At 62.4% G+C, this 57671-nt stretch carries 51 protein-coding genes (2 of these 51 only partly in view); 29 read left to right on the plus strand and 22 right to left on the minus strand.

All coding sequences use genetic code 11. The features are described from left to right. Both VN634_11310 and VN634_11315 read right to left on the minus strand, forming a co-directional pair. Window positions 1-826, minus strand: partial view of an ATP-binding protein gene (locus VN634_11310; GenBank protein HXC51465.1) — the 5' portion only. The gene continues 308 nt to the left of window position 1, outside the view; only the first 826 of its 1134 coding nucleotides appear in the window; the start codon lies at window positions 824-826; the stop codon falls past the left edge of the window. 189 nt (window positions 827-1015) lie between these two features. After that, entirely contained in the window at window positions 1016-1801 is a 786-nt protein-coding gene (locus tag VN634_11315; protein HXC51466.1) for an enoyl-CoA hydratase, read from the minus strand. Between the two features lie 374 nt (window positions 1802-2175). Here VN634_11315 and VN634_11320 point away from each other — a divergent pair, with 374 nt between their 5' ends. Further along, window positions 2176-2856 carry a hypothetical protein gene (locus VN634_11320; GenBank protein HXC51467.1) on the plus strand — a complete coding sequence of 227 codons (681 nt, stop codon included), beginning with the start codon at window positions 2176-2178 and terminating at the stop codon, window positions 2854-2856. A gap of 19 nt (window positions 2857-2875) precedes the next feature. Here VN634_11320 and VN634_11325 read toward each other — a convergent pair whose 3' ends face one another. Beyond that, a complete protein-coding gene (locus tag VN634_11325; protein ID HXC51468.1) occupies window positions 2876-3610 on the minus strand; it encodes a dienelactone hydrolase family protein in 735 nt (244 codons plus the stop codon). Window positions 3611-3885: 275 nt separating this feature from the next. Between VN634_11325 and VN634_11330 the strand changes: the two genes are divergently transcribed. Further along, window positions 3886-4395, plus strand: coding sequence for a dihydrofolate reductase family protein (locus tag VN634_11330; GenBank protein HXC51469.1), 510 nt, complete (start codon window positions 3886-3888; stop codon window positions 4393-4395). 38 nt (window positions 4396-4433) lie between these two features. Here VN634_11330 and VN634_11335 read toward each other — a convergent pair whose 3' ends face one another. The 3 genes from VN634_11335 to VN634_11345 form a co-directional block, all read right to left on the minus strand. Further along, a complete protein-coding gene (locus VN634_11335) occupies window positions 4434-4994 on the minus strand; it encodes a hypothetical protein (GenBank protein ID HXC51470.1) in 561 nt (186 codons plus the stop codon). A 203-nt stretch (window positions 4995-5197) separates the two neighbouring features. Continuing rightward, window positions 5198-6100 (minus strand): pirin family protein, encoded by a 903-nt coding sequence (locus VN634_11340; GenBank protein HXC51471.1) that lies wholly within the window; start codon window positions 6098-6100, stop codon window positions 5198-5200. A gap of 13 nt (window positions 6101-6113) precedes the next feature. After that, window positions 6114-6542 (minus strand): hypothetical protein, encoded by a 429-nt coding sequence (locus VN634_11345; GenBank protein ID HXC51472.1) that lies wholly within the window; start codon window positions 6540-6542, stop codon window positions 6114-6116. Between the two features lie 110 nt (window positions 6543-6652). Between VN634_11345 and VN634_11350 the strand changes: the two genes are divergently transcribed. Next, on the plus strand, window positions 6653-7552 hold the full coding sequence (locus VN634_11350) for a LysR family transcriptional regulator (protein ID HXC51473.1): 900 nt from the start codon (window positions 6653-6655) through the stop codon (window positions 7550-7552). Here VN634_11350 and VN634_11355 read toward each other — a convergent pair. Beyond that, entirely contained in the window at window positions 7513-8913 is a 1401-nt protein-coding gene (locus VN634_11355; GenBank protein ID HXC51474.1) for an MFS transporter, read from the minus strand. The genes VN634_11350 and VN634_11355 overlap by 40 nt on opposite strands. Before the next feature lie 931 nt (window positions 8914-9844). Between VN634_11355 and VN634_11360 the strand changes: the two genes are divergently transcribed. Beyond that, complete coding sequence (locus VN634_11360; GenBank protein ID HXC51475.1) at window positions 9845-11866, plus strand: hypothetical protein; 2022 nt, start codon at window positions 9845-9847, stop codon at window positions 11864-11866. A gap of 46 nt (window positions 11867-11912) precedes the next feature. On the opposite strand, the gene VN634_11365 is transcribed toward VN634_11360, so the two are convergent. Next, window positions 11913-13820: a hypothetical protein gene (locus tag VN634_11365; GenBank protein ID HXC51476.1), complete on the minus strand. Its 1908-nt coding sequence runs from the start codon at window positions 13818-13820 to the stop codon at window positions 11913-11915. A 254-nt stretch (window positions 13821-14074) separates the two neighbouring features. On the opposite strand from VN634_11365, the gene VN634_11370 reads away from it, so the two are divergent. Both VN634_11370 and VN634_11375 read left to right on the plus strand, forming a co-directional pair. After that, a complete protein-coding gene (locus VN634_11370) occupies window positions 14075-14869 on the plus strand; it encodes a hypothetical protein (protein HXC51477.1) in 795 nt (264 codons plus the stop codon). Continuing rightward, window positions 14859-15590: a VanW family protein gene (locus tag VN634_11375; GenBank protein ID HXC51478.1), complete on the plus strand. Its 732-nt coding sequence runs from the start codon at window positions 14859-14861 to the stop codon at window positions 15588-15590. Before VN634_11370 ends, VN634_11375 begins: the two co-directional genes overlap by 11 nt. Window positions 15591-15639: 49 nt before the next feature. Here VN634_11375 and VN634_11380 read toward each other — a convergent pair whose 3' ends face one another. Both VN634_11380 and VN634_11385 read right to left on the minus strand, forming a co-directional pair. After that, window positions 15640-16392, minus strand: a complete 753-nt coding sequence (locus VN634_11380) for a ferritin-like domain-containing protein (protein ID HXC51479.1) — start codon at window positions 16390-16392, stop codon at window positions 15640-15642. Further along, window positions 16389-17582 carry a hypothetical protein gene (locus VN634_11385; GenBank protein ID HXC51480.1) on the minus strand — a complete coding sequence of 398 codons (1194 nt, stop codon included), beginning with the start codon at window positions 17580-17582 and terminating at the stop codon, window positions 16389-16391. The genes VN634_11380 and VN634_11385 overlap by 4 nt, the downstream gene beginning before the upstream one ends. A 224-nt stretch (window positions 17583-17806) precedes the next feature. Here VN634_11385 and VN634_11390 point away from each other — a divergent pair, with 224 nt between their 5' ends. After that, entirely contained in the window at window positions 17807-18805 is a 999-nt protein-coding gene (locus VN634_11390) for a hypothetical protein (protein HXC51481.1), read from the plus strand. Window positions 18806-18970: 165 nt separating this feature from the next. On the opposite strand, the gene VN634_11395 is transcribed toward VN634_11390, so the two are convergent. Next, complete coding sequence (locus tag VN634_11395) at window positions 18971-19426, minus strand: Hsp20/alpha crystallin family protein (GenBank protein HXC51482.1); 456 nt, start codon at window positions 19424-19426, stop codon at window positions 18971-18973. Between VN634_11395 and VN634_11400 the strand changes: the two genes are divergently transcribed. From VN634_11400 to VN634_11420, 5 genes are all read left to right on the plus strand, one after another. Next, window positions 19352-19813, plus strand: a complete 462-nt coding sequence (locus tag VN634_11400; GenBank protein ID HXC51483.1) for a hypothetical protein — start codon at window positions 19352-19354, stop codon at window positions 19811-19813. The two genes, VN634_11395 and VN634_11400, sit on opposite strands and share 75 nt — an antisense overlap. 310 nt (window positions 19814-20123) lie before the next feature. Further along, a complete protein-coding gene (locus VN634_11405; GenBank protein ID HXC51484.1) occupies window positions 20124-20771 on the plus strand; it encodes a hydrolase in 648 nt (215 codons plus the stop codon). A 42-nt stretch (window positions 20772-20813) separates the two neighbouring features. Then, window positions 20814-22691 (plus strand): amidohydrolase, encoded by a 1878-nt coding sequence (locus VN634_11410; GenBank protein HXC51485.1) that lies wholly within the window; start codon window positions 20814-20816, stop codon window positions 22689-22691. A 22-nt stretch (window positions 22692-22713) separates the two neighbouring features. After that, window positions 22714-24150, plus strand: coding sequence for an alginate export family protein (locus VN634_11415; protein ID HXC51486.1), 1437 nt, complete (start codon window positions 22714-22716; stop codon window positions 24148-24150). Window positions 24151-24279: 129 nt separating this feature from the next. After that, window positions 24280-24822, plus strand: coding sequence for an antibiotic biosynthesis monooxygenase (locus VN634_11420; protein ID HXC51487.1), 543 nt, complete (start codon window positions 24280-24282; stop codon window positions 24820-24822). Between the two features lie 96 nt (window positions 24823-24918). Here VN634_11420 and pgi read toward each other — a convergent pair whose 3' ends face one another. Both pgi and VN634_11430 read right to left on the minus strand, forming a co-directional pair. Further along, the gene (pgi, locus tag VN634_11425; GenBank protein ID HXC51488.1) at window positions 24919-26553 is read right to left on the minus strand and encodes a glucose-6-phosphate isomerase; all 1635 of its coding nucleotides are present in this window, start codon (window positions 26551-26553) and stop codon (window positions 24919-24921) included. A gap of 45 nt (window positions 26554-26598) precedes the next feature. Next, on the minus strand, window positions 26599-27924 hold the full coding sequence (locus tag VN634_11430; protein HXC51489.1) for a hypothetical protein: 1326 nt from the start codon (window positions 27922-27924) through the stop codon (window positions 26599-26601). Between the two features lie 498 nt (window positions 27925-28422). On the opposite strand from VN634_11430, the gene VN634_11435 reads away from it, so the two are divergent. Next, window positions 28423-31131: a DUF349 domain-containing protein gene (locus tag VN634_11435; GenBank protein HXC51490.1), complete on the plus strand. Its 2709-nt coding sequence runs from the start codon at window positions 28423-28425 to the stop codon at window positions 31129-31131. A gap of 821 nt (window positions 31132-31952) precedes the next feature. On the opposite strand, the gene VN634_11440 is transcribed toward VN634_11435, so the two are convergent. Next, window positions 31953-33356, minus strand: coding sequence for a hypothetical protein (locus tag VN634_11440; GenBank protein HXC51491.1), 1404 nt, complete (start codon window positions 33354-33356; stop codon window positions 31953-31955). Window positions 33357-34213: 857 nt separating this feature from the next. On the opposite strand from VN634_11440, the gene VN634_11445 reads away from it, so the two are divergent. After that, window positions 34214-36559, plus strand: a complete 2346-nt coding sequence (locus VN634_11445) for a hypothetical protein (GenBank protein ID HXC51492.1) — start codon at window positions 34214-34216, stop codon at window positions 36557-36559. A gap of 261 nt (window positions 36560-36820) precedes the next feature. Then, window positions 36821-37630: a hypothetical protein gene (locus tag VN634_11450; protein ID HXC51493.1), complete on the plus strand. Its 810-nt coding sequence runs from the start codon at window positions 36821-36823 to the stop codon at window positions 37628-37630. 136 nt (window positions 37631-37766) lie between these two features. On the opposite strand, the gene VN634_11455 is transcribed toward VN634_11450, so the two are convergent. Continuing rightward, complete coding sequence (locus tag VN634_11455; GenBank protein ID HXC51494.1) at window positions 37767-38900, minus strand: hypothetical protein; 1134 nt, start codon at window positions 38898-38900, stop codon at window positions 37767-37769. A 432-nt stretch (window positions 38901-39332) separates the two neighbouring features. Between VN634_11455 and VN634_11460 the strand changes: the two genes are divergently transcribed. After that, entirely contained in the window at window positions 39333-41003 is a 1671-nt protein-coding gene (locus VN634_11460; protein ID HXC51495.1) for a choice-of-anchor Q domain-containing protein, read from the plus strand. Window positions 41004-41009: 6 nt separating this feature from the next. Here the strand turns inward: VN634_11460 and VN634_11465 are convergent, their stop codons facing one another. Next, window positions 41010-41192 carry a hypothetical protein gene (locus VN634_11465; protein HXC51496.1) on the minus strand — a complete coding sequence of 61 codons (183 nt, stop codon included), beginning with the start codon at window positions 41190-41192 and terminating at the stop codon, window positions 41010-41012. A 484-nt stretch (window positions 41193-41676) separates the two neighbouring features. Here VN634_11465 and VN634_11470 point away from each other — a divergent pair, with 484 nt between their 5' ends. Continuing rightward, on the plus strand, window positions 41677-42168 hold the full coding sequence (locus tag VN634_11470) for a hypothetical protein (protein ID HXC51497.1): 492 nt from the start codon (window positions 41677-41679) through the stop codon (window positions 42166-42168). A gap of 149 nt (window positions 42169-42317) precedes the next feature. On the opposite strand, the gene VN634_11475 is transcribed toward VN634_11470, so the two are convergent. The 3 genes from VN634_11475 to VN634_11485 all read right to left on the minus strand — a co-directional run bounded on the left by VN634_11475 (window position 42318) and on the right by VN634_11485 (window position 43326). Beyond that, window positions 42318-42479, minus strand: a complete 162-nt coding sequence (locus VN634_11475) for a hypothetical protein (GenBank protein ID HXC51498.1) — start codon at window positions 42477-42479, stop codon at window positions 42318-42320. 7 nt (window positions 42480-42486) lie between these two features. After that, the gene (locus VN634_11480) at window positions 42487-42705 is read right to left on the minus strand and encodes a 4-oxalocrotonate tautomerase family protein (GenBank protein ID HXC51499.1); all 219 of its coding nucleotides are present in this window, start codon (window positions 42703-42705) and stop codon (window positions 42487-42489) included. A 225-nt stretch (window positions 42706-42930) separates the two neighbouring features. Then, a complete protein-coding gene (locus VN634_11485) occupies window positions 42931-43326 on the minus strand; it encodes a DoxX family membrane protein (GenBank protein HXC51500.1) in 396 nt (131 codons plus the stop codon). Window positions 43327-43579: 253 nt separating this feature from the next. Between VN634_11485 and VN634_11490 the strand changes: the two genes are divergently transcribed. Beyond that, on the plus strand, window positions 43580-44770 hold the full coding sequence (locus tag VN634_11490) for a hypothetical protein (GenBank protein ID HXC51501.1): 1191 nt from the start codon (window positions 43580-43582) through the stop codon (window positions 44768-44770). A 15-nt stretch (window positions 44771-44785) separates the two neighbouring features. Here the strand turns inward: VN634_11490 and VN634_11495 are convergent, their stop codons facing one another. Beyond that, entirely contained in the window at window positions 44786-45628 is an 843-nt protein-coding gene (locus VN634_11495; GenBank protein ID HXC51502.1) for a hypothetical protein, read from the minus strand. A gap of 182 nt (window positions 45629-45810) precedes the next feature. Then, a complete protein-coding gene (locus VN634_11500) occupies window positions 45811-46683 on the minus strand; it encodes a DUF4215 domain-containing protein (protein HXC51503.1) in 873 nt (290 codons plus the stop codon). A gap of 502 nt (window positions 46684-47185) precedes the next feature. On the opposite strand from VN634_11500, the gene VN634_11505 reads away from it, so the two are divergent. From VN634_11505 to VN634_11555, 11 genes are all read left to right on the plus strand, one after another. Continuing rightward, a complete protein-coding gene (locus tag VN634_11505) occupies window positions 47186-47791 on the plus strand; it encodes a helix-turn-helix domain-containing protein (GenBank protein ID HXC51504.1) in 606 nt (201 codons plus the stop codon). A 356-nt stretch (window positions 47792-48147) separates the two neighbouring features. After that, window positions 48148-48483, plus strand: coding sequence for a YfhL family 4Fe-4S dicluster ferredoxin (locus VN634_11510; protein ID HXC51505.1), 336 nt, complete (start codon window positions 48148-48150; stop codon window positions 48481-48483). Window positions 48484-48492: 9 nt separating this feature from the next. Further along, entirely contained in the window at window positions 48493-49092 is a 600-nt protein-coding gene (locus VN634_11515) for a 2-hydroxychromene-2-carboxylate isomerase (protein ID HXC51506.1), read from the plus strand. 30 nt (window positions 49093-49122) lie between these two features. Next, complete coding sequence (locus tag VN634_11520) at window positions 49123-49833, plus strand: SDR family NAD(P)-dependent oxidoreductase (GenBank protein HXC51507.1); 711 nt, start codon at window positions 49123-49125, stop codon at window positions 49831-49833. 7 nt (window positions 49834-49840) lie between these two features. Then, entirely contained in the window at window positions 49841-50665 is an 825-nt protein-coding gene (locus tag VN634_11525; GenBank protein HXC51508.1) for a hypothetical protein, read from the plus strand. A gap of 76 nt (window positions 50666-50741) precedes the next feature. Continuing rightward, window positions 50742-51530: a crotonase/enoyl-CoA hydratase family protein gene (locus VN634_11530; protein ID HXC51509.1), complete on the plus strand. Its 789-nt coding sequence runs from the start codon at window positions 50742-50744 to the stop codon at window positions 51528-51530. Window positions 51531-51560: 30 nt separating this feature from the next. Then, window positions 51561-53807, plus strand: a complete 2247-nt coding sequence (locus VN634_11535; GenBank protein HXC51510.1) for a molybdopterin-dependent oxidoreductase — start codon at window positions 51561-51563, stop codon at window positions 53805-53807. Between the two features lie 71 nt (window positions 53808-53878). Then, window positions 53879-54643, plus strand: a complete 765-nt coding sequence (locus VN634_11540; GenBank protein HXC51511.1) for an SDR family NAD(P)-dependent oxidoreductase — start codon at window positions 53879-53881, stop codon at window positions 54641-54643. Window positions 54644-54651: 8 nt separating this feature from the next. Further along, window positions 54652-55431, plus strand: a complete 780-nt coding sequence (locus tag VN634_11545; GenBank protein ID HXC51512.1) for an SDR family oxidoreductase — start codon at window positions 54652-54654, stop codon at window positions 55429-55431. Window positions 55432-55438: 7 nt separating this feature from the next. Beyond that, on the plus strand, window positions 55439-55639 hold the full coding sequence (locus tag VN634_11550) for a hypothetical protein (protein ID HXC51513.1): 201 nt from the start codon (window positions 55439-55441) through the stop codon (window positions 55637-55639). Beyond that, window positions 55636-56523 carry a fatty acid desaturase gene (locus VN634_11555; protein HXC51514.1) on the plus strand — a complete coding sequence of 296 codons (888 nt, stop codon included), beginning with the start codon at window positions 55636-55638 and terminating at the stop codon, window positions 56521-56523. The genes VN634_11550 and VN634_11555 overlap by 4 nt, the downstream gene beginning before the upstream one ends. 4 nt (window positions 56524-56527) lie before the next feature. Here the strand turns inward: VN634_11555 and VN634_11560 are convergent, their stop codons facing one another. Then, a protein-coding gene (locus VN634_11560) for a DNRLRE domain-containing protein (protein HXC51515.1) crosses the window boundary here: on the minus strand, window positions 56528-57671 show its 3' portion. Its footprint extends 5225 nt past the window's final position; the window shows 1144 of its 6369 coding nt (coding positions 5226-6369); the start codon falls outside the window, past its right edge — the gene reads right to left on this strand; the stop codon is at window positions 56528-56530.

Below are 57671 nucleotides of genomic sequence, written 5' to 3' on the forward strand. Positions count from 1 at the left end.
CGACCGCATTGCGTGCGAGATTGAGCAGGATCTGGTCGATCTGGGTCGGATCGCAGACGATCTCGCAGAGCTCAGCAGGACGTTTGAGCTCGAGCCGCACGCCGCGGCCGATGATCTCCCGCAGCAGGCTGCGTAGCTGCGAAACGCGCTCGCTGACATCGATTCGCTGCGGCTCGACCGTCACGCCGTGCCGGACCTGGCTCAGCTGCGTGAGCAGGCGGTCAGCAGCTTTGACGGCGGTGCGCACGGTTTCGAGCGACGCGACGTCGTCCTGCTTCCTCACCTCGAGTGAAGCAAATCCTCCGATGACCAGCAGGAGACTGCGCAGGTCGTGCGCTATCGCAGCCGACGCGCGTGCGGCGGCATCGCCGCGAACAACCCGTCGCGCCTGGTCCTCGAGGTGGACGCGAGCGGTGATATCGCGTCCGACCGACTGCAACTCGACCAGCCGATGCTCGCGGTCGTAGATCGCTCGATCGACCCATTCCATCCAGATCACGGTTCCACCCGGGCCGATCGCGCGATGCTGCCCGGTCGAAACCGGGCTCTCATAACTGAGCGCCGCGATGCGATCGTGCACCTCGCGCCGGTCGTCGTCGCTGATGAGCGGCCAGAAGGTGCTTCCGATCAGTGTCTCGCGCGTGGCGCCGAACAGCCGGCAGTACGCGTCGTTGACGAACAGCCTCGTGCCGTCGGGCTTCCAGCGCACCACCAGCTCGGACATGTCTTCGACGACGGCGCGGTATGGGACGCTTTCGAGCTCGCGCAGCCGCGAGAGTTCCGCTTCGAGCTCGACGACGCGTGCTTTGAGGTCTTCTTCGGCCATGAAGGCCCGCGTTATAGCTGCGCAGGCCCGGTTCGTCCACGCCGCCGGGACGGTAAGCGGCATTGCAACGGTCGGCCGGGGCTTTGTTCGACGGCCCTCGTGAAGGGAGTAACTCACACCGCGCAGTGCGCGCCGCGAAAAGGATACGGGTTGAGAGGTGCGGTTGCGCGGCGTCGTCGCCGCGCGAGGTCAGGTGTTTCCAGTCTGCGCTTTTCCCCGCAGGCGGATGGCCTCTCGCCGGGCTTCGATCTGATCCGGGCGTACGTTGCGATTGGTCTCGGCGCAGACGCGGGCTTCGGTCCTCAGCGACTCTGCGAAGCTCTGCGCGTAGCCGTCGTCGATCAGGCGTTTGTAGGCAGCCAGGCATTCCGGCTCGAGAGACAGCATGTCTGCGGCGAGGCGGCGACAAACCGGAAGCAGATCCTCGGGCTCGACGACGCGGTTTACCAGACCCCAGTCTGCTGCCTGCGCGGCGCTCAGAAAGTTGCCGGTCAGCGAAAGCTCCTTTGCACGGTAGATGCCGATCGTACGCGACAGTTTCTGCGACAGGCCCCATCCCGGGAGGATTCCGACGCGCCCGTGCGTGTCGGCGAACCGGGCTTCGGTGGAGCACACAAGCACGTCGCAAGCGATCGCGAGCTCGAAGCCTCCGGTAATCGCGACGCCATTGATCGCAGCGATGACCGGACCCGAAAACTGTCCAATCGAGCGAACCGGATCGGCTGTTTCGACCGTCCCCTGAACCGAGTCGGTGCCGCCGCCGAGCTCTTTCAGATCCAGTCCGGCGCAGAACGCGCGGCCTTTACCGGTGAGGATCGCAACGCGCACGTCCGGGTCCGCTTCGAGCTCTGCAAACGTTTCCGCGATCGCTCCGCGCAACTCCCGTGACAGCGCGTTCATGGCATGAGGGCGATTCAGAGTGACGAGCGCGAGGCCGTCGGCCTTGTCGACGAGGATTACAGCGTCTGATGTCATTGCGGATTCCTTTCCAGCCGGAGTGGATTCGATGAGACCGATGTTGCGACGGTAGCACCAGTGCTGCGTTCGAGCCACGGCATGAACACCGCGCCGGTCCGCCGTATAGCGAGCCCGTCGGGACGGCTAAGCCGCCGCCGGCGGAGTTCATGCGAGCATCTCGGCAGCACGTTTACGAGATGCCAGTGAGCGGCAATCGCGCATCCGTAGAATAAAAATCATTCTCCCATGTGACTGCAGACACTTCGCATTCGCCGCAGCCACAGGTTTGGTGATTCCGCTTACATGTGAACCGAGTTTTTTGTCCGTCGGCACTTCCATGGGATCCGGCCGGCAGGAAGGATGCGCTAGCGATATCATCGGAGGTGACTACATTGCGGCTGCTCACACTGAACGACTTCAAGGCAACCGGCTGGAATACGAACAATCCGAATGTCCTGGCGCAGGTGAATGGCATCCTTGCAACGCAGGACAATGCATTCACCAGGTACGGCATATCGAAGGACGTTCACGTCGCACATCTCATGGCGCAATTAAGCCACGAAAGCGGCGAGGGCACCGAGCTCGTCGAGTCGCTCAACTACGCACCCGCCGCATTGCTCAGGCAGTGGAGCACGCACTTCTCACCCGGACAGGCGCAGATGTACGGACGCACCGCCGACCATCCTGCCAACCAGAGAATGATCGGCGAGCTCGCGTATGGCGGTCGCATGGGCAACGCACCGGCGCCGTCGGAAGATGGTTACACCTTTCGCGGCCGCGGCTTCATACAGACGACCGGCAGGAACGGATACAAGGAGCTTGCGACGAAGACGGGCCTGCCGCTGCTCGAGCATCCGGACATGCTCATCGACCCCCATCACGCGTTCGAGTGCGCAGTGGCCGAGTTCGTCAGCTACCCGCACATGCTCATGTACTGCGAATCCGGCGACATGCTCGCCATCGGAAGCCTCATCAATCTCGGTCACGTCTCGCACAATCCGGCCGAGATCATCGGAAATTCGGACCGCCAGGCGCAGTCCGCGCTGTGGAAACACCAGTACGGGATCGCTTAGGACGGCGGATCGGTTCGCGTCAAAGGTTCCGGGAAAAAAGCGCAAGCAACCTCGTCCAGTGGCGCTCGGCCGAGGACTTGTCGTAAATCGGGCGTTGCGGGAACGCGAAGCCGTGTTCGGTGCCGGCATAGATCTCGACTTCGCCGTTAACGCCGTGCTCCCGGAAGTCCGCAGCGAGCGCATGGACCATCGTCAGCGGCGCCCACTGGTCATGCTCTGCGCACGCGACGTAGATTTCGCCCTTCGCCTTTCGGACCGCAAGGTGCGGGCTGTCGGGTGCATCGGTCATGAGCAGGATTCCGTAGATGGACGCGGCTGCCGCAACGCGATCCGGGTACCTTCCGGCGGCGCTGAGCGCGTACTGTCCGCTCATGCAGTAGCCGAGCGTACCGATCCTGCCTTTCTTCGCCGCCGCTTGCGTGTCGATGAATGCCAGCAATGCGTCGGTGTCGTCCATGACCAGGGGGATGTTGATTGAGCCCATGAGCTGAAACATTCGCGTCAGCCACGGGCCGTCCGGCGTGCGATCGATCGGTCCGAGCTCCATTACTCCCGAACGGTAGTACATGTTCGGCAGCACGACGTAGTATCCGGATGAAGCGAGACGGCGCGCCATGTCGCGCAACTCCTCGCGGATCGCCGGTGAATCCATGTAGAAGAGTATGGGTGGGTGCGGACCACCGCGGTCCGGATGTGCAATGAAAGTGGTGCAGGAGCCGTCCGCAGTCGGGATCTCGACGGTTTGCTCGATCATTTCATGTCCTTCGCCGGGGCTGTGCGCCTGTGTGCTTGCTTGACGACCAACCGCGACGACGCACCGGTAGCGAAGGGCGGCCGTCAGGTCGAACTCTCCAGGATCGATCGCGGTCACCACGGCGCGCGTTGACTGCGCAGATGCACTGACCATCGGCGACGTGCTCGGGAAGACGCGCCGATGGCATTTTACCACCGATGGCATAACGCGATCCGATACCGCGCGGATACGCGCTGCCGGAGAAGGAAGTCCGCATGGCCAGGCTCGTGTTCGGAATGAACCAGTCGCTCGACGGCTACGTCGACCATACGGCCTTTGCGCCCGATCGGACGCTGTTTCGCTACTTCATCGAGGAGGCTCGACAGCAGGCGGGCAGCGTGTACGGTCGGCGGATGTATGAGGTGATGCGTTACTGGGACGACGAGCATCCGGAATGGGATGCGGACGAGCGCGCCTTCGCGGCCGCCTGGCGACAGCAGCCGAAATGGGTCGTCTCGCGCTCACTCCAGTCGGTTGGTCCCAACGCTACGCTTGTCGACGAGAATCTCGAGGGTGCCATTCGCAGATTGAAGGCCGAACGCGACGGCGAGATCGAAGTTGCCGGTCCGCACCTGGCGCAGAGTCTCGGCGAGCTCGGCCTGATCGATGAGTATCGAATCTACCTGCACCCTGTCGCGCTGGGTCACGGCAAGCCGTATTTCGCAGGACCGCGCCCGCGGCTTCGGCTTCTGAGCAATGAGCGAGTTGGCGAGGATGTGATCCGGCTGACCTACGCTCCTGCTTGATCGTAGACTCGACGGCCCGTCCGAGGTCCACGCCGTGGTCAGCCGATGATGCTCTGACAGATGGGGCCGTTCGGCGTGGAAATACAGGCCAAACCGTTGCAGCACTGTCCGATGGCGCACGACTGGCCGGCGGGCACGCACGGCATGATGCACACAGATCCCGACTCGATCGTGATGCATTCGCCTCCGTTGCAGCAGTTGGGGCTCGCCGGGTCGCAATTCTGAGATTCCGGGATGCAGCCCAGCGTCGTGCTGGTCGTCGACGTCGAAGTTGTCGTCGTGGACGTCGAGGTCGTAGTGGTGGTGGTCGTCATGCAGGTGTTCTGATCGCAGAAACTTCCGGGGTCGCACTCGCGGCAGTTGATCTGCGTGCCGCAGCCGTTGTCGATCATGCCGCACTGGGCGCCGAGGGACGCGCACGTTTCGGGCTCGCAGCACACGCCGAACTTGTCCGCCGGTTGCAGGCGGACACATAGATGCGACTGGCAGCTGCGGCTGACGTGGCACATTGCCCCGGCAGGCTTGCCGGCTCCGAGAGCGGAACCGGCAAATGCAATAATACCGCAAGCGATGAATGCGATGACCGGCGATGACTTCATGGCGCCTCTCATGACGGTCGTGGTTCGTACGGACGGCTCGTCAGCATCGGAGATACGGTAAATCTCGCTGCTCGCCAAGATCGTTGCGTTGACAAAATTCCGGTACGGCTCATCTGCGGGGGGCGTACACGCAAACGCAATGCGAGCGACCGCGCATGGCTTGCATTCGATAGCGACGGGCCGCGGCGCGTGCTCGCCGTCGATCACGCGCCGCGTGCAATCTGGCCGAGCCGTCCCGCGCGATAGTCCTCGATTGCCTGCGCGATCTCGCGCTCGGTGTTCATCACGAACGGCCCGTACTGCACGACCGGCTCGCCGAGCGGAGCTCCGCTCAGAAGCAGTGCCTGCGCCGCGACATCGGCGGACATGCGGACCATGTCGCCTTCGCCGAGAAGGGCGAGCTCGCCGTCGTTTACGATGCGATCGCCCACCCGCAATGCGCCTTCGAAAACGTACACGTACGCCGCGTGATCTGCAGGAACCGCTGCTTCGGCGGCGCTGCCCGGCTCGAACGTCCAGTGCAGGAACATGATCGGCGTGCGCGTCTCGATGACGGCCGATGCTCCGAGCGCTTCGCCGGCGATGACGCGCACCCGTGCACGTCCGTCCGGCGTGGCCGCCTCGGGAATCGTCGAGCGAGGGACCTCCTGATATCGCGGCGCCATCATCTTGTCGCGCGCCGGAAGATTGACCCACAGCTGGAAGCCGTGCATCCGGCCGCCGCGCTCACGTAAAGCGCGCGAAGGCATCTCCGAATGCACGATGCCGCGTCCGGCAGTCATCCATTGCACGTCGCCGGCGCCGATCCGTCCGCGGTGGCCGGCGGAGTCCTCGTGCTCCATCTCTCCGTCGAGCACGTAGGTGACGGTCTCGAATCCGCGATGCGGATGATCCGGCGCGCCGACGGCTTTACCGGGCGCGTAATCGACCGGCCCCATCTCGTCGAGCAGCAGAAACGGATCCGCATGCCGGAGCGCCAGCCCCGGGAACGGCCGGCGCACGATGAAGCCGGCGCCTTCGCGCTGCCGGTGAGCCGTGACGACGGAAGTAACTTTTCGATCGGCTACGTCGCCGGCCTGATTCGATTTGAGAGTATTCGATTGCATGTGATCACCTCCGTCATTGCGCGCGTGCGGGCAACGGCCGCGAAGCAGGAACAGACTCCGGCGCTGCGCTGTCCGTCGTGAACAGCGCCCGATAGGCACCTCGGTGCACGTACGCGAGAAACAGCTCGAGCGAAGCGACGACGAGCGCGAGCCCCAGGCCTTCGGGCGCCAGGAAGACGTGGAACGAGACGATGTTCACGATGACCGGCGCCAGCACGACCAGTCCGAGCGGCACGAAGCCGAAAAGCAGAAGGAGGCCGCCGGCAACCTGCGTCGCGAAGATGAGCGGGACCATGTAGCCGGTCGCGAAAAGCGCTCCGAAGAATGCGACGGCACCGTCCGGCATCGGCGGCTGCGGCAGGAAGTGCAGGAAACCGTTCAGACCAAAGACGGTAAAGATGAGCCCCAGAAGCATGCGAGCGGAAGTTGCTGCCTTGTTCATTGATGTTCTCCCTGCGGCCGACGAGTTGGTTGGCGGCCGATATGAGGAGGAGTCTACGATCGTTGCCGGAAGGTGGCTAGACCGCTAGATTCGAACAGACTGTTGCCGATATGCGCACAATCGATCTGAACCAGGTCCGGCTCTTCGTGCGGGTAGTCGACGCGGGAAGCTTCACGGCGGCGGCCCGGGCCGTCGGGCTGCCGAAATCCTCCGTGAGCCGCGCGGTCTCCGCCCTCGAGCGCGAGCTCGGCATCCGCCTGATCCAGCGAACCACCCGGCGAGTGCAGGCGACCGACGCCGGCCGCACATACTACGAGACGGTGTCGCGTGCGCTGTCCGGCATCGACGATGCGAGTGAAGCCGTCGCGGAGCTCAAGGACGTTCCGCGCGGAACGGTGCGCATCACCGCACCGGCCGACAGCGGGCACACTCTGCTTGCGGACACGGTCGTGCGATTCGCGCAGAGCTATCCCGAGGTGCGAATCGACGTGTCACTCACGCAGCGCGTGGTCGAAATGGTCCACGAGGGATTCGACCTTGCCATCCGCATCGGAAAGCTCGCCGACAGCGGTCTGGTTGCTCGCCGCATGGGCTTCGTGCACGCGGGCCTGTTCGCATCGAAGACGTATCTCGAACGAAAGCCCCGTCCTCGCTCGATCGCCGATCTCGCGGAGCACGAATGCATCCTGTTTCGCAGCGCCGGCCCGACGGTATGGGAGCTCGTCGGTCCATCCGGTCCCGAATCGGTCGAAGTACACGGTGCATTGTCCGCCGACGATCATCATATGGTTCGCGACGCAGCGGCCGAAGGGCAGGGGATCGCGCTGCTGCCGATTTTCATGTGCTCCGGCCAGACCGGCGACAGCGACCTCGTGCGCGTGCTGCCCATGCATACGACCGCGGGCGTTCCGATCCATCTCATCCATCCGTCGGCGCACTTCATTCCGAAGCGCGTGACGCTTCTTCGTGATCAGCTTCTGGAGGACATTCCGAGGCTGCTGCGGGTCTGAAGCGGCGACGCATGCGATCCGGCCGGATCGCGGCGTTCGGCCGATTCCCGCATCCATTGACGTACTGCTTCGATGTCGCGCGGTACCATACGGGCCGCGGCCAGCATGCACACCGTGAGTAGAAGGTTGAGCGCAGGAATCACGTACATCGCGCGGCGCAGGCCGTCGCCCTTGAACGCTTCGAGCGCGGGGCCGCTGGTCGCGGAAACGCCCGCGGCTGCGGCTGCCGCCAGCATGTAGTGATCGCTCAGGCGGCCCATGACGATGGGGCCGAGCGAAGCCCCGAGCAGATACATGGCGAAGAAGTACGTGGCCATCGCCATGCCGCGCAGCGACGGCTCGACCAGATCCTGGATCGTCGAGTACGTCGTCGAGTAGTAAACGTACATCGCCGCGACGCCGAGGGTCATCGGGAATGCGAAGCCCATCGGGCTCGACGGTGGCGCATCGATGGCGACGTACGTCAGCGGCGCCGCGACGAGGAATGCCATCGCAGAAAGGGTCATGCGCCCTCCCGGCCACCGTCTGGTGAGCCGATCGGCGAGCATTCCGCCGAAGATCAATCCGGGAATGCCCGAAAGGCCGAAGACGAACATCGAATAGTAGCCGGCCTCGGCGATATTCACGTGATGGTAGCGGATCAGCAGCGGCGCGATGAACGAACCGATGGCGTACATGTTGAAGTTGTGGAGCGCACCCGAGAGCACGATCGGCCACATGCTCGGGATCGACAGCACCAGCCTGATCGGCGAGCCGGCGCGCACGACCTCACCGATGTCATGCGCTTCGGCAGCGCCGCGCGCGGGCTCGTGGATCAGGGCAAGCGCTGCAATCGAGCACAGGACCCCCGGCGCGGACGCGAGAAAGAAAGCTGCCTGCCAGCCCCAGGTCTTCGCGATGTACCCGCCGGCAAGAAAGCTTGCGGCGATCCCGAGCGGGAGACCGAGCATGTAGATGGAAAGAGCCCGGGAACGTTCGTGGGCTGGAAACAGATCGCCGATCAGCGACGCCGCCGCCGGTGCGCACGATGCCTCACCGAGGCCTACTCCAAGGCGCACGACGAACAATTGTGTGAAGCTCGTGCAGATGCCCGAAGCCGCAGTGAGCAGGCTCCATGCGAACACTCCGCCGGCGAGGATGTGCGTGCGTCGCAGCTTGTCCGCCAGCCGTCCGAACGGGAGGCCGACGACCGCGTAGATCAGCGTAAATGCCGTGCCGAGAGTGCCGAGCGCGGTGTCGCTCAGCTGCCACTGTTTTCGGATGTCTTCACCGACCGCTCCGAGGATCTGGCGGTCGACGAAGTTCATCAGGTTGATCGCGAACAGGACCGCGAGCGCGACCTGGGCTCGTCTGCGGAGCATCGGCACGCGCCAGTTTCGAGTTCGTCGCGGTGACAAGCAAATTCGAGTGCAGGCGACGATGTGCGAGAAATCGTCCGGCGGCTATGGCGTGAACTCGCGTTTCTGCGATGGGTCCACGAGACCGTTCGCTCGATGCGGAGCCGCTGAGATCCTTCCGTGAAGAACGCCGTTGCACAGGTTCGAGTCCCCGAGCGATTTCCTCTCAGCTCTCGGCACTGAGCTCGACCGGTTGGTCTCGCCGGACGGCGTCCGTGCCGATGCCGCGCCGACCCTTCTCTGTGAAGTGGATAACAAAAATTGCGCAGACGAACGTGCGGCTGCGACGATTGCCTGCGCTACCACGGAAGAATCTCCGTACTTCTTCTGGCCGTAGTCGTTCCCGAATGACAGGGTCGCAGCCCCGAACTTCCATGCACGGAGGGGAACAATGAGCCGACAGTTACGAAGCCCTATCGTTCGAGGATGCAGCGTTGTCGTGACCAGCCTGCTGCGGTGCTGCCTGATCTGCGTTCTGGTCGCATCTGCGCAAATCGAAAACGCCTGTGCCGAGACGATACTTTCCGAGTCGTTTGAGAATGGCGTCCTGGACTCGCGCATCAGCGTGCAGACGGTTGGAACGTTTAGAAACGCACCCGGAATCGAGCCGGTCACCCAGCTCGGCAGCGCGCACGCTTTCGGCTTCGGACGTTCGAACTGCGGAGCCAGCTGCTTTCAGTTTCACTCGACCGCGCTTCACATCGTTTTCCCCGAACCGGTGTACGTGTCGTCGATTTCGTTCAAGGAGATGGAGCTCTACGAAAACTGGGGTTCGGGCGGAAATGTGGCAGTCGATGGGGTTGCGCTCGAGAACTCCTATCTGGGGCGCCAACCGTATAACGATCGCCAACCCGACTCCGCGCCTCGCCAACACGATCTTCCGGTAGGAAAGCCCGTGAAAGAGATCGTCATCTACGTCGGCGACATCACCAATCTCAGCGAGGTCTTTCTCGACGATCTCAGGATCAACTCGGAAGCCGAAACCGTCTTCGACGCAGACTTCACCACCAATGCGATTTCGGTCATCGGCGGAACGGCGAGTGTTGTCGGGAATTTCGTCTTCGATTTTCGCCCGGAACGCACGGATGACCACTGGGCGTTCAAATCTCACGGCGCGTCGTTCACGATCACGTTTCCTCTTCAGGCTCCCGGGAATCTGCTCCTGCAGTTCGAGCATCTGACGTCGCTGCTGGCAGGCGCCACCAATGACGGGTTCTCGCCGATCGATGTCCTCGTAAACAATCAGCCATTTCTCGACGATTACGACCCTGGAGTTGCCCACGGTGGAAACAAGGGGTTTGTTTCCGACCAGTTCCTCGTGCCAGCTGGTTTGCTGGCAAGCGGTACGAACCAGATCACGGTAGCGATCCAGGATGCTGCGGAGAGTCAGTACTGGATCAGGCACATGCGGGCCGAGTCGGGCATCGGAGTCGTCACGCCTGCGCCTCTGGTGCCGGATGACCAACTCGAAGGTGAGGGGCTCGGCGGGTCGATCGCGCTCTCGGACGATTACCTCGTTATTGGTGCGCCGGCGACCAACGGCAACAAAGCAGGCAGAGTGCGACTCTTCGCACGCTCCGGCGACGGATACGTCGAACAGAGCCAGACCGGTCCTGTTCCGATTCCTTTCCAGGATCCCGACGATCCTGCTGCCGAGCTTAACTTCGGAGAGTCGGTAGCCGTCTCCGGACGGACGATCATCGTCGGTGCACCGGCCGATGTTGCGGTGAACGGCAGCAAGAAGGCCTTCGGCAGCGCGTCCGTCTTCTTTTTCGACGGCACGTCCTGGGTGCACCAGGGAAAGTTCCTCGACTTCGACAACGACTGCAAGAGTTTCGGTACCAGCGTCGCGATCAACGGCGATGACGTCGTGGTCGGTGCTCCGGGGGGAGCCTGCGCACGCGTCTTCGAACGAACGGGAACCACGTGGGCTCCAAAAGCGTTGTTGCGTGCCGGAAGCCCGAGCGGTCGATTCGGACAGAGCGTGGGCATTTCCGAAGGATCGATATTGATCGGCGCACCGGGAGCGGCCGGCTCAGGCCATCACTGCATGACGCAGGGTTCGGTCTACGCGTATCGCAAGTCCGGATCCGATTGGATTCTGGATACGACTATTGTCGAGCCCTCGGACACCGGTGGTGGAGCATGTTTCGGCACTGCCGTTGCGATCGATGGTGCGACGGGCGTGGTTGGTACGCCGGGAGACGACGGCGGAGCCGAGGATGCGGGAGCTGCCTATGTAATCCAGCACCAGGCCGGTCACTGGTTTGCTCAAACCAAGCTACTCGCTTTTCCCACCCCGGCCGCCGGCGACGGTTTTGGTGGCGCGGTCGACACGAGGCTGGGGTTGGTCCTGGTCGGTTCTCCCGGCGCCGCAGCTTACCTTTTCCAGTTTCAGCCGGAGGCCGCTTCTCTCTCCTTGAGAAGTCCGAACAAGTCGCTGTGGCCGCCTCGTGGCCTGTATCTTCCGCCGCCCGAATTCCCGCCCAGCGTCAGCAAGTTCGCATTCTCGGTCGCCGTGGCGTCGGGCCTGACGGCCGTCGGTGCCCCGGCGACGCGCATTGATGAGCTGAGCGAGGCCGGCGCTGCTTTTCCGGACGACTCCGCTCCCAAGCCCACGATCGTGTGCGGCGATGGCACAGTCGAGCTCGGGGAAGGATGCGATGACGGCGACGTGAGCTGGAGCCAGGGCCAGCCCTGCGATGAGCAGTGCCATGCGCTGAAGTGCGGCGATACGAATGACTCCGGAACGCTCACGTCGGCGGACGCGTATTTCGCACTGCGCGTCGCGTCCGGGTCATCGACATGCGCCCGGTCGGTTTGTGACGTGACCAGGGACTTGCAGATCACGAGCGTGGACGCGCTCAAAATCCTCAGAGCCGCCGTCGCGTTGGAGGGTGAGCTTTCCTGTTCATGATACGCGTTCCGGAGTAGGCGAGGCTGGTATCGGGGGACGGATCTCGTCAGCCAGCACACGTCAGGTCGACGGCCAGACCAACCGCATTGCGAAGCACGGCCAGAGCATCCGTCGCCGTGATGCTGCCGTCCGAGTTCACGTCGCAGACGCGCTCGTCGCAGCTCGCACCGCCGACCGATGCCTTGAGGGTGAAAAGAGCGTCGGACACCGTCGCACCGGCTACGAGCGGAGTCAGCGGCTCACCGCACGGGACCCGGCGGCAATCGTCCAGACAATACTGGCCGGCCTGGAAGCCGGTACTGCCGTCGTCGCACTGCTCGCCGCCGTCGATGACATGGTTTCCACAAAGCGGAGCGTCACACGCGGGAAATGCATACGCTTCGTATCCCCAGCACATGACCGAGCCGTCGTCGCGAACACCGCAGGTCACGGCGAAGTCGCTCGAGAGCTCCACGAATGAGCCGGACGGCGGACTGGCCTGTCCATAGTCGTCGGCGCCCCAGCACGAGACGCTGCCGTTCGGCCGGATGCCGCACGCATGGCCTCCGCCCGACGCGATCTGCAAAAACGATCCGGACGGAGGATCGGCCTGGCCGTAGTGATTGTTACCCCAGCAGTCCACGCTGCCGTTGTCGCGGATGCCGCACGTAAAACCGTTGCCAGCCGCGAGCTGTACGAAATTGCCCGGAGGCGCAGTCGCCTCGCCGCTGTTGTTGCTGCCCCAGCATTCGGCGCTGCCGTCCACGCGGATCGCGCAGTCGTGAGTCTCTCCCGTCGACAGGTGCTCGAACTTTCCCGCGGTCGGCACCGGTTTGCCGTCGGGAAGCTGTCCCCAGCATTCGATGCTTTTGTCCTCGCGGATGCCGCACGAATGGTCGCCGTTGGCCGACACCTCGCGAAACGCTGAGCCCGGCGGGCTTGCCTGGCCGTAGTCGTCGGATCCCCAACAGATCGCATCGGTGCCGGACAATCCGCAGACGTGGAAGGAACCCGATGAGATCCGGTCGAACATCGCAGCAGGAATCGCCAGTCCGTACGGAGTCGGTCCCCAGCAATCGACAAGGCCGTTCTCCCGCCGCACACACCAGCGCACTGCGCCGACGGTCACCTCGCGCGCAACTCCGGTCGGCAGCGCCGCGCCGCCTTGACGGTTCGTGCCCCAGCAGGAGACCAACCCGCTCTCCAGAAGGCCGCAGCTGTAGGCAAAACCGCCGGAGGCGCCGATGAAACCATCACGCGTCGGCGGCGTTGCCTGTCCCCAGTCCGAATTGCCCCAGCAGATGACGTGACCATCGCTGCGCACGCCACACGCATGCCCCCAACCTGTCGTGACCTGCGTAAATGGTCCGTCGGGAGGAGACGTCGAACCATAGTTGTCGTAGCCCCAGCATTCGATTTCGCCATCCTCGCGCAGCCCGCACGAAAGGCCCCAGCTCACGGAGATCTCAACGAATTTGCCCGGAGGCGCGTCGAGGTCACCCGCGAATCCATCACCCCAGCATTGTACGGTGCCGTCCTGTCGAAGCGCGCACGCGTGGCGATCGCCGGAGTCGACCTTCGTGAACGTTCCCGTCGGCTCGTCCTGCAGTCCGTATGCGTTCGCCCCCCAGCACCGCAGCGTTCCGTCTGTACGAACACCGCAGCTGAAGTCGGTGCCGGCAGAAAGCTGGATGAACCTGCCGCTCGGCGCCGCGGCCTGGCCTGCGAGATTGCTTCCCCAGCACGACACGCTGCCATCGGCCGCGATGGCGCACGTATGGTCCTGGCCGGCGCTGAGGTCGACAAACGGCCCGGATGGCGGTTCGGACTGCCCGAAAGCATTGTTTCCCCAGCAGACGGCGTCACCTGCCGCGGTGAGACCGCAGGTGTGACCACCGCCGACCGAGATTTTCTCGAATGCACACGAAATCGCTCCGGCATCGGACGCGGCTCCGCACAAGATGGCGAAGAGCACGAAGGCGGACCAACACTGACGGCGCGCGCTGGGGAGGAACATCGCTCTGGCGCGCCTCGTGTCACGCCGTAGCTGTTCTCGCAAGCTCCGTCAGATCGGGTGCGTGTGCGCCCAGGCCGTTTCCATCAGGAACAGCTCGCGGGTGCCGGAGGCGACGGCAGAATGCCGTTTTCTGTCATGCCCAGGAGAAGCTGGCTGTGCTATCGTGCGAGATAGCTCACCAATACGCGTCATTCCCGGGAAGGAAGGCATTCATGGATAGCCATACACACGTGCTGCTCGCGTCGCGCCTGCTCGAGATTTGCGGCGCCCGCAAGTCGCTATGCATCGTAAGTCTCTTCCCGCAAATCGACCGGTCACCGCCGACGCTGCATCGCATGTATGCGCATACGGTGTTCAAGACGAGGGAGTTGACGGAAATCGGTCTGCTCGTGTTGAGCGATCGTGGCACCGAGACTGCGTCGGCGCGCTTCAGCAACGCTTTTGCCGTCCGGCGCTTCGGCGAAGAAGGCGGGCGGATGCTCTCTTATCTCGCGCAGCAGTCGTGGGACGGCGCTTCCGCTCTGTCCGAGCTCGAGCGCGATGCGGCATTGATGGCGTACGTGTCGCACCTTTATCTCGATACCTACAACCAGCCGACCCAGCCTTTTTCGCCGGAATCCGTGTATTGCTCCGGACAGTGGAAATTGTGGAAGGAGCTCGGCGACTTCCGGCTCGAGCTCTACACCACGCCGGCCATCGACGAGCTGCGCGAGGAACTCTTCCACCAGGCCTTCTGGAAAGACGCGCCCCGAATTTTCCCCGCCATTCTGACGCAGGCAATGCTGATCAGGATGTGCGCCTTCAGCCTGGAGCAGATCCCTGCCGCGCTGGTGGTGTCCGGAATGAAGGCGCTGAAATTCGAACCCGGCATGCAAGGCGAAACGAAGGCGGCGTGCCAGTTCCTCGAGGAGTTCGAAAACAGCTTGTTCAATCTGCACATCAAACATCTGGGCGTGGGCGCCAGCGTGCATGTGGCTAGCCCGGCCTCGAACGTTTATGCCGCCTGACTTTCCTCACGAGGTCGCAGGCTACGCATGCCCGCTGATCAATCCGCCGGCGCAGCGGCACCTTTTTCGGAACAAGATCCACAATCTGCAGCTGGCGATCGGTCGCATGCAAGGCTTTGTGCTGCTGCCTGGCGAAGAGTTTTCATTCTGGCGCATGGCCCTGGAACCCGTCGCAGAAAACGGCTACCGCGAAGGTGCGATGTTCATCAACCATCGCGTCACGACCTCGATGGGCGGCGGCCTGTGCCAGCTCTCGGGATTGATCTACAACCTGGCATTGCTGTCGGGCTGCGAGATTACCGAGCGCTTCAACCACAGCATCGACGCCTACGGAGAAAACCGCTACATCCCGCTCGGACGCGACGCCACCGTTGCGTACGACAGGAAAAATCTGCGATTCCGGAATCCGTACGCCTTTGCGCTCCGATTGCATCTGGCTGTAAACGAGCAACTGGCGAGCGGCAGCGTGCGGGCAGAGCAAAGTCTGCCGCATGCGATTTCGATCGAAGCGGAACTGATGGAAGAGCTGCCGTCGCCGCTCGAGCGCGTGCCGGATAGCTCGCTCCTGCCTGGCGAAGAGAAAATCGAAAAAGGGCTGTCGGGGAAAATCGTGCAGGCCTGGCGCGTCACAACCGGTTCCGGCGAAATACGCAAGGAGTTGCTGTCGCGCGACCAATATCATGCGACGCCGACGTTGTTGCGGCATCATACCGGCAGCTGACAGACCGCAGCGCAAAAAGGCGCGTCGGACCAGCCCGCTTCTGCTGCCGTCAGTGCGTCGACTGCGGATCTTCCGAGACGTCAGCCTGTCCGAGCACCGCGGTGCGCAGCCATTCACGAACTTTCGAGTCGTGGCGATCCTCGTCGTCGGCGCATTCCCGGCACTGCTCGGCGAGCTCTTCGTGCCCGAGCTCATCGGCAAGCTCGATCAGCAGCTCCCAGCCGGCAAGATCGGCCACCTCGGCCTGAAGCATCGTGCCGAGGCACTGCGTGAGCGTGGTTTTCGGATCGGTCAGCACCTGTGCAAATCCGATCCCGATCACGCCCACGATGTCGGCGCACGGCGTAACCGCCGTCGGATCGGCGCCGAGCTGCTGGATGGCCGCCGCGAGAATTCCCGCGTGGCGGAGCTCGTCGTCGCGGATGTCCTCGATCTCATCAGCCGCCAGGCTCTCATCATGCGTATGGGATGCCTTGAGCTTGATGAGAAGCGCGTCGTAGAGCCGCACCCCGGCGCGTTCGAAAGCGAGACGCTCGCCGAGTTTGTCGAGAAGCACGGCTGCCGATTCTCCTTTGACGGCTGCGACGGTGGATTTGACGATGCCCTTGAGCTTGATCGGGCTCGGCATCGTTCCGACCGGGTCGGACTCGGTACAGTACGACAGGCGCATTTCGTCGAGCGCGTCCGTATCGGGCATCTCGTTGCGCGCCTGCACTTTGCGGAACGTCTCGAATCCGAGCGGTGACGTGGCAATTCCGGTTTTATTCTCGCCGATATCCGTCGGCTTCATCGAATTGCTCAATGGACCCTCCTGTGTTCGGCAAGCGCAATCGCGCGCTGCATCAGCTCGGTACCCGGCGTCCATTCATAGTCGAGCCGGACGATTTCGGACGGAGATCCCTCCGAGTTGAGATGCTCGCGATAGTCGAGCGTCTGCTGCGATTCGTCGTCCGGATCGTCGATGAACTCGGTACCGACGGCGCGCATCTGTACCTCGGAGTTGAGCACGTCGCGGACGTACTGTCGGTGGCTCTCATACGAAATCGGATCGGGCAGCTCGGACGGCAGGATCTCGGCCGCGTCGCGCCCCTCGACGTTCTCGAACTGCTTGATTGCCACCTGAAGCTGGCCAAGCTCGTAGTCGCAGAAGCGCTCCCACAGCGCGCGGATTCGAGGATTGGTTTCGCTCTGCGCGCAGCTCCAGTAGTTCCAGACTTCCGTCGCCTCGTGCAGGACCCATTTTTCGAGCCAGGTCTCGTTCGGATCGCTCAGGCACTCGTACTGCGTGACGTGCTGCTCTTCGATGGATGCAATCTCCGCGTAGAGCTGTCGCGCGACCGGATCGGCAAAGATCGGACCGATGTTCATGTAGTAATTCCGCGTCTGCTGCTCTCCCGCCATGATTGTGAGCGCATTGAGCTTGCTGAGCGGATCTGCGGTTTTTCGATTGTAGCTGCGGCGCAGGTCGTCGGTCGGATGGCGGTGCTCGACGATCGTACGACGGCCGGGAAGCACGTCGGTGTATCCCTGCAGGATCGTGTTCGAGTCTTTGCCTTCCAGCCGGTCGAGCAGCGCGCTGTAGGCATGCATGTGATCGAAGTCCTCGAGCAGGCCGAAGCGGTAGACCTGCGCGAGATACTCGTCGGGCTCATGCTGTGCAACGTGCGCCGTCACTTCTATGGCGACCTGCTCATAGCCGATCGTGGTTTCGATCGGCGAATGGTCAGGCGAGATGAGCCAGTTGACCATCGTTGCCTGATGATGGTCGATGCGGCGGACTTCAGCGGCCACGCGCTGCAGATCGCGATTCATGCGCGCCAGCGAATGCAGAAATACGCAAGCTTCGAGCTCGATGCCGTTCATGAGGATCACGCGCACCCTGGTGAATGCGTCGTCGTCGAGTTTGCTTATTGGCGGACTCACCAGCTCTCGCCATGTGAATCGCTGCCGGTCGATCGGAACGCCCTTTTGCTGAAGCAGATCGAGTGCCATGAGGACCTCCGTAATTGCGCGCCATGCTGCGGTTCAATCTCGAGGTCGGCAAGGCGATCGGACCCCCGGGGCGCGGGTTTATTTTTCGTCGCACCAATTTGCGGGTGCGATGCCGAGCACCGAGAGAAAGAGAGAGCCGCTATGCACGGTGTTACCAAGGGAGTGGGCGCCGCAGTGGCGTCGGTCGCGCGGTTTTGAGACAAGGCTGCCGGGCTAGGCCCACCATGCGAACGCGTCGCTTCCTGTTCGTCGCTCTTCTGCTGCACTGCGCGCCGGCGTCAGCATCGGCACTTGCGCAAGACGCGCCGTGCCTCGATCCCCTGACGCTCGAGAACGGACGCAGCTACCGCCTTTCGGAAGAGATCCTGCTCGCGCCGTCAGCGGCCGCGCAGCCGGACCGGGCCGTCGGATTCATTCCGAGCGGCCTGGAGTTCACGATCGCCCGGGTCGTGCACCAAGGCGATACGACCTTCTACTACATAAGAACCGACGACTTCCGCTGGGGCTGGGTCGGCTCGAGGCTCCTCGCCGACAAGGACGTGGAAACCGCCGAAGGCCCGCCGCCGGACGCCGACGAGCAGATGCGTGTGCGACAGGGCCTCGACGAGATCGCGCGCGACTACGCGGCGCTCGGCAACTCGCCGTCGGTCAGGCAGCTGGTCGCGCTCGATGTGCGCATCCGAAAGCTCGTGAAGGAGAGAAGCTGCTGCGGGTTCGACACCTGGCTCGATCCGGCGACCACCTCCGCCACCGGAACCTACGTCGGACACTATGCGACCCTCGGATACACGGGCAAGCTTCTCGGCGAGGCGCACCGGATCGATCCGAGGTCGCCCCTGCGCGCGAGCACTTTGTATTCCACCGTCGAGCGCTACCCCGACGAAATGAAGGAGTCCGAGACTCCGGACCTGCCGTCAGCGATCGCCTATCTGCGCGAGTTCCCGAAAGGCCCCTTCGCCGCCGACGCAGCGATGGCCCTCGCCAAAGCGTATGCGGACGCCTGGTCGAGCCTGGGTAGCGAAGAGAACGCGTACTGCATGCCCCATCAGCTCGGCGACGTGAAGAACCGGACCGGGCGCGATCAGCGGGCTTACGCAAAAAAGATGGCAGAGAGCTGGTTTCAAAGGTCGTTCCGGCTGCGAAAGCCCACGTCGGACGAACGCGCCGCCTACGAGGAATGGCACGGTTCGGATTCGTACTTCTTTTTCAACTGCCCGTGCTAGTCACGCGGCGCACGTTTCGTGCGCACGGCGCAGATGGCCCTGACTCGGTCCCAATGGATTGTTCCCCTGCGTGCTGGCCGAAACGTGCCGGCCACAAGCCAATCTCGTGGCCGGCACGCCGTGCTCCTTGCGCTGCTCGCGCATGATCCTTGCGTTGCTCGCGCCTCAGGCACGCGAGCCACTGTGCGATCCGCCGCTTTCCGAAGGGCTGCGCTGCGAATCGCTTTGCGAATAGCCGCGCTGTGGTGAAGAGCCCTGCGAATAGCCGCTCTGTGAGCCGCCCTGCGTGTAGCCGCTTTCGGAAGAACTCGACGATGCGCCCTGCGACTGTCCGCTGTGCGATATCTGCGCAGGATCGCCCTCCTGCACCTCGATCTTCTTGCCGCGCGACTGCTGCTGCTGCGGCATCGCCATGCTGATCTCGAGGACGCCATTCGAGAACGTCGCCTTCGCCTGTTCCGGATTCACGCCTTCGGGCAACGGAATCACCCGATAGAACCGGCCGTAGCTGCGCTCCGTGCGATAGAAGCCTTCCCGCTTGTCCTCATGCTCCTGCATGCGTTCGCCGGAGAGCACCAGCTGGTCGTCTTCGATCTCGACCTGGATCTGGTCCTTGTTCATTCCAGGAACTTCGGCTCGCACGATGAGCTGGCCACCACGCTCGAGCACTTCGACGGGCGGGATCCAGTTCGTGGATCCGAGTTGCTGGCGACCCTGACTCTGCGGGGCACTCCATCCCGGCTGTTCGATGAACAGCTGATCGAGATCTTCCATGAACCGTCGCATGAAGGTGAACGGGTTAAGCGGAAGCGTAAATGCACCGGTTCGGCCTTCAAGTCGCATAACGCCGCGCCCGCTTTCACCCGGCCGTGTCATTTCGCCGCTTCGCTGCTGCTCACCGGATTGCTGCTGATTTCTGCTGTCCCTTGTCTGAGCCATCGTTTTATCCTCCTGCTGGAGTGTTGCTCGATCTTCTTTCTGACGACGGACCGCCAGCGGCGAAGCTGACGCCGCCGTTCAACGCTCAAACGTTAACCAGTATTCGGCCGTCGCAAACCCGCATCAGTGGCGGTGGAAGATGTTTCGTACGCGGAGGAACGCGCCACAGTCGGCCACTGGCGCGTGGTGTGTTTGCTCCACCACGGATGCGTCGGCTGACGGTTTCGCTGCGCTCGACCGCGTGGGTAAAGCTTGCCAGAGAAAGTAGAAGCCGCTAGTCGGCTTGTTATCGCGCCCAACATTCCCGCCGAGGCCGATTCTTCAGCTCGGGTTGGGAAGCCTTCAGCGACGGATCGACACGAACAAGGAGGCAGCACTCATGGCATCGGTGATCCACGGCCTGCTCACCCCGGAGGAATCCGTCCTCGCTCTCATCGACTACCAGCCGCAGATGAGCTTCGGTATCCAGAGCCACTCGCGGCTTTTCACGCTGAACAACGCAGTCGCACTCGCGAAGACCGCAAAACTCTTCCAGGTGCCCGTCGTACTCACGACCGTCGCAGCGAAATCGTTCAGCGGCGACATGCTGCCCGAGTTGCAGTCTGTGTATCCTGATCAGTCGCCGATCGACCGAACCAGCATGAACTCGTGGGAAGACGACAACTTCCGTAACGCGATCAAGAAGACGGGCCGTAAAAAGCTGATCATCGCTGGATGGTGGACCGAGGTCTGCGCGTGTTTCCCGACGATCCAGGCATTGCAGGAAGGATACGAAGTCTACGTTCCGACAGACGCATGCGGCGACATCAGCATCGAAGCCCACGAGCGCGCCGTGCAGCGAATGATCCAGGCAGGCGCCGTCCCCATGACCAGCTTCCAGGTGATGTACGAGTTCCAGCGAGACTGGGGCCGCTCTGCCACGTACGAAGGCTGCATGGACATTCAGAAAGCTCACTCCGACTACGGCATCGGCATCCGCTATGCGAAGGCGATCCTCGGAGAGCATGCCAGCGAAGGTGGTCACTAGAGCCCGAACACCAGCTCACTGCTGTCGGTGACAGGAGGCCGCATGGCCGCAGGTTCGTACAGCAACCAGGCAACCGCGAATACGGCGCGGCTCATCCTGACGAACGCGAAAATTGCGACACAGGACGACCGGCGATCCTTCGCGCGTGCGGTCGCGATGGAGGGCGGCAGGTTTCTTGCCGTCGGCACCGACGAGGAGGTGCTCGCTTATCGCGATGCTCATACGACGGTGATCGATGCGCGCGGACGAACGATCATCCCCGGACTCATCGACTCGCACCTGCACCTCATCCGCGGCGGCCTCTCGTACAACACGGAGCTTCGCTGGGACGGAGTTCCGTCGCTGTCCGACGCGTTGCGGATGCTGAAGGAGCAGGCAAAGCGCACTCCTCCAGGACAGTGGGTTCGAGTGATCGGCGGGTGGAGCGAGTTTCAGTTCGCCGAGCGGCGAATGCCGACTCTGGCTGAGATCAATGCGATCTCGTCCGACGTCCCGGTGTTCATCCTTCACCTGTATGACCGCGCGCTTCTGAACGGCGCTGCCGTGCGTGTGCTCGGCTATACGAAGGATACGCCGGAACCCGCGGGCGGCCACATCGAGCGGGACAAGGCCGGCAATCCAACGGGCCTCCTGATCGCCGCGCCCAATGCGGCCATTCTGTACGGTTCGATCGCTGCAGCGCCGAAGCTTTCGCTCGAGCATCAATACAACAGCTCACGTCACTTCATGCGCGAGATGAACCGGCTCGGCATCACGGGCTGTGTCGATGCCGGAGGCGGGTACCAGCGTTATCCCGAAGATTACGAAGTGATGACCGAGTTGCATCGGCGCGGCGAGATGACGGTGCGGATCTCGTACAATCTGTTCACCCAGCATGCGAAGGACGAGCTTGCCGATTTTTCGAAATGGACGAGCACCGAGCGTTACCGCCAGGGAGACGACATGTACCGGCTGAACGGCGCGGGCGAGATGCTCACGTTCTCGGCAGCCGATTTCGAGGATTTTTTGCAACCGCGTCCCGACCTGTCGCCGGATCTCGAGCCGGAGCTCACTGCCGTCGTGCGGCTCCTCGCGGAGAAACGCTGGCCGTTTCGCCTGCACGCGACATACGACGAATCGATCACGCGTTTCCTCAACGTGTTCGAGGCCGTCGATCGCGACGTCCCATTCGGAGACCTGCGCTGGTTCTTCGATCATGCGGAAACCGTCTCCGAGAAGAATCTTGATCGCATCAAGGCGCTGGGCGGCGGAATTGCAGTGCAGCATCGCATGGCGTTCCAGGGTGAGTACTTCATGGACCGCTACGGCGAAGCCGCCGTGAGCCAATCGCCGCCGATCCGAAAAATGCTCGATCGCGGCATCCCGGTCGGCGCCGGCACGGACGGAACCCGCGTCGCCAGTTATAATCCGTTCGTGTCCCTTTACTGGATGGTCAGCGGACGCACCGTGGGCGGCACGGCGATGTATGGCGAGGAAAACCGTCTCGACCGTATGGGAGCACTGCGGCGGTACACGGTCGGAAGTGCCTGGTTCAGCGGTGACGAAGCGATCAAAGGAGCCATCATGCCGGGGCGTCTCGCGGATCTCGCGGTGCTTACGAACGATTACTTCGAAATACCCGAAGGCGAGATCAAAGGTCTCGAATCGGTGCTTACCGTTGTCGGCGGAAACATCGTCTACGCCGCCGGTGACTTTGCCGGCTTTGCGCAGAAGGCGCTTCCGGTCCTCCCGGAATGGTCGCCGGTCGCGCACTACGGTGGTTATCGGAACGCAGACGTTGCGGCCGCGGCGCACGCGAAATCTCACGCCCACGGCGCGCACCAACACTGGAGATCGGTGTCGCACGGTTCAGGCGGAACGGGCATGCGCGAGTTTGCCGCAGGCATGTGGGGCTCTGGCTGCCCGTGCTGGGCGTTCTGACGAGCGGCAGCATGGACGGTGTGTGAGGCGCGCTTCCTGCTGCCTCCTGCTCGTCGGTATCTGCGGCTGCATGCAGGGATCCGGGCGTGCTGAAGCCGGCAAACCGGTCGCACTTCCTGCGCTGTCGGCGTACCGCTACGATGAGGACTACAGTTTTCTGAAGGACGAGGATCTGCGTTCTCATGCGGAGCCCCTGTCGCTTGCGCCGCTCAAGTACGTGCGGCTCGGCAGCGACTCTTCGAACTACCTTTCCGTCGGAAGCGAAGTGCGGCTGCGCTACGAATACTACAAGAACAACCAGTGGGGGCAGGGGCCCCAGGATCATGGCGGCTACGTCTGGGGCCGGCTTCTTCCGTACGCCGATCTGCACATCGGGCCGTATTTCCGCGCATTCGCCCAGGCCATTGCGGCGTATGAGTGGGGCGACGCTGCGGGAGTTTCTCCGCCGGACGAAGACCAGCTCGATCTTCTCCAGGGATTCATCGACGTGCGGCTACCGGCCGGCGACAAGACAACGCTGCTCGTTCGCGGCGGTCGTCAGCTCCTTCACTACGGATCAGAACGGCTGATCGGACTTCGCTACGGACCAAACGTGCCGCAGCCGTTCGACGCGGTGCTGCTGCGACTGGAACACGGGCCGTGGCGCGTCGATGCATTCTATGCGCGACCGGTCGAGATCGGACGCGGCACGTGGGACGACGAAGCCGACGATACGCAGGACGCATGGTCGCTCTACGCGACGCGAGCGCTGCCTTTGCTGGGCGAAGGAAGCGGCGTCGACGTCTATTACATCGGTTATCGCGACGACCGGGCCGCATTCGCGCAGGGCGAGGGAAGGGAACGAAGGCATACGGTAGGCGTGAGATGGTTCGGCGCTGCTGCCGGCTACGACTGGAATTGCGAAGGGTTTTATCAGTTCGGTTCGTTCGACAACTCTTCAGCGAACGGAGAGATCTCAGCCTGGTCGCTCGCATCGAGCTCCGGCTACACATTCGGAGGCGCGCGACTGCAGCCGCGCATCGGACTCAAAGCGAACGTCATCAGCGGCGATGACGACGCGGGGGATCCGGACCTTCAGACGTTCAACGCACTTTTCCCGAAGGGGAAGTACTTCGGCGAGATCGGGCTTCTCGGTCCGTACAACCTCGTCAATGTCCACCCGACGCTGCTGCTCAATCTCACCGGGAAGCTCACACTCGACGTCGCGTCGGTCTTCTACTGGCGCTACAGCACGCACGACGGAATCTACGACAATGCCGGAAACGTCATTCGCGACGGTGCCGACAGCGGCAAACGCTTCATCGGGTCACAGCTCGAGGCGCTGTTTACCTACGCATTCATCCGGGAGATCGAGGCTTCCGCTTCGTACAGTGTGTTCATCCCCGGCAGCTTCATCGACGACACCGGTCCGGGCAAAGTGGTCCAGTTCGTTGGGCTCGAAGTCGGCTACAAGTTCTGAAGAGTGGACCGATAAGAGAAGTCCAGAGGCCTTCAAATCGAGAACCTCAGGAGAGAACGAGATGTCGAACGGTCACAGAGCTCTGAGCTCACCAGCCTGTCGCAGATTTCCCCGGAGATGAGTACCGCCATGCCGATCCACGTCGCCATCACTCGCCGAGTTGCCCCGGGTCGGGAAGAGGAATTCCAGAAAGGACTGCGCGAGTTCTTCGAGAAGTCGTTCTCTGCGCCAGGCGTGCTCGGTGCTTACATGCTCGTGCCGCCGCCCGGCAGCGATTCGCGCGAGTTCGGCATTCTGCGAACCTTCGCGAGCGCGGCCGAGCGGGATGCCTTCTACAGTTCGGCCATGTTCCTGGAATGGGACCGCAAGGCGGCTGGTCTCACCGAAGGCGATGCACGCTACAGGGATCTGCACGGCCTGGAGGCGTGGTTCCGATCGCCGAACCCTCCGCCCCGATGGAAGATGGCGATAGTAACGTTTCTCGGCGTCTTCCCGGTGGCGACGACGCTGAACCTCACGCTGGCGCCCGCGCTTCGATCCATGCCGTTCCCGCTGAGCGGCGTTGTCCTCAATGCGTGCGTGGTTGCGCTGCTTACGTGGGTCGTGATGCCGTTCCTCGTGCGAACGATGCACGGATGGCTGCATGCCGAAGGAAGCGGAGCATCGTCGTAAGCCTCTCGCGCATCGCGCCATCCGTACCTCGTGCCGAAGGCGCTACCCCGGGGCGCGAGTATTCGGGCGGGGAGGATGGCGAAGCCCTGATCGGCCTCACGCCTTCGCGCGCCGCTCGCGAAGCCGCCGGATCAGCGCATTGGTCGAGCTGTCGTGCCGGAGCGTCGGTTCGGTAGCATTCTCGAGCTCCGGGATGATCCGCTGGGCGAGCTGCTTGCCGAGCTCGACGCCCCACTGGTCGAACGAGTCGATGTTCCAGATCGCGCCCTGCGTGAAGACGCTGTGCTCGTAAAGGGCGACCAGCGTTCCGAGCGTTTCCGGCGTCAGGCGATCGGCGAGGATCGTCGAAGTCGGCCGGTTTCCGTCGAACGTACGATGCGGCACCAGCCAGTCCGCCGTACCCTCGGCGCGCACTTCGTCGGCGGTTTTGCCGAACGCGAGCGCTTCGGCCTGCGCGAGGACGTTCGCGAGCAGAAGGTCGTGGTGGCGGCCGATCGGATTGAGCGAGTGGTGGAACGCGATGAAGTCGCAAGGGATCAGCGACGTTCCCTGGTGAATCATCTGGTAGAAGGAATGCTGGCCGTTCGTGCCGGGCTCGCCCCAGACGATGGCGCCCGTGTCGTAGCCCACCGTCGCGCCATCGACCGTCACGTGCTTGCCATTCGATTCCATCGTCAGCTGCTGCAGGTAGGCGGGGAAGCGCTTCAGATACTGCTCGTACGGCATCACGCCGAGCGTCTGGGCGCCGAAGAAATCGCGGTACCAGATGGCGAGAAGGCCCAGCAGGACCGGAAGGTTGCGGTCGAACGGCGCGGACCGGAAGTGCTCGTCCATCGCGTGAAAACCGGCGAGCATCGCGCGGAAATGTTCGGGGCCGATCGCGAGCATCGTCGACAGACCGATTGCGGAATCCATCGAGTAGCGACCGCCGACCCAATCCCAGAATCCGAACATGTTGGCGGTGTCGATGCCGAACTTCGCGACTTCCGCGGCGTTGGTCGAGACGGCGACGAAGTGCTTCGCGACCGCACGCTCGTCGCCGAGCGTGCGCAGCGCCCACTCGCGCGCGCTGCGGGCGTTGGTCATCGTCTCCAGCGTCGTGAACGTCTTCGACGAGACGATGAAAAGCGTTTCGGCGGCGTCGAGGTCGCGCGTCGCTTCCACGAAGTCGGTGCCGTCGACATTCGATACGTAGCGGAACGTCATGTCGCGCGCGCTGTAGTGGCGCAGCGCCTCGTACGCCATGACGGGCCCGAGATCTGATCCTCCGATGCCGATGTTGACGACGTTGAGAATTTGTCGCCCGGTGTGGCCGGACCAGCGCCCGTCTCGCACGCTGGATGCGAAGTCGGCCATGCGGTCGAGCACCGCGTGAACTTCGGGGACGATGTCTTTCCCGTCGACGACGATGGATTGGCCTCGCGGAGCGCGAAGCGCGACGTGCAGAACGGCGCGGCCTTCGGTCGTGTTGATCTTGTCGCCGCGAAACATCGCGTCGATCCGGTCTCGCAGGCCGATCTCGTCGGCAAGGCCGACGAGCAGGCGCAGCGTCTCGTCGGTGACGCGATGCTTGGAGTAGTCGAGGAAGAGCCCCGGCCCTGTCGCTGTCAATCGTTCGCCGCGGCTCGGGTCGTCAGCGAAGAGCTGGCGCAGGTGGACGTCGCGGATCGTTGCATGATGCTCGCGTAGAGCTTTCCAGGCGGGTCGGTCGGTCAGCGCGATGGATGGCATGCGGTCTCCTGTGGCCACTACAAGGCGACCCGAGCCCGGCAATCTTCAGTGCGGCGTGCAGCTCAGATAACCGTCGTTGTTGCCCAGATCGTACGCCGGATCGCAGTTATAAAGGTCGATCATCGTATCTCTGCAGTAGAGCTCGGGGTCGAAGTGGCAATCGTCAACGCTGTGCGCGCTCGTTGCGCAGGTGCACGAGAGCTTGCAATCGGTGACGCCGCAATTGATGCACGAGTTCGCATAGGATCCGGCCGGATCCGTAGTCCATCCACCGCACTCCGGTGCGACGCAGGCCGTGCACGTGAGGTTGCCGTTGTCGTTGCCGATCCCCGAAACCGGATTGCAGTAGCGGAGGTCGAGTTCCGTCGCGTGGCACGACGCTGGGTCGTGGTGGCATTTCGCCGGGTTGGTAGACTGGTCCGCACAGTAACAGGAAAGCTTGCAATCGGCGACGGAGCAGCTGGCGCATGTATCTATATAGCTGCCGTACGGTGGATTGGCCGGGCACTCTCCACAGGAGTAGATCGTTGTCGTCGTCGTGCTCGTCGTGGAGGTCGTCGTAGAGCTCGTAGAGCTCGTCGTCGAGGACGTGGTGTTCGTCGAGGACGGGCAGTGGGGCTCGATGCTGAATTTCACCGAAACCTTCAGGATCAACAATGCGTCCGAGCCCTGGATCAGACCGTTGCCGTTGTAGTCGCAACGCTGCGGGATGCATTGCGCCGTGCCGACACTCGTCTTCAATGCGATCAGCGCATCGGGCGCGGTGATCTTTGCGTCGTCGTTTGCGTCGCCGCAGAGGACGCTCGGCAAAGTGATCGTCGTGGTCGAGGTGATGGTGGTCGTCGTCGGATTGGGGCACTCCGTGTTCTCGCAGGTCGTGCCGTTACCCTGGTAAGTGCCTTCGATGATCGCACAGGCAAGCGGCTCATGAATGACGCAGGTGCCGAGCGGCAGGCAGCACGCGCCGATCAGCGGCAACGTCGTCGTCACGACCGGACACTGGGCGTCGTCGCACGTCGTTCCATCACCCTGGAAAACGCCCTCGTTGACCGCGCAGACACTCGGCTCGTCGGTGACACAGTTGCCGTCCGGCAAGCAGCACGCACCGAAAGGCGGCAAAGTCGTGGTCGTTGCCGAGCAGGTACCGGCGCAGGTCGTCTGGTCGCCCAGGAAAACATCTGCGATCCCGTTGCATTCGCCGGAGATCGCATCGCGGCAGCTGCCGGTGGGTGCGCAGCAGCCGGTAAACTTGTTGCAGCAGGCTCCGGTCGGGAGCGGCGCCGACATGCTCGCGGAGATACCGGAAAGTGCGAAGAGCAGCGATGCGCTCGCGAGGAACGCGACGGATTTCGGCCGGAACCATCTGTTCATGGAATTCCCTCCCAGGATTTCCGAAATTCAAATTTAGTTCTGGTCCCGCCGCGGGCGAAAATGCCGGGTTGAACGCACCAAAGCAAAGGTCCGACCGTTGATACGAGGACGCAGCGCTCCCGCCGGGGTCTCAAGGCGAAGGATCCGCGACGTGGAACGATCGCTCTCCGAAAACTGGGATCGCAAGAACGCGATGGGCAGTGTCGTAGGAGCGTGCTACGTAGGGCGATCACTCGCTCAGAAAAAGGCAGCAATCGTTCCATGGGATTCCTCGACAGACTGAAGCCGCAACCGCGCTGGAAACACTCCGACCCTGCCGTTCGACTGCAGGCGATCCCGGAACTGGGTGACGCCGTCGAGCTCGCGTTACTGGCTGAGCATGACCCCGATGCCAGGGTCCGGAACGCTGCCCTTTCGAGGATCGCCGACGCGGCCGTCCTCGCACGCGTTGCCAGTTCGGATCCCGATCAGAACGTCCGCGAATCCGCGGCGGATCGATTGCTTGCGCTCGCCCTCGACGCGTCGAACTCCGAAGCCGCAACGGCGGCCGGCCTGCTGACGGATGTTCGGCGCGTTTCGACGATCGCGAAGAGCACGGCTGCCGACGACGTGCGCGGGGTCGCACTTGCCGCATTGACGGATGAACGTGCACTCGGCGGTGTCGCCCGGCACGCGAAAATCGAGAGTACGGCGCTCGCGGCGCTCGGCCGCTTGAGCACCGCCGACGAGTTGCTCGCCACCGCGCTCAACAGCGAGCACAGAGAAGTGGCACTGGCCGCGTTCGATCGCGTGTTGGGCAGCGATCCGACGCTCGTTGCGGACGTGGCGCGCCTGAAATCCATCGAAGCGCGCGCGCAGGACAAAGTCGTGGCGCGGCGCGCGAGGGCGATGCTGCAGGCGATCGAGGATGCGGAGAATGCCCGTCGCGCTGCCGAAGAGGAGCGCGAAAAGCAGGAAGCGGCGTTGTGTGCCGCCGTCGAGAGGCTCGCGACCGCCATGGATCCCGATCGCATCGCGGCCGATCTCGCGCGCCTCCGTGCAGAGTGGAGCACGCTGGCGAGTACCGATGCGGCAGCAGCTCGGCGATTCGACAGGGGTGCCGATGCGGCCGGCCTGCGCATCGCGCAGCGCCGAAGCGAAATCGCTGCCGCGCTCGAAGAGGCGCGTCGGCGAGAGGAAGTTCTCGGGGGCCGCGAGGCTCTGTGCCGCCGTGTCGAGACGCTTCGGGACGGCGACGTCCTCGAGCTCGAGCAACTGGAATCCATGGAAGGGCAGTGGGCCGACCTCCCGCCTTTCGTCGGATTCGAGCGCGAGGTCGAGCAGCTCGCGGGGCGATTTGCCGCATCCGCGAAGGCCTGCCGGCAACGTATCGCGCACGAGGCGGCACTGCGGGAAGCCCGGTCCGCGCTCGAGGCGCTGGTCGCCGAGGCGGAATCTCTTTTGACGAAGGAGACCGACGACGTCGCCGACCGCTGGCGCGCACTGTCACGCGAAGCGAGGCAGCTCGCGGACACGCTGAGCGAGGGATCGCAGCCGGCCTCCGATCTTCTGGAAAGGCTGGCGTTTCTCTCCGAGGCGCGAGAGGCGCGCGAGACAGCGGCGCGCGAGGCGTCGGCGAAGGCTGCCGCGGACCGGGTCGCAAAGCTCGCGCAGCTGGTGAGCCGCGCAAGACGCACGGCGGAATCGGACACCGTGACCTTGCGCGAAGGCGAACGACTGCTGCTCGACATCACGACTGCTCTCGAGAACGCCTCCAAGGGCGAGACGACCAGGGAGACGGAAAAAACACTGGCGGACCTGCGAAGGCTGCAGGACCGGATCAAGAATCGAGTGAAGGAGCTGCGTGATCTCGACACGTGGCGCAGGTTCGCCAACGGTGAGCAGCAGGAAAGGCTGATAGCGATGGCGGAAGCCATCGTCGCGTCGCTGAAGGCGGAAGAAGAGGCGGGCACGGCGAGCGATCTGGCCGCCACGGCAAATGCGCTGCGCGAGCTCCAGGCGGAGTGGAAGAAGGTCGCCGATGGGCCGCAACAAAGCGCGCGCGAATTATGGGACCGGTTCCGACTGGCGGTGGAGTTCATCCGCAGCCGGTGCGAGGTCTACTTCGCTCAGATACGAGAGCAACGAAGCCGGAACCTTGCCACGAGGGTTGCGCTTGTCGCACAAGCCGAAGAGCTCGCCGACTCGACCGAATGGAGCAAGACGGCTGCACAATTCCAGGAGATGCAGAAAGCGTGGGCGGAATGCGGGCCGGTATCGGACGCGTCGGCGCGAGGACTTGCGCTTCGCTTCCGCGCCGCGTGCAACACCTTCTTTACGCATCGCCGCGAAGCGCTGAGCTCGAGGAAGCAGGAGTGGAACGAGAACCTCGCACGCAAAGAAGCGCTGTGCGAGCGGGCTCAGCAATTGGCGGACTCGACCGATTGGGACACGACCGCTTCCGAACTGAAGAAACTGCAGGCCGAGTGGAAGGCCATCGGCCCGACCCGCCGCGACAAGAGCGAAGAGGTCTGGACGCGGTTCCGGTCGGCTGCGGACAAGTTCTTCGAGCGCTACGCGAACCGGCACAAGATCGCTGCCGCCGCGCAGCTCGCCGAGTGCGAGGCGCTGGTCGTCGCGCTGGAAAACCTTGGGGCATCTGAAGATGCGCCGAGCGATCTCGCCGCGCAGGTCCAGACGCTGCGAACGACGATCTCGAATTTGCCGCAGCCCGAGGGGGCTGCCGCGACGGCAGTGCACGAACGATGGATGGCCGCGCTTGCTGCACTGGTCTCGCGGTGGCCGGCCGCGTTTCGCGGTACGGATCTCGACCCTGTTGCGAACCGTGAGCGCAAGGAAAAGCTTCTCGCGAAAGTCGAAGCGCTCGTCAGCGACGAAACGCCTGTCGCAGCGGCGAACAAGACTGCGACCGAACTGCTCGCGGAGCGGCTGCGCTCGGCGCTCGAGAGCAACGCGCTCGGTGTTCGGCCGGATGAAACGAAGTGGCGGGCGGCGGGCAGGGCGGTCGAGAAAGCGCAGGACGCGTGGTCGCGAATCGCGTGGCTACCTGGAGATGATACGGGCGGACTGGAGGAGAGGTTCCGGACGGCGTGTAAGCGGGTGATGGAACAGGCGAAGGTGTACGAGGGGGGTGCCAACGACGACTTCGCTGGCGGCGGTGCCAAAGGCCGTCCTGGTCGACCGAAACGTCCCGCTGGCCGGGGCTGAGGAAACGTGCAGCGCTGGCGACGGTGAACATCCTGCATCCCTCGCCGGTCACCCAGCTTCTTCAGGCCACTGGCGGAACCGACGACGATCTATCGGTCACGCCGTCCATGCAGCCACGCAACCAACCGGACAATGTGTAAGCTTCCCCAAACGGACATACCGGATAACTAAACTTTCGCCGGCGACCTGAGGAGGGCGTCAAGAACAAGTCGAAGTTCACGGAAGAGCAGATCATCGGAATTTTGAAGGAGGGAGAGGCAGGCGTCGACGCGTTGGGACGCTGCTTCCGCGGCACGGGATCAGCCGGCCGACGTGCTACCTGTGGCGCAGCAAATACGCCGGGACCACGGTCAACGAGCTGAAGCGGATCAAGGAGTTCGAGGCCGAGAACGGCAAGCTCAAGCGCGGAACAGAAGATCCGCGGTCCGCTACATTTAGCCCGGCAAGTCTGACCAGAACGCCCTAGATCGAGCGTTTCAAGGTATCGCGGGACGTCCTCGACACCTGGCTGGTCGGATCGTTGCCGAGTTGCAGGATATCAGCGACAAATGGCTCGAAGACTATAATGCCACCCGATTAATTTGGCGGCGTACCGCCGGCGCCGTTCCTGACGCCCTGCCGGGAAAAGTCTAGTTTAGAAGTGTGTCCTTGACGGGGACGCCTACGCACGGCCGCGACTTCGCCGATGCGATGCCAGGGTCGCCACGCCGCTCGGTTCCATGTGTGACGCGGCTGAAACGTGCAGTTGCGTCGGTGGAGAGAAATGGGATTCCACGGTCGAGCGGGGCCGAGCACTTTCACGCAGAATGCCGCGCAATGGCTCACTCCGGTAATATCAGGTTTCGAAATTCAGGGTCCGTTTTGAAGATCTCCAGATCGTTGTCCTCCGGTGCTGCACCCGCGATTGTTGGGTCGAGCAGGTTTCTCAGAAGAACCCTCGCCGAGCTCTTCGGATCAGGTGAAAGCTCTACGACTTTTCTGACGGATGCGATCGCCTGTCCTCGCGAGAGCTGCTTGTCGGGTTCGCTACCGGCGTTCTGAGTAAGCCAGAGAAACTTCTGGCCGTAGGCAGCGGCCGTCCACAGGTGAACGAAAGGGTCCTTGGCACCGTCCGGGCGGACGACAAGCTTTTCCGATATTGAAAGCGCCTTCTCGAAACTTCCGGGCGGCTGCTCGTAGAGTGCCTGGAGAAGATCGCGTTTAAGCAGCGCGAGGTTGTCCCCCTCTTTTGATTCGGCTTCCGCTATGAGTGCTCTTGCGGCGTCGGGACTGCCTTGACGTTCCAGAACATCGGCGAGTCGCACGAGCAGGTCTTTCCTTCCAGGTTCTCTCACGATGGCAGCTCGTAGCCCTTGGTTTGCGGCTTGCAAGTTACCAGCACGTGCTTGTGCCGACGACCATGCTGCCAATTGATCCGCTGTCTGAAGAGCTCCGTATGGGATCTTTAGAAGCTTTTCATCCTCCGATGATGAAGGCGTCGTCCCTTGATTGCGTCCGGACCCAATCGGTGTTTCCAGCGCAGTCTGGAGGGTAATCTGTGTTAGCACTAGCTCGGGCGTAGTAGCGGTTTCAGTAACATTAAAGAGAGACATAACTCGAGTCCGAGTCTCAAGATACTGGAACAGAAACCCGCCTATTAGTGATGAGACGAGAACCAACGCGAACATAACGTCAGCGCCCTGTGAATTAGGGATGCCTGCTTTGAAGGTACTCGCAAGTTGCGCGAGCAGCCCGTAGATGGAGTGAGCTTGAATTAAGCTAACGCCAACGATGATCTTGGTCAGCCAATCAGAAATCTCTTCAAGATTGGAGTTTCCTGTAAACGCGCGACTGACTGAACCGGTAGTTTGCGATTGCGAACTGCCTGTTTCTGCCGTGTTCCCGATACCAGCAGTTCCCGAGTTCAGCGGGGTGGTGCCATTTCCTTGCAGGGACCTGGGGATCCCAAATAGAAAACCAAGAAGCCCGCCAAGGCCACCTCCAGCGACCACCAGTCCGAGAAGCACCCCGAAGTTGAATAGGAGTACCTGAAGGGCGTACGCGAGCCGAGCAAACTCGGCAATGGAGTATAGGCTGACGAAGCCGGCAATACCGCAAAAGTATGCTGTGGCTAGCCATTCGATCTGACTAAGCTGTCTCGCCAACATGCCGCGTGCGCGCTCTTGCTGAGTGAGGTGGGCATTTTCTGCCGCGTCAGCTCCGACTAGGTCCTGAGATTCTGACATGATGTTTTTCTCGATGATCAGCTTCGTTAAGTCTTCTTGGTCGGACGGACAAGCGGGGCGCCTTCAGAAGGAGCGGACGTCCGAAGGGCGCGGGTGGAATGATTTAGAGAGAAGCGATGCTAAAGTCATGTCGATTTTGGGGCGCTCATACTGAGCGTATCGCTATCTGCAAGAACACGCATGGGCGGGAGGATATTTCCCGAACCTCGGAGCGTACGGAAGGACTCAGGGACCCTAACGTTTGGGATTTTCTCGTTGCGGGGTGAGCACCATCACTTCAGTCGGCATCTCGATACCGACCCACCAAGGCGGGTTCCAAGAACCCTCTTTGGGCCGAACGATTGAGATGATTGGTGATTCCGGTCACCTCGACGTCTTTGCTTAGCTTCACCGCCAGCGCAGAAGACGAGGGCTTGCTCCGAGGGTACGATGTGCAAAAGACCGCTGGCGAGCGTCGGTCGCGGTGTCGACGGCAACAATGACTGGACAATCCTAGCTCAGTCCTGGTGCTAGAACGAAGTCCGTGTGCGAGACGGTGCGCAAGGCTACGGCCGATGCATTGCCGTACCAAGAGACTGCCACCACATGGCTATGCGTGACGAGGTCAATCTGGGGCGCGATTTCTTTGGATAGCATTGGGATGAACGAGGAGGCCATGCTCGTGCAGTCACACGTTGATGAATCAATATCTCTTGGGGCCCTCAGCTTCGCCGGTTCGGGACCATCAGCGAGAGAGCCAGACTCTGAGATTTTAGTTCATGCCTTTTTAAAGGATAGCGCTGTCGATCCGGTCGGGCAGCTTCAGCGCTCTTCCTCCACAACGTTCTTCGCAAAAGCCTAGCTGCACCGGACACGCCATGACACAACCCGGAAATCACGAATTCGACGTTCTTGATGTAGAGGTATCGAGCCTCAGGATTCGAGTCGCCATTATTCAGATTGAGGGGCCCGATGCCGCTTTAGATGGCCCCGCCCCCGCGCTAATTACAGCTGCGGGCGAAACGCGTGATTGCTACCAGTGGAGATCAGTCAGAGAAATCGACGCGCGGCTCGAGAAAGCAAGGGCCATCCTGGAATTTATTGGCGGCCAACCATCGGACACGACCACCCTGGTTGTGTTCCCGGAGTATTCACTCCCTTTAAGTGCGCCGAGTAAACTCCAGTTTCTCCAAGATGCCGCTAATCAGTTTAACCAGGTCATAGTCGCCGGAGGCGATAGCATTCGTCAGTCAGACACTTCTGTTATCTATACACAGTGTGCAATTGCGATCCCACATCGAACCGACCTTGTGTGGATTACGAAACGGTATCCTTCCAAATGGGAAGCCCAGTTTGTGGACTCACCGCCTTCGATACTGCGCAACCCGATCGTACGATTCACCACCGGTGAGCATTCGTGTTCTGTCCCTGTCGTTCTATGCTCTGACTTCCTTCGTTGGGTTACTCTTCCGCTTCCGAACCCCGAGCATCCTGCACTATATGTAGTGCCGATGTCGTCGCCCGATATGGCAACTTTTCGTTCTTTCGCAGATCAGGCACTCGGAGAAGGCGTCGGGCGCGCCGTCGTGCTTGCAAACTCCATAGACGTGAACCATTGCGGCGAATCGGCTCTTTATTGTGTGACACCAATCGGAAGATCGCACACGCCCGCCTTGGCTCTTTGGGAGAAAAAGGAATCGATCGCCCTTTTCCAACTCGACTGCACGAGGCTCGCGCCACCACGCCGGGCAGGGGTGAAGCAAACTGGTTGCTTAAGCTTAATACGAAGGTTTGATATTGGCCGGAATCTCCATGGTAAATTCATCATTGCGCCTCAAGACCCAGGAATTCGTCAGGCTGGTGAGGAACGCGCGGTGATAAATCCAAGCCTGCTTGAAGCGCGCGGGAAGAGACTGAGAGTAACATTCCTTCGCGTTTCTCGTTTTGGTGAACTCAATCGTGCCGCGCTCAGGGGTTCGCGCTTCGACATCTACGAGACGCTTGGTCAGCATGATTTGTCACTTACTCACATCGGGCCAAGTGAATACGGTTTCAAGTCGGACCTTGAGCAGCTATTCGCAAGTGGCAATACCGGGCGAGCCGCCGTGGTCGTACCGGAAGGACCTGACCTTCCCTACATGGAAGTGGTCAGATTCCACAAGGTACTCGGACACGTCGTTTCAGACGAAACTGCGGACCACGAACCCATTTCGGATGAAGAAATTCAGCGAGTCTCGATCCTTACAACATCATGGCAGGAGAACGATCTTACCGATGACGACCGGACCCGACTTCAAGACCGCAAACTCATTCTTGGGACAGTCACTGAGCCGGACAAATTGGGCGTTTCCGCCACGATCACGATTTATCTCACAGCCCCTGAAGATGAACTGATCGCGCACCGGCAGTTCCAGATCGGATTACTTCCAGATATTCTGAATCACGACAGCATTCTCACGGTTTATAAAGTTGTGTCTCATCAAATCCGTGCGCACTATCTCCTGCGTACACGCACTGAAACGACATCTGCCTTGTTTGAGCTAATCGAGAAGATTCACGCCCTCGCCGGTCGCAATGAATTAGTACTGCTCACAGACACGTACATTACAGGCCCACATCTGTCGACCATTGATATGGAGACCAGCCTACGGGAGCCGAATATCCCACTCAATGAGGAGCGGTTTCGCGCGGAACACGTATTTGTTCAGCTCACGCAAGAGGAACAGGTCGATTATTCCGGGCTTGCGGGTGAGGAGCAGATTGCCCGCAATGCGGCCATCCGAGAAATGAGGGATAATGCAAAAACCGTAGTGACGAACCCGGAGGAAATTGAGCGCGCGATCGTGCGCGGTGTAGCGGTCTCTGATATCGAGCTTTTGCGCGATGTTCATGAGCGTTTTAGATCACGGGCCGAGATATGTCTTCGCAATCGAGTGGAACTCGATATTCACACAACGCTTTTCGAAAGTATCCAACGCGAAAAGAATCGATACAACGGCAAGACATTGCAGCAGTTGACGTTTGGAGAAGTATGCGACGTCGTACAAATTGCGGCGAGCATGAAGGCACTCGACGAGACGTTCGCTGCAGCGTGCACGAGACTGAAAACCGCCATACCCGTGCGAAACGCTTTCGCACATTCGAGGCACGAAGAAATCAAACTTCCAGACGTTGTTGCTGCCTGTCAGATATACACCGAATTCATAACCGACTGGATCGCGTAGGCTTTCGCGATGGACTGGCTGAAGGCGTCCCCAAAGGCCGTTCCAGTCGAACGAAACGACGCGGTGATCGCGAGTGAGGAGACCTGCGGCGCCGGCCACGGTCACGCCGGGCTCCGGCCCCTCGAACCGACCCTGCTTGCCTACGCCGACAGGAAGACCGTCGTTCGAACGGGTTGACCAAACGCAATACGCGCCACGTCGGACCTTGGTTGCCTGATCCTCGACCGATCTGATACGAGCATCTGATCCGGGAGGAAGTTCATGAGACCACTTTACTCGGCCTTCGTCTTTGCCGCCGCATTGAGCTGGATCACGGCGGCACATGCCGCAACGCCCGTGTCGTCGTGCGGCGAAACGGTCGAGGACGGCGTGCTCGAAGCCGACCTCGATTGCTCGTCATCCGACGGCGCCGCGGTGTTCATTGCGGATGGCGGCACGCTCGATCTCGCCGGTCACGAGCTTCTCTCCGCGGGAGGCTCTGATCGCGTCGGCGTCGAATGCGCAGACAACTGCAGCATCGTCGGGAACGGAGGCACGCTGGCTTCGTCTACACCTCCGGACGTCGACGCACGGACGATCGCGGTTGTTGGAGGGCGAGTATCGATCACCGATACGACCATCACTGGGTACTTTGGCGCTGTTTACGCGGCAACGGTGACGATCCGCTCGAGCTCGCTCGCAGGCAATGAGCACGGCGTCAGCGGCAACCGCGTCCGGATTCTGTCTGGCACCTCGATCACGACCGATGGAGTCGGGTATTCCGTGAATGCGCGCAGGGTCGATATCGCCGATAGCACGCTCGCAGGCGGCAACAGCGTCCTGGCGAGAAAGACGAAGATCTACCGGTCGTCGGTGACGGGCACCCTCAGCAACGGGATCGTCGGCAATGTCTACGCGGAAGACAGCGTCATCGACGCCAACTGTACCGGGATGGGCTACGACGACTATTGCGGTGACATCGCGAGCCCGGGCAAACCGAAGCTCGTGAACAGCTCCTGCTCGCACAGCCTGCATTCCAACTCCGACGGCAGTTCATCCGGCAGCTGGTCGGTCTGCTCGCTCGATCCGTAATCGCGAGGCCCGGGCAATCCCGCGATTGTGCCGCGCTGGTTCGGCAACCGCGAGTTCGCTGAACGCCGTTCAGCCTACAGCGTCGTGCCGGCAGTTTTCAGATCCTGCCGTCCAGCATCGGGCGGGGACGCCGGCGCTAGTTGCACTGGCATTCCAACGCGTTGTCCTGACCGACCGCGCGCCTGAGCACCGCCAGCGCATCGCTCGCGGTGATCGTGCCGCTGCCGTTCGTATCGCAGATACAGGGCAGCAGCGGGCAATTGTCACTGCCGACCGCCGCCTTGAGGACCAGCAGCGAATCGCTCGCGGTGAGAGTTGCGCTCACATTCACGTCGCCGCAGCAGGAGACCACAGGACTGCCCGATATGTTCCCCGTGGCGCTGCCGACCCATTCCGGATCGGCACCGGCGCTGATTTCGATCTGCAGGAAAGCCCCGCTGCCGTCGGTGGCGACCGCGTAGAGTCCATCGATCCCTGCAATCGTTCCCGGCGCGATGAGATAGTTGCCATCCGGGGTCCATGCCCGCGCCGTGTTCAGGGTATTGCTTCCACACACGGCACCGAGAGGCGTCAGTCCCGTCCCATCCGAATGGATCTTCCAGAGGGCGTTGCCGGTCGCCGCACCGGAATAGCGTCGAAAGCTGATCCACTGTCCGTCCGGCGACCAGGCCGGTTCGATGTCGTTCGGCTTCGTGTTCGGGACCTGATGGCGATTGGTCCCGTTGGCGTCGGCCAGCATGATGCCAACGAAACCGTTGTGAAAAGCGATGCTGCCGTCGGCAGTGCTGATCGCCGGCTCGTCATCGTAGCAATTGGTCCCCGAAACTGCGGCGGTCTCGCCGGTGCCGTCGAGGTTGATCTTGTTTATGCTGCAACTGTAGTCGAACACGATGTGCTTGCTGTCCGGCGTGAAGTCGAAATTGACGATGTAGTCGCCGCTGTTGTCGCGGATCTTGGTATCCATGTTGGTCTGCAGATCGCGAATCCAGATGTCAGCATTGAACGCGGCATTGCTCGCACTCCCATCGCGCAGAAAGATCAGATAACGGCCGTCGGGTGACAACCGTGGCCAGTAGGCATTTGCGAGCAGCTGCTCGTCACTCGATCCGTCGCTCGCGGCCACCCAGAGCGATCCGGTCGTATCGGGGCTGACGGGAAGTCGACTGTAGTAGACACTTCCCACCTCACCAGAGGCTGGCAGGACAGATCCCGTCAGCGTCAACATCGAGGCGGCCAGTCCCCAGGCAGCGACGGCACAAACACGTCTCATGGTTTCTCCTCCTTTTTCGTAGCCAGCCGTCGGCCAGAAATCGCTTTTGCGGTCGCGATCCCCTCATGAGTCGGCGCGTTTTCGGCGGCACCATGGTTGCCGATTGTAGGGTCTTCGCGCTCTCTCTAACAGCCGCGGGCCTGACGGTTTCGACTTACCACCGATCCTTCGTGAGCCGGCCGAATTGCGATTGGAGAATCGACGATCAACCAATCGGATGTCGGCTCAGATCCCAATCAGAGAGAAACTCGACCGCCGGTCGAATCGCCGGGAACTCACGGCGATCCCGCGATTGTGTTCACGTCGTTCGTGAACTGACGTGTCAGACGATTTCCCCTCACCTGCGCGGTGCCGTCGCTAGGATCTCATTGACGGATTCGCGCGGCGCCCGCTAGATCGCAGAATCGCATTCGGTTCGAACGGGGTAGCTCAATGATCCGATCCTTCGCGGCCTCCGCGCTTGCTGCTGCCGTCCTGCTGCTGGCCAGCGCCGGGACCAGCCCCGCCGGCGATGCCATCGTCGGCAACTGCTCGAACGACACCGAGCTTCGCAACACCATCGCGGCGGTTCAGGGGGAAGGCGGCGGCAACATCACCTTCAGCTGCCAGCCGTCCACCATCCCCGTCACCTCGCCCTTCCCGGTCCCGGGCCATCTCTCGATCGACGGCGAGAACAAGATCATCTTGAGTGGCGGCAACAGCAGCCGACTCTTCGACGTCGGCGGCGGCGGCGTGCTTACGCTCAAAGCCGTGATCCTGACGAAGGGCTCGTCGGCCAGTGACGGAGGGGCGATCTCGAACCAGGGCTCGCTGTTCCTGCAGCATGTGAAGATCCAGGACTCCGTGTCCGGTGGTAGCGGTGGCGCGATCGTCACTTACGGAACCACGATCATCACCGACAGCGAGTTCGCCAACAACAAGGCTATCAACGGAGGCGCGATCTATCCGCGATTCCCGGGCGCGCAGGTGTCGATCGAGAACAGCAACATCCATCACAACCAGGCGACCGGCGCCGTCAGTAGCTGGGGCGGCGCGATCCTGATCTGGGACGGAGCCTCCGTCGCGGTCTCGAACAGCAGCTTTCACGACAACACGGCGCGTACCGGCGGAGCCGTCCACAACATGTTCGCCAATTCGTCCTTCTCGGCACAGAGCTCGACCTTCGAGAGCAACAGCGCGACCGGAGACGACGGTGGCGCGATCTATGCGATCGGTCCACTCACCATCACGGACAGCACCTTCTCGCTCAACTCCACGTACCACCATGGCGGCGGCATCGAATACCGCGGTCAGGCAACCTCCAAGATCGCAAGGTCGCTGTTCGTCCAGAATCACGCCGAAGACAGCGGCGGCGCCATCGATGTCTACCAGGCGACTGGCCTCACGATTTCGAACTCCACGCTCACCGACAATTCGGCGCGCTTGGGCGGAGCGTTCGCGAACTCTTACTCGTACGCAACGCTGGTCAACGTGACGATCGCGTTCAACTCTTCCAGCCTCGGACCGAGCGGGCTCCAGATGGGCAGCTTCAACTTCGAGGACACGACGCTCCAGAACACGATCGTCGGCTCGAGTACCGGTGGCCCCAATTGCACTGCGACGGCCAAATTGTCCTCCGCCGACGGCAACCTCGTGGACGACGACTCCTGCGCGCCTTCGCTGAACAAGCTCCACGATCTGAACGGTGCGGCTTATGCGCCGATCTTCAGCACGCTGGGCGACCACGGCGGCCCTACGCTGACGCGCGTTCCGGGGCCGGGCAGCCCGGCGGTCGACGCCGGCGTGACGAATTCGCTCACCGAGGACCAGCGTGGATTCGTGCGTCCGCGCGGGGATGCGACTGACATCGGAGCCGTCGAAGTGGCGCCCTGTCCGGGCGGCTCCGCGCTGTGCGGCGATGCGAACGGAAGCGGCGATCTGACGGCCGGCGACGCGCTTCTGGCGCTGCGGGCTGCCGTCGGCGCCAGCTCTTGCGCGCTGTACCTGTGCGACTTCAACGCCAGCGGCGACCTGACCGCGTCGGACGCGCTCCTGATCCTGCGCAAATCGGTCGGTCAGCTGGTGACGCCGAGCTGTCCGGCCAAATGGGATTGCCATAGTTGACACGGCTCAGGCTGGCGCATTCGTCGCCACGCCGCCGACGGTGTCGATCGAGAGCAGGAAGTTGCCGCAGAAGTCCGAGTACCAGTAGGTGCGCGGAACTACGGAACTCGCTTCGCATGCGACGCTGGAACGAACCCCCCGCATGAATTCCCCGGTGTAATCGTCCGTCACGCCTCGAATCGGGACCATCCGGCGTCGTGCGCTGCGCGGAACATACTTTCATCGACAAAAGCGTAGATTCCGAAAGCTCGATGTTTTGCCTGCAGGCTGCGTCAGATTTCCGCTGACAGTCGTGTAGCGCGAAGATTCACGACGTGAGACGACTCACATGTCATACCGGATGACTGATTGTTTTTCTTGACGATCGACGATCTCGGAATCTAGAACCGTTTCGACCGGAGGGGAGGCGGGCTCTCTCCAACAGCGCTTCAATGCGTTCATGCGCGAAGGCCGTTTGCGCAATCTGAACGCATAATCGTGCGCGAACTCTGGTGAATGCGACTGGAATCGCTGTCGTGCGAAGTCCACGGACGATCGCAGCGCGAATCGTGTATCCGCGGCGCGGGCACACGGACGTCTGGCTGATTTCCAGTCGAAATGCCGCGTGTGTCGTTGGGGCTAATTGCGGGGCTCCCATCGACAGGGCCCATTACCGCGCGTTCGGAGGACCAACATGAAACGATTTGTAGCTTGTGTCGCATTTTCGCTGATTGCCACGACGGCTTCGGCCACTCTCTACCAGAACTCAACGACGACCGACGTCGGGACGGCTGCCAACAGCGTCGCGACGACGCTGTGGACGACCTCAATTCCCGCTTCGGCGATTTCGGCGAGCCAGGCGATGAGGGTTCATCTCTCGCTCTACTCCGGTGACGGCAGCGGTTACGTCGAGGTGAAGCTCGGCAGCGTTTCGCTCGGCTTTTTCGATACCGATAACGTCCAGATGGACGCCGACATCCTCGTGACGCGCCTGTCCGGCTCGAACCTGGCCGCATTCACCGGGACGATCACGTACCACGGTGCGAGCCCGAGTGTCGTCGAGATCACGCCGAGCTATGGCAGCGGTGTCTCGTGGGGCAGCGCTCAGAACCTGCAGATCATCGGCACGAACTCGTCGCCGTTTGGCGGCGGCCTGCACATCGAGTCCGGCGGAGTTCAGCGCTAGAGCCCAGCTGATCTCTTTCCGGCGGGAGAGGGCGGTCGCTCCGCCCTCTCCTTTTTGGAGAGGTTTATGGTCCGGCAAGCGTGACCTATTCGTATGCGTCGGCTCGCTGCGAGTCTCTCCAGCCGCTGCAGCAGCCGCCAATCTCCCGCTCAAATCGGATAAGCCTGGTCACACGAGAGCGCATGGTTCCAGTCTACGCCGCCGTCACCGTTCCCGCATCCCGCGGCGATCAGGGTCAGCGAAAGAAGCGACACCAGTCGTGCAGCCGAGCTCGTCGCCTGCCTTCGCAGCGAGATCGACGAGACGATCAAGCGGATGTCAGTGTTCTGATGCCGTAGCGAGTTTTCGGCGGTATTCAGGCACCGGCAGTCCTCCGACACCCCAGTCCTCGAGGTCGACTTCCTGAATGAGAACGTGCGTGAGCGCGGGAGCCTTGTTCAGCACGTTTACGAGAAGATCGGTTGCGCCCCTGATGAGCGCTGCCTTCTGCTCGGGCGTCGTTCCCTCGCGCGTAATCTGGATCGTCACGATTGGCATTGGTCTGTCTCCGTGTCCGCACGACCTATATGTGAAGGATTCCGCCACAGACTTCGCCGGCAAGATCTCAATCTGGCGGGGTTCTTCTACGTCTCGCAATGCGCCGTCCGCCGTCGCCGGGCTCCATCCGCTCGGGAGAACGGGCGAAATCTCCGAAATCGTCGATGTAATCCTGTACCTCGTCGTCCTTCATCCGGGCCCGCCGTTTGCAGGCATGCCAGTGCGTCAGGGCCGCGGCCGGAAGAGAGGCCTGATGCTGCTCGCGTACGGTTCAGCAAAGAATGCCAGGTAGATCATGAGCAGGCCGATCACGATGGCCAGCGGCAGGCCTTCCGGCGCCAGCATCGAATGGACGAGGAAGATGTTGAGCGAGATCGGCGCGAGAATGACCAGTGCGAGCGGCACGAAGAAGCCGGAGACAAGCATCAGTCCGCAGACGAGCTCGGTCGTTTTCAACAGGGTGAAGAAGTACCCGCTCGCCATCAGGCCTTCGTTGAAGGTCTTGAGTGGCGCCGGCATGTCGGTCGGCGGCGGTACGAGATTGAGGAAAAACGACAGGGAGCCGAAGAGAAACACGGCGCCGAGCAGCAGGCGTGCGATCAGAGGTAGCTTCGATTTCATCGCCGGCTTCCTAGCGTGCGCTTCGATCGCGGGCAACGGCCCGGAACCAACCGAGTGCGGTCCGACGTCATCGTCACGGAGAAACATTCCGCAACGACAACCCGCGCACCCGAGGGCGAACTTGCTATTAAATGTGCGATCGGTCGCCGAGTATCGTCATTCCCGCGCTTCACTACCTTGACCGTCGCGGATTCGATTCGCCATGATCCGCCGTATGCTGACATCGAATTCCCGTCGCCTTGCCGCAGCCGCCTTGGTCACCTCACTTCTCGCTGCGTCGCACGCCGCGGCCACGGGTGAAAGTGGCGACGTCTGCATCGGTCATTACCAGCCCGATTCGAACTGTACGGCGAACGACGTCGCTATCGATACGCTCGTCCCTGAGCTCATCGACCCCTGTAATGGACCCGGGGATACCGCGACTGTGCAGTTCACCGTCGGCCTGGTCAGTTATGCTGCCGCGAACCGCCACGACATCGGGGTTTTCCTCGCCACCGACGGCGGCAGCGCGAACGGCGGCTCGCAGTGCTACCACGACTATCTTGCACCGCCGCTGGTGGCCCACCCGAACTACACTCCCAGCGCGAATCCGGACGACCCGTATGTCGAAGTCACCGACGGACCGTGGTTCGACGCCGACTCCGATGCCTGCGGGGATATGGAACGCGACAGTACGAGCCCGGGCACGTCCGGGCTTCCGGCGCGATCGGTGATCACACTGCCGCCGATCACGATAGCCTGCGCGGATACGACAAGTGATGGCGTCGCCGATATCGACGCGTGCGTCAGCTTCAACCCGTCGCTGCTGCTTGCCGCTGACATCTGTAACGGCGTTGCGCAGGCATTCCCGACGACGAAATCACGATGCTGGTGCAATCATTTGGAAATCCCCGGCCTCAATGTTCCGCCCGCCACCACGACGACACTTCCTTCGGGCACGACGACGACAGTTCCGGACGCGACGACCACGACGCTGCCCGCGACCACGACGACCACGGTGCTGTCCGTGGACTCCCACTTCCCCGTTCCTACGAGAGTCGTGAGCATCAAGCCCGGCAGGGTGTTCAAGTTCATCGCCGATGGAGACTTCGCGGGGCCCGCCGACGATCCGACGATCGACGGCGCGACACTGACCTTTACCACTTCGACCGGCGGACAGACGTATGTGCTTCCGCCTTCGTGCTGGACGGCGGGCAGTGATCCTTCGAAAGGTTACCTGTGCGACAACGGCGACTGCACCGTGCGAGTCAAGCCCGGCCTCGTAAAAGCTGTCTGCAGGCCCGACACCGGCACGTTTACCGTGCCGAACATCGGTGACGTCGACATCGACCTGACCATCGGCGCCAACTCGCAGTACTGCGCAGAGTGCGGCGGCACGCCGGCCGGAAATCCGGACACGACGTACGTCCGCAAACTTTGCGCGGCGCCGCCGACCTGTCCGTAGTGCAATCCGCCGAACTTACTGCAAATCGACCGAGAACGGCGGAACGAACTGGCCGAGATTGATGGTCTGTCCGTTTCCAAGCGACATCGAATATCCCGCGAGCTCGCAGCAGCCGTGCGGCGCAACGAATGTCGCCACCCCTGGCCCGAAGTAGCTGTCACATCCCGCTTGATCGCTGATGATGCCGACGAGGAAGTTGACGCTGCCCACAAGCTGGCTCGTCCCTGTGCCCGGACCGAAGATTCCAAGAGTGCTCGAAACCACGGCGACCTGCTTGATCATGCTCAGATCTACCGGCATCAGCGGGGCGCCCGTGCAGTCGTTCGACAGGTAGTAAACGTAACCGCCTACCTGGAAGTCGCTCCCATCGGTGAGCATGGCAAGACGCACCGTATCTCCCGATTCCTCGCGGACGGCATACATTCCACTCGAATCTGCCGAATAGCCGATCAGGGCGCCGGCGGAGTCCTTCACGAGCGCGCCCGTGCCGCTTCGCGGACTGGGCGTGCAGCCGGCAATCCACGCCGTGCAAGGAGCGGCGCCGTCGTCGAGATAGAGCGTGCAACCGGCGGGCGGCGTCTTGGAGGCGAGGGTCAACGGATCGGCGAGCTGGCACTTTTTCGCCTTGCCGTCTGCCACGCAGGTGCCCGCATTGAAGAGCGCGTTGGTCTCCTGGCCCGCCGCGCTGCCCCAAAGCAGCGGCGGAGTTACACCGCTCGCATCAACCAGGATGACGCCGGTTTTCTTGTCGACCTTCACCTTGCAGTGGTCGATAGCCTGCGCCGTGGTCGCAGTCGCACAAAGAATCGTGAGCGCGGCGAACGCGATGGTCGCCGGCGCGGGCTGAAGGTTCTTCATACTGATTTTCCCTCCTCGGCGGCTCGCTGTGGCCCGTGAGAGCCGGAGCCTGAGAGGCCCATACTGGGTGGCTTCGCGGCCGTTGGCAATACGTCTCGAGTCGTCGAAGCTGTTAGTCTTTCTGGCGAAGTCCACCGAGCGCGGAACCGCCGACTCGTCGAGCTGCTTTGGAAAGAACAGAATCAGTCGTTGGCCACATTGCGGGATGCGCGACTCGGCATCGCAATGGTGCGATCCGGAAAAGGCTGACGGTTGCTCCCGTTGCGAGCGGTTCCGCCAAGTGCCGCGTCATCGCAAGGCGGTGGGCGGAAGGTGTACTGGCAGCCTCTCTGCGGATCGCAGACATCGTTGGTGCACGCGTCGCCGTCACTGCAGTCGACAGGTCCGCTGCTCCTGCAGCGACCTGAGCCATTGCAAGCGTCACCTGCAGTGCACACCTGTTGATCGTCGCAGCGGGAGCCGCGAGCGCGAAACATGCAGTGATCCGAGCAGCAGCTCTCCTGGCGACCGTTGACGGCGCCGTCGTCGCACTGCTCCGTGCCGGTAACCGCACCGTCCCCGCAATCCGGGACGCAGACCGACGGGGCACCCGAACAGATCCAGCCTCGTTCGATCGTGCAATCCGGAGAGCAGCCATCCGCTTCGACGAGATCGCCGTCGTCGCAACTTTCTGCAGCGTCGATCGCTCCGTTGCCGCAGATCGAACGGCAGTCAGAAGGCTCGCCGGCACACTCGAAGCCGGACTCAACGCTGCAGTGATCCGAGCAGCCGTCTCCATTGTGGAAGTTGCCGTCGTCGCACGTTTCGCCGTCTGATCGCAAGCCGTCGCCGCATGCGGTGATGCACGCGGGCGCGAGCTGCTCAACGGACATCGGTGCCGTCGTAGCTGCTTCGTCATCGGGGCAGATCGGGCCGGCATCCAGTGGCCCGAGCGCGAGTCCGTCGTTCGCGCTGTACGCGACAACCAGCAGCGAAAAGATCAGCGCGGCGCCGGAGCGGATACGCCAGGAATCGCGCGGGATGCGCGCGGAAGAATTTGTTCGCAGTGAGCCCATGATGTCGAGACGCAGGCGGCCGTCGAATTCCGCGTAACGTGAACACGCGCAGTCCCGAGCGCAAGAGAAAATTGCCTGCGGCAAAGGCGTCCGGGATTTTTTCGGTCGCGTCGCATCCCGTCGTTCCCAACTCCGCGCATTCATACGCCAGCGTGGTTGTGTGCGAGACGACAAGCCGATTGGTATTGGCATGTTGACGCCCGTGCGTCAGGGGGGTCGGCTCCAAACTCAAGAAACTGACCGAGCATCCGGGCTCCCGCCTGAGAGTCGGCGACTGGCGGCTGCGGATCTAAGTGACCGCGGTACGTAGCCCTCTGCGGTGTGCGTACAAAGACGACGCCTTACTCCGACAGGAACGCGAGCAGGTCCACATTCACCTCGTCCTTCTGCGTCGTGCACATTCCATGGGAGAACTTCTCGATCATCTGAATGTTGCTCAGCGCACTGAACTCCAGCGTGTCCTGGGAATCGCGTGCGGTGCCGGAATAAGGCTTTGACCTTGATGCGGACCTCTCCCGGACCCGGCTCCGGGATCTCGCGTTCGAGTGCCGGACTACTCGTCGAAACTGGTTGCTTGCTGCAACCAGATCGTTCGGTTACAATCACTGCCGTGAGCCGTAAACGCTTCGACGACATGAACTGCGGGATCGCCCAGGCCCTGGAGGCATTCGGGGACTGGTGGAGCCTGCTCATCATTCGCGATGCGTTCTTCGGGCTCACGCGCTTCAGCCAGTTCGAGCGCAGTCTCGGCATTGCCAAGAACATCCTTGCCAGCCGGCTCGAACACCTGGTCGATCACGGAATTTTCGAAAAGCTCGATACGGGCGAGGCGGGACGATATTCCGAGTACCACCTCACCGCGAAGGGTGAAGCGCTGCTCACGGTGCTGACTGCACTTCGTGAATGGTCGGACGAGTGGGTCTTCGGGCGCGGGAAAGAACCGATTTTCCTGACGGATCGCCGGACGGGGAAGAGAATTCCCAGGATGAAGGTCCGTGACGCGAACGGACGAGAGGTGTCACTCCGCGGTATTCGCGCCGTTCCCGGTCCGGGGGCGGACGAAGAGACGAAGGAGCGCCTCTCGCCGCGAACCTCTCAAGCTTCGTGAGGTCCGTTGCCGCCCCGTAGCGGTTCTGCGCGAGAGGCGCATCCTTCCTCGTAAACGCGTCTTCCTGGTCGCACAGGCTCCCCCCAACTTCGAAACTCACCGCTTCGCGACTTGCTGTCCCATGGCGGCTTTGTCGGGTCCCTGCGCTTACCGACGGTTGCTCGCTCGCTGGTGGTCCTCGCCACTCGAAGGACTGTCGATGGGTCATTCTGTGGTTGCGTAGTGCAACTGGACAGTGGTAGCGTTACGCAACCGTCAGGCCCGTGCGGGATGTGTCGGGATGGCCCGACGCGAGCGACGGCGCCAGCGTCGATTCACACAGCTTCCAGCGACTCGACCGAGAGGACCGATACCAGATGGCGACCATGATCACCGAAGAATGCATCAACTGTGGAGCCTGCGAGCCCGAGTGCCCGAACAGTGCGATCTACGAGGGCGGGGTGCAGTGGGAGGCGGCCGACGCGTCGATGCACGACGCAATCTCGGATGACCTCTACTACATCGTTCCTCAAAAGTGCACGGAATGCGTCGGCTTCTTCGACCAGGAGCAATGCGCTGCGGTCTGCCCGGTCGATTGCTGTGTTCCGAACCCGGATCTCCCCGAGACAGAGGAGACGTTGCTCGCCCGAGCCAAGTCCTTGCATGCCGACGCCCGTATTCCCGAACCACCACCGTCACGCTTTCGTCGTTGAGGTTGCGCCATGGCACAAGATGTAGACTTCTTCTTCGATTTCATCAGCCCGTACACGTATCTGGCCGACACCCAACTGCAGGGAATCCAGAAGCGAACCGGCGCCCGCATTCGGCGCTGGCCGATGCACCTTCTCAAGCTGATGAAGCGTGTCGGGAACGTTCCCACGACGGTCATCTGTGCGAACAAGATGAAGTACGCGGGCCAGGACATGGGCCGCTGGGTGTCGCAATATGGCGTCCCTTTCCAGATGAACCCGCACCTCTTCGGTGGGGACCAGAGCCTCTCGCTGAGAGGAGCGCTCGTCGCGCAGGAGCAGGGCCAGGAAACTGCGGAGGCTTACGACCGGGCGATTTTCAGTGCGTTCTGGGTCGACGCCGTCGATGTGAACGAACGCGGGCGACTGCAGGCCTGCCTCGACGCAGCGGGGCTCGACGGGAGGAAGCTCCTCGAGGCGGCAGACGGCACCAGGTACGAGGAACTTCTCGAGAAAAACACCGAGCTCGCGGCCGAACGGGGTGTCTTCGGATCTCCGACGTTCATCGTCGGCGAGGACATGTTCTTCGGCAACGATCGCCTCGAGTTTCTCGAGCGGCGCCTGCGCGGCTGAGCGCGACGCCCAACGATCGAAGGAGCGCCCATGGCACAGAAACTTCCCGTCGCTCTGGTGAGCGGCGTCGGACCCGGAACCGGCGCGGCGATCACGCGTCGCTTCGCACGCGGCGGCTACGCCGTGGCAATGCTGGCGCGGGACAAGGACCGCCTCGCCGCGCTCGAGCGCGAGATCGAGAACACCCACGGGTACTCGTGCGACGTGGCGGACGAGGCGCAGGTTGAGGCGACGTTGCAGAGAGTGTCGAGCGACCTCGGCGCGCCGGCCGTCCTCGTTCACAACGCCGTCGGCGGTGCTTTCGGGACCTTCCTCGAGATCGAGCCGGAAGTCCTGAACCGGAATTTTCAAGTGAATACCATGGCGCTTCTGCATCTCGCCCGAAGAGTCGCACCGGCGATGATCGAGAGAGGCAAGGGCGCCGTCATCGTAACCGGAAACACGTCGGCTCTGAGGGGACGACAGAAATTTGCCGGCTTCGCTCCGACGAAGGCCGCGCAGCGAATTCTTGCCGAAGCCATGGCGCGCGACCTCGGGCCGACGGGGGTTCACGTCGCTTACGTCGTCATCGATGCGGTGATCGACGTCGAGTGGACGCGGGCGATGTTCTCCAAGCCAGAAGGAGACCCGTTCTTCGCCCAGCCCTCCGCGATTGCCGAGGAAGTGTGGCACGTCGCGCATCAGGAGCGCTCTGCCTGGTCGTTCAACGTCGAAGTACGGCCTTTCGCCGAGAACTGGTAACAATCCGATGAGTCGCCTCCGGATCTTCTCGTACCTGCCGAATCCCCGAGTATGGAAAGCGACGATTGCCGGCCGTCTCGCGGGAGTCGAAGTCGAGGTCAGGGGAGCTTCACCGACCGAGCTCCAATCCTGGCTCTGGGATTTCGACGCGCGACCGCTGACAATCGCTGACCAGTCCAGCCCTGCCGACGGCGATCTCGAGATCGGCCGCACGGGATTCAAGGGAGTCACGCTGCGCAAGACGCGTGCATTTCTCGACGCGCATCCCTTCGGCACCGTTCCGGCCGCATTCAGCCCGGATGGCACGGTCGGCATCTTCGAATCGAACAGCATCATGCGGGCGGTCGCTCGGCTCGGCGAGAAGAACTTTCCCCTCTTCGGCAACGGCGCCTACGAGGCGTCCCGTGTGGACAGTTTTCTCGATGTGAGCCTCGTCTTTGCCCGCGATGCGCAGACGTACCTGCTGTCGTTGGTCGACGGAACCGTCTCTTCGGAGACTCATGGCCGCGCGCGGGACTCGCTCCGCACTTATCTCGCAGGGATCAGCCGGGCATTGCATTCGGAGCGGCAGTTCCTGGTAGGCGGTGCACTCACTCTCGCCGACATCTGCTTCGTGTCGGAGATGGGGCTCTTCTTCAACGAGCGCGCACGCAGACAGGCACTCGAGGTGCACGCCCTGTCGCCGATTCTCGACGATGCCAGGAGCGATCCATCGTACGCGCAAGCCTTCGCACATTTCGAGCGTCTGCGGATCCATCCCGCATTCGCTCCGGACGTCGGACCGTACTTGCAGAAGCTCGACCGTGCAGCTGCCGGTACGGCGACCGCTTAACAGCTCCGGTACCCGCATGACGGAGCTCAAGACGCAGCGACGGGTAGCGCAGCAGGAACTATTCACAGGAGTCTCGATGTCGACTGAAACAAGTACACCCGAAGTGAGAATGACCATCGACGGCCACATTTGTGTGATCTCGCTCGACAACCGATTGAAGAAGAACGCCATCACCCCGGAACTGATGTCGCAGCTGTCCATTCACCTGACCAGTTTCGAGGAAGACGACAGTCTCTGGGTGGCCGTCCTCGATCCGGCAGGCGACCATACGACCGCCGGCCTCGACATGCCCAAGTTTTTTGGCCCAGCTGCCACCGCCAAGCCGATACCGAAGGATCAGGTCGATCCATTCGCATTGGCCAGGCGCACTACGAAACCGGTCATCTCGGTCGTACACGGAATCACCTACACGATCGGCATCGAGATGATGCTCGCTGCCGACATCGTGATCGCGGCCGACACGGCCCGGTTCTGCCAGATGGAATCGAAGCGCGGGATTGCGCCGTTCGGCGGCGCTCACTTCCGTTATCTCAGTCGGACAGGCTGGGGGAACGCGATGTACCACCTGTTCCTGTGTGACGAGTTCGATGCCGAAGAGGCGTGGCGCATCGGATTCGTGCAGGAGGTGCATCCGTTCGGCAGGCACCGCGAGCGCGCGATGGAGATCGCGAGGCAGATCTGTCGGTGCGCGCCCATCGGACTTCGGGCCACGAAGAAGGCGGCGCTGACTTACCTCGAGCATGGGGAACGCGCGGCCGTAGCTGCCATCCCGGCCGTCGAGAAGGCGGTCTTCGAATCCGAGGATTTCAAGGAAGGGATTCAATCGTTCGTCGAGCGTCGCGAAGCACGCTTCCAGGGCCGGTGAAGGCTCGCCTGATCAACCGAAGGAGATGTTATGTCGGAATGGAAATCGACGGCCTGCATCCTGTGCGAGTGCAACTGCGGAATCGAGGTTCAGCTCGGAGGCGAGGATGGTCGCCGCCTGGTGAAGTTTCGCGGCGACGACGCGCACCCTGCGTCGCGAGGCTACGCATGCGAGAAGCCGCATCGCCTCGACTTCTACCAGAACGGACCGCACCGGCTGACCAAGCCGCTGCGCCGGCGCGCGGACGGAACCTTCGAGGAGATTGACTGGGATACCGCGATCCGCGAGGTCGCGGCGCGCTTCGCGGCGATTCGCGACGAACACGGCGGCGAGACGATTTTCTACTACGGCGGCGGCGGTCAAGGGAACCATCTCCCCGGCGTGTACGGACCCGCGACGCGCTCGCTGCTCGGCTCTATGCACAGCGCGAACGCGCTATCGCAGGAGAAGACAGGCGAGTTCTGGGTCGCGACGAAGATGGTCGGCGGCTACTCGCGTGGCAGTTTCGAGAACTGCGAGGTGGGGTTCTTTCTCGGCAAGAATCCGTGGTTCTCACACGGCATCCCGCGTGCCCGCGTAACACTGCGCGAGATCGCGAAAGACCCGGCGCGGACGCTGATCGTGGTTGATCCGCGCGTCAGCGAAACCGCGGAGATGGCCGATATCCACCTTCAGGTGAAACCAGGCGGCGATGCCTTCCTGCTCGCGGCGATGATCGCAGTCATCGTGCAGGAAGGCCTCGTGAAGAAGGACTGGTTGGCGGCGCACGCCGATGGTCTGGAGCAGGTGCTCCCGCACTTCACTTCGCTCGACATCGCGGTGCATGCGGAGAAGAGCGGAGTACCGGAAGAACAGTTGCGTAGCGCTGCCCGTCGGATCGCGGCGGCGAAGAGCATGGCCACGTTCGAGGATCTGGGAGTGCAGATGAACCTGCATTCCACGTTGGTCTCGTACCTGCACAAGCTCCTCGTGCTCCTCACCGGGAACTTCGGCAAGGAGGGCGCCGAGTATCGGCCGAGCACGCTCGTTCCGCAGGCCTTCAACGGTGAAGAATTCGGAACAACGCCCGTAACCGGATCGAAGATCATCGGTGGGCTTACGCCCTGCAACGTGGTTCCGGATGAGATTCTCACCGATCACCCCAAGCGCTTCCGCGCAATGCTGGTCGAAAGCGGAAATCCGGCGCATTCCATCGCGGATGGCGTTCGTATGCGCGAGGCGCTCGCAGCTCTCGATCTCGTGGTGGTGATCGACGTCGCGTTCACCGAAACAGCGCGACTGGCGGACTATGTGCTTCCCGTCGCGAGCCAGTTCGAAAAGGCCGAGGCGGTCTTCTTCAATTTCGAGTTTCCCAACAACTATTTCTTTCTGCGCAAGGCGTTGATGCCGCCGCTACACGGCTTGTTCTCCGAGGCGGAACTGCACGCCAGGCTCGCCGAGGCGCTCGGTGCCCTGCCCAGGTATGCCGTCGAGGCGCTCCGGGAAGCATGGATGGAGAGTCGGGTCGCTTTCCGTACGAAGTTCTTCGAGCTCCTGTCGTCTGACGATCGCCTCGGCGCCATCGCTCCGGTCCTCGTCTACCGAGCGATCGGAGACCTCCTCCCGGAAGGTCTTGCCGAAGGCGCGGGCGTCTGGGCGATCTGCCAGCTGGCGGCGCCGAGGATCGCGCCTTCCCTCGCACGTGCCGGCTACGCCGGTTCACCGCCCGAGGCAGCCGACGCACTGTTTGACGCCATGCTTACGAGCAAGAGCGCGATTACGTTCTCAGTGGACGAATGGGAAGAGAGCTTCGCGCGCGTCTACACGCCGAACGGCCGCATCCAACTTGCCATTCCCGAGCTGTTCGACGAGCTCGATGGGCTCGCGAGCGAACCGGAACGCACAAGTCCGGAGTTTCCACTCGTCCTTTCTGCGGGCGAACGTCGGTCCTTCACGGCGAACACGATCATCCGCAATCCCGAGTGGCGCAAGAAAGACCGCGCCGGCGCGCTACGCATGCATCCGGACGACGCGATGCGAGCCGGCGTGACCGACGGTGGCCGGGTACGCCTGTCGACCCGTCGCGGGAGCGCGGAGACAGTCGTGGAATTCTCCGATCGAATGAGGCCCGGGCACATCTCGTTGCCGAACGGCCTCGGGCTCGACTACCCGGGTGAGAATGACGAGTGCGTTGCAACGGGAGTGTCGCCGAATGAGCTTACGCGCTCCGAGGACCGCGACTGGCTTGCGGGTACACCGTGGCACAAGCATACGCCGGCGCGCGTAGATGCCCTCTAGGGAAGCAGCGGTTCTCTTGACGGCAAGCGACCGAGAAGGCGATGAATCGTTTCGTTGAGGAGAAATCGAACATGAAACCAGTTTGCCTTGTGATCGGTGCCGGAGCCGGAATCGGCGGCACCGTCGCGCGCCGCTTCGCGAGTGAAGGCTACCACGCCGTACTCTGTCGCCGCACCGGTCAGGATGCCTTGCATCAAGCCGTGGAGGGCATCAAGCAGGGCGGCGGTTCCGCATCGGGATTTCTGCTCGACGCTGTCGCAGCGGACTCCATCGAAGAGCTGGTTGCCAGTGTCGAGGCCGACATCGGCCCGATCGAAGTGGCCCTCTACAACCTGGGCGCACAGATCGGCGACAGGCCCTTGAAGGAAACCTCACTCAAGGCCTTTGAAACAGGATGGCGGATCGGCACGTTCGGCCTGTTTCGCCTCGCGTCGGCCGTGTGCCCGCTGATGGAGGCACGAGGCAAAGGGACGCTTCTGGTAACTTCCTCGACCGCTGCGATGCGCGGAAACGGCGGTCAGCATTCGCATGCCGCGGCCATGGGTGGACGGCGGATGCTTTGCCAGTCGCTCAACGCGCAGTTCGCGTCGAAGGGAATCCACGTCGCACACATCGTGATCGACGGCGCCGTCGATGCACCCGACACCCTGGGGAAACTTCTGGGACCGGAGCGTTTCGAGCTGTTGAGGGAAACCCGGGGCAGGGAACACGACGGGCTCATGCTCCCTGCCGAGATTGCGGAGACCTACCTCCACCTTGCGAAGCAGCACCGCTCGACGTGGACGCACGAGCTCGACCTGCGCGCGTTCTCCGATCGACCGTGGTGGAATCACTGAGGAGACCAATGGCAAAAAACGAACCGCAGGACTCTCCCCGTTCCGGGGACGTCGCACTCATCGTTGGAGGCGGCCCAGGCATCAGCGCGAGCTGTGCCAGGTTGTTCGCCAGGGAGGGAATGCGCGTCGCCGTGGCCGCCCGCAATCCCGCCAGACCTGTTCTGGCGGACCTCGAGAGCCGCCATGGCGTGCGCCTGTACGCTTGCGATGCGAGCGAGCCGGCGGACGTGGAGAAGCTTTTCGATAGTGTCACCGGAGACCTCGCAGCTCCCACGCTCGTGGTGCACAACATCGATGGACGCGTGGCGGGGATCCTTCGCAAGGGAATCGCCGAAGCTGAACCGGATCTCGCATTGGCGACGCTTCGGAACTCACCGTTCAGCGCGTTTCTGGTGGGACAGCAGGCGGCTCGGGTGATGCGGGCCAACGAACCCGATGCCAACGGAGTTCGGGGAACGATCATCTTCACGAACGCGAGCGCGGCACTCAAAGGGTTCGCTCTCAGCGCGGCCTTTGCCATGGCGTGCCAGGCCAAGGCGGGCCTCGCGCAGAGCATGGCGCGCGAGTTGATGCCGCACGGGATCCACGTCGCGAACGTGCCGATCGATGCGGCGATCGGCTGGACACGCGAAGACGGCAGCCGCGCGCATCAACTGGCGGGAACTTCCGTGGACGACAACATGGCCGACCCGGACTGTATCGCGCAGGTCTATCTGCAGCTGCACCGCCAGCATCGCTCGACCTGGGCGTTCGAAGTCGTGCTGCGACCGTGGCTCGAGAAGTGGTGAGCGCCTCGTGAGACCGAAAGAGGTCCTTCGAGTACTGTTTGCATGGGGACCGCTCTGGTTCGGTATCGGCTTCGTCGCGCCGATTCTGGCCCAAAGCATGGACCGCTTTGCCGTTACGCCGCCGATGGGCCTGACGACGATGCAGGCCGGTCTCGTCGCCGGTCTTCTGCTCGGCAGCGTGGCCAGGCTGCGCGGGAGGTGGGTGTGAGCGCCGCCGGATCGGTGCTGCCGCGTGCCGAAGTCTCCGGAACACGCGCGCTCCAGAAGGAGGAGGCCGCTATCGCGCGCGACTTCATCGGCCGCTTCCCGTGGGAAATGGTGGCGTGGGGTCTCGGCAATTTCTTCGTGTGGCTTTCGATCTGGCCGCTCGTTTTCTCCGGTCTGATTCCGCTGTGGGCAGGCTTCGTGCTGTCCACGATCTGCATGATGCTGAGTTACCTTCCTTCGCACGAAGCCCAGCACTCGATCATTGCGGCCGACGGCACGCGGCTGCGCTGGCTCAACGAGTTGGTGGGGCACGTCTCGGTGATCCCGCTGGTGCTGCCGTACCGCGTCGCGTGGATTACGCACCGGCGTCATCACGCGCACGCGAACGATCCGGAGCTCGACCCCGACCGCTTCAACAAGGCGGACACCTGGTGGCAGGCCGTGTGGGCCGGCATCCAGGGCCGCCAGCCCGGCGCGCCGAGTGCTTATCGGACGCTCGGCAAGAGCAGCGACGACCCGGAGGTCCAGCGCGCGCTCACGGAAGCCGCCGTGCTAGTGACGTCGTACTACGCGATCCTTGCCGCACTCGCGTGGTCGGGATTCGCGTTCGAGGCCGTCTTCCTCTGGTGGCTTCCGAGGCACATCGGCACGAGCTACATCCAGCTCTTCCTGAGCTGGGCGCCGCACTACCCGATGGAAGAGAAGGGCCGCTATCGCGACACACGCGCCTGGCGCTCACCGATCGGAACGATCCTGACGATGGGGATGGAGTACCACATCGTCCATCATCTCTATCCGCAGATCCCGCTCTTCCAGACGGGACCGGCATTCTTCGCGCTGCGCGACGTTCTCGAGCGACGCGGAATCCGCAACGACGGGCTGTAGCAGGCTAGCCGCGCGCACTCCGCGCGTTCGGTATCAAGTCCACGGAGTCCGTAGCAGCCACGCAAAGCGGGTTCGAGGGTCCACCGACCGCGACGCGCAGGATCGCAAGAGCATCACTGGCGTTTACTTTGCCATCGCCGTTGTAATCACAGCGGGCGAGCTCGCAGTTGCCAGCCCCGACGGCGGTTCGTAAAGCTGTCAACGCATCGCTCGCCGTCAGCTTGCCATCATCATTCGCGTCACCGCAGAGCGTCTCCGAACATCCGGGGATAACGGTTCCCGCACACATACCGCTCGTGCAAACGTCGGCTCGAGTGCAGCTCTCTCCATCATCGCATGCTGTCGACGTTCCCCAGAGCACGAGCCGTGGGCGCACCTCGGGATCAGGATTGTCCGAGGAAGCGAAGTGGCCATGGGACTTCCTCGTAAAGCCGGGAACGAGCTTGACGCCGTAATTCGGAGAGACGCCGTCCGTCCAGTCTCGGTAGAGACTGGAAATGTCGAACCTGTTCCATCCCGGAAGCACGAGTGGACCGGCGTCCGCAAAGTAATCCGCTGCGGGACTTTGAGTGCTCGACACCTCAGATTCTGTCCACGGCTCGGTGATTCGAAAGATCTCCAGCTGAGGATCTTTCTGCGGCGCATCCGTCGCATAGAGCCAAAGCTCAGCGCGCTCGACCACGTTCGGCGGGGGAGCTGCGTCGATCCCGAACTGAATCGCATCGAAATAGGAATCGCTTTCGCCGCCGAAACTCAAGGTCGGCGAGTCAGCGTTCGTCGCGGTGACCGCACTCCAGTCAACATCGTTTCCCTCCGTTCCTGGCGAAAGAACATAGATGATGACTGGGGGATCGATCGGCGCGATCGGTGAGTGCGCACAGAGGCTCGCGCCGCGACACAGATCATCCGTACAGGGATTCCCGTCGCTCGAACACGGAGTGCCATTCGGTTCTTTCGTATCCACGGGACACAGCCCTCCGCTGCAGAACTCCGAAATATCGCATTCTCCGGCGGCTTCGCGGCACAGGACAGTACCTGGCCGCACCTGATCGTTCGGGCAGGCGGCGCTCGTTCCGGGACAGCTTTCGCTCACATCGCAGAACCCTGCTGCCAGACGACAGATGCTTGTCGAGGGCAGGTATACGTCT

The organism is Candidatus Limnocylindrales bacterium (genome assembly GCA_035571835.1).
Lineage (GTDB): Bacteria > Desulfobacterota > Binatia > UBA1149 > CAITLU01 > DATNBU01.

Excerpts from the sequence above, each read along its gene's own strand:
- pgi (HXC51488.1), bottom strand. The coding sequence starts at position 26,553 with ATGCCATCCATCGCGCTGACCGACCGACCCGCCTGGAAAGCTCTACGC.
- VN634_11445 (HXC51492.1), top strand. The coding sequence starts at position 34,214 with ATGACACAACCCGGAAATCACGAATTCGACGTTCTTGATGTAGAGGTA.
- VN634_11350 (HXC51473.1), top strand. The coding sequence starts at position 6,653 with ATGCGCACAATCGATCTGAACCAGGTCCGGCTCTTCGTGCGGGTAGTC.
- VN634_11405 (HXC51484.1), top strand. The coding sequence starts at position 20,124 with ATGGCATCGGTGATCCACGGCCTGCTCACCCCGGAGGAATCCGTCCTC.
- VN634_11495 (HXC51502.1), bottom strand. The coding sequence starts at position 45,628 with ATGAAGAACCTTCAGCCCGCGCCGGCGACCATCGCGTTCGCCGCGCTC.
- VN634_11455 (HXC51494.1), bottom strand. The coding sequence starts at position 38,900 with ATGAGACGTGTTTGTGCCGTCGCTGCCTGGGGACTGGCCGCCTCGATG.
- VN634_11500 (HXC51503.1), bottom strand. The coding sequence starts at position 46,683 with ATGGGCTCACTGCGAACAAATTCTTCCGCGCGCATCCCGCGCGATTCC.
- VN634_11535 (HXC51510.1), top strand. The coding sequence starts at position 51,561 with ATGTCGGAATGGAAATCGACGGCCTGCATCCTGTGCGAGTGCAACTGC.
- VN634_11430 (HXC51489.1), bottom strand. The coding sequence starts at position 27,924 with ATGAACAGATGGTTCCGGCCGAAATCCGTCGCGTTCCTCGCGAGCGCA.
- VN634_11470 (HXC51497.1), top strand. The coding sequence starts at position 41,677 with ATGAAACGATTTGTAGCTTGTGTCGCATTTTCGCTGATTGCCACGACG.
- VN634_11540 (HXC51511.1), top strand. The coding sequence starts at position 53,879 with ATGAAACCAGTTTGCCTTGTGATCGGTGCCGGAGCCGGAATCGGCGGC.
- VN634_11335 (HXC51470.1), bottom strand. The coding sequence starts at position 4,994 with ATGAAGTCATCGCCGGTCATCGCATTCATCGCTTGCGGTATTATTGCA.
- VN634_11390 (HXC51481.1), top strand. The coding sequence starts at position 17,807 with ATGCGAACGCGTCGCTTCCTGTTCGTCGCTCTTCTGCTGCACTGCGCG.
- VN634_11450 (HXC51493.1), top strand. The coding sequence starts at position 36,821 with ATGAGACCACTTTACTCGGCCTTCGTCTTTGCCGCCGCATTGAGCTGG.
- VN634_11515 (HXC51506.1), top strand. The coding sequence starts at position 48,493 with ATGGCACAAGATGTAGACTTCTTCTTCGATTTCATCAGCCCGTACACG.
- VN634_11510 (HXC51505.1), top strand. The coding sequence starts at position 48,148 with ATGGCGACCATGATCACCGAAGAATGCATCAACTGTGGAGCCTGCGAG.
- VN634_11330 (HXC51469.1), top strand. The coding sequence starts at position 3,886 with ATGAACCAGTCGCTCGACGGCTACGTCGACCATACGGCCTTTGCGCCC.
- VN634_11520 (HXC51507.1), top strand. The coding sequence starts at position 49,123 with ATGGCACAGAAACTTCCCGTCGCTCTGGTGAGCGGCGTCGGACCCGGA.
- VN634_11485 (HXC51500.1), bottom strand. The coding sequence starts at position 43,326 with ATGAAATCGAAGCTACCTCTGATCGCACGCCTGCTGCTCGGCGCCGTG.
- VN634_11505 (HXC51504.1), top strand. The coding sequence starts at position 47,186 with ATGCGGACCTCTCCCGGACCCGGCTCCGGGATCTCGCGTTCGAGTGCC.
- VN634_11410 (HXC51485.1), top strand. The coding sequence starts at position 20,814 with ATGGCCGCAGGTTCGTACAGCAACCAGGCAACCGCGAATACGGCGCGG.
- VN634_11385 (HXC51480.1), bottom strand. The coding sequence starts at position 17,582 with ATGGCACTCGATCTGCTTCAGCAAAAGGGCGTTCCGATCGACCGGCAG.
- VN634_11345 (HXC51472.1), bottom strand. The coding sequence starts at position 6,542 with ATGAACAAGGCAGCAACTTCCGCTCGCATGCTTCTGGGGCTCATCTTT.
- VN634_11460 (HXC51495.1), top strand. The coding sequence starts at position 39,333 with ATGATCCGATCCTTCGCGGCCTCCGCGCTTGCTGCTGCCGTCCTGCTG.
- VN634_11395 (HXC51482.1), bottom strand. The coding sequence starts at position 19,426 with ATGAACAAGGACCAGATCCAGGTCGAGATCGAAGACGACCAGCTGGTG.
- VN634_11525 (HXC51508.1), top strand. The coding sequence starts at position 49,841 with ATGAGTCGCCTCCGGATCTTCTCGTACCTGCCGAATCCCCGAGTATGG.
- VN634_11545 (HXC51512.1), top strand. The coding sequence starts at position 54,652 with ATGGCAAAAAACGAACCGCAGGACTCTCCCCGTTCCGGGGACGTCGCA.
- VN634_11375 (HXC51478.1), top strand. The coding sequence starts at position 14,859 with ATGCCGCCTGACTTTCCTCACGAGGTCGCAGGCTACGCATGCCCGCTG.
- VN634_11315 (HXC51466.1), bottom strand. The coding sequence starts at position 1,801 with ATGACATCAGACGCTGTAATCCTCGTCGACAAGGCCGACGGCCTCGCG.
- VN634_11480 (HXC51499.1), bottom strand. The coding sequence starts at position 42,705 with ATGCCAATCGTGACGATCCAGATTACGCGCGAGGGAACGACGCCCGAG.
- VN634_11530 (HXC51509.1), top strand. The coding sequence starts at position 50,742 with ATGTCGACTGAAACAAGTACACCCGAAGTGAGAATGACCATCGACGGC.
- VN634_11370 (HXC51477.1), top strand. The coding sequence starts at position 14,075 with ATGGATAGCCATACACACGTGCTGCTCGCGTCGCGCCTGCTCGAGATT.
- VN634_11340 (HXC51471.1), bottom strand. The coding sequence starts at position 6,100 with ATGCAATCGAATACTCTCAAATCGAATCAGGCCGGCGACGTAGCCGAT.
- VN634_11400 (HXC51483.1), top strand. The coding sequence starts at position 19,352 with ATGCTCCTGCATGCGTTCGCCGGAGAGCACCAGCTGGTCGTCTTCGAT.
- VN634_11355 (HXC51474.1), bottom strand. The coding sequence starts at position 8,913 with ATGCTCCGCAGACGAGCCCAGGTCGCGCTCGCGGTCCTGTTCGCGATC.
- VN634_11440 (HXC51491.1), bottom strand. The coding sequence starts at position 33,356 with ATGTCAGAATCTCAGGACCTAGTCGGAGCTGACGCGGCAGAAAATGCC.
- VN634_11465 (HXC51496.1), bottom strand. The coding sequence starts at position 41,192 with ATGGTCCCGATTCGAGGCGTGACGGACGATTACACCGGGGAATTCATG.
- VN634_11325 (HXC51468.1), bottom strand. The coding sequence starts at position 3,610 with ATGATCGAGCAAACCGTCGAGATCCCGACTGCGGACGGCTCCTGCACC.
- VN634_11420 (HXC51487.1), top strand. The coding sequence starts at position 24,280 with ATGCCGATCCACGTCGCCATCACTCGCCGAGTTGCCCCGGGTCGGGAA.